Source organism: Herbidospora yilanensis (assembly GCF_001570565.1).
Classification (GTDB): domain Bacteria; phylum Actinomycetota; class Actinomycetes; order Streptosporangiales; family Streptosporangiaceae; genus Herbidospora; species Herbidospora yilanensis.
Genome location: NZ_BBXE01000017.1, coordinates 112,977 through 170,647, shown reverse-complemented (window position 1 = coordinate 170,647; position 57,671 = coordinate 112,977). Strand labels below are relative to the sequence as shown.

The 57,671-nt window shown below is 72.5% G+C and carries 49 protein-coding genes and 2 riboswitches (2 of these 51 cut by a window edge); of the genes, 33 read left to right on the top strand and 16 right to left on the bottom strand.

What is annotated here, in order from left to right; genetic code table 11:
- Positions 1–569 carry the 5' portion of an acyl-CoA dehydrogenase family protein gene (locus AW273_RS10490; RefSeq protein WP_062347677.1) on the bottom strand. The gene continues 613 nt to the left of window position 1, outside the view, so the window shows 569 of its 1,182 coding nt (coding positions 1–569); the start codon lies at positions 567–569; its stop codon lies off the left edge, out of view.
- 22 nt (positions 570–591) lie between these two features.
- Positions 592–1,188: a class I SAM-dependent methyltransferase gene (locus AW273_RS10485; protein ID WP_062347991.1), complete on the bottom strand. Its 597-nt coding sequence runs from the start codon at positions 1,186–1,188 to the stop codon at positions 592–594.
- Positions 1,189–1,306: 118 nt separating this feature from the next.
- On the opposite strand from AW273_RS10485, the gene AW273_RS10480 reads away from it, so the two are divergent.
- The 10 genes from AW273_RS10480 to AW273_RS10435 all read left to right on the top strand — a co-directional run bounded on the left by AW273_RS10480 (position 1,307) and on the right by AW273_RS10435 (position 13,116).
- Positions 1,307–2,923: a sensor histidine kinase gene (locus AW273_RS10480; protein WP_083949658.1), complete on the top strand. Its 1,617-nt coding sequence runs from the start codon at positions 1,307–1,309 to the stop codon at positions 2,921–2,923.
- Entirely contained in the window at positions 2,920–3,585 is a 666-nt protein-coding gene (locus AW273_RS10475) for a response regulator (RefSeq protein ID WP_030453589.1), read from the top strand. Before AW273_RS10480 ends, AW273_RS10475 begins: the two co-directional genes overlap by 4 nt.
- Positions 3,586–3,595: 10 nt before the next feature.
- Positions 3,596–4,165, top strand: a complete 570-nt coding sequence (clsA, locus tag AW273_RS10470) for a cardiolipin synthase ClsA (protein ID WP_062347675.1) — start codon at positions 3,596–3,598, stop codon at positions 4,163–4,165.
- A gap of 16 nt (positions 4,166–4,181) precedes the next feature.
- Positions 4,182–6,686, top strand: a complete 2,505-nt coding sequence (locus AW273_RS10465; protein WP_062347673.1) for a mannose-1-phosphate guanyltransferase — start codon at positions 4,182–4,184, stop codon at positions 6,684–6,686.
- A 186-nt stretch (positions 6,687–6,872) separates the two neighbouring features.
- Positions 6,873–7,403 (top strand): double zinc ribbon and FHA domain-containing protein, encoded by a 531-nt coding sequence (locus tag AW273_RS10460; protein ID WP_030453592.1) that lies wholly within the window; start codon positions 6,873–6,875, stop codon positions 7,401–7,403.
- A gap of 2 nt (positions 7,404–7,405) precedes the next feature.
- Positions 7,406–8,059: a transcriptional regulator FtsR gene (ftsR, locus tag AW273_RS10455; protein ID WP_062347670.1), complete on the top strand. Its 654-nt coding sequence runs from the start codon at positions 7,406–7,408 to the stop codon at positions 8,057–8,059.
- A gap of 85 nt (positions 8,060–8,144) precedes the next feature.
- Positions 8,145–8,615 (top strand): bifunctional nuclease family protein, encoded by a 471-nt coding sequence (locus AW273_RS10450; protein WP_156045686.1) that lies wholly within the window; start codon positions 8,145–8,147, stop codon positions 8,613–8,615.
- Positions 8,616–8,761: 146 nt separating this feature from the next.
- Positions 8,762–9,382 (top strand): MerR family transcriptional regulator, encoded by a 621-nt coding sequence (locus tag AW273_RS10445; RefSeq protein WP_062332237.1) that lies wholly within the window; start codon positions 8,762–8,764, stop codon positions 9,380–9,382.
- Positions 9,383–9,422: 40 nt separating this feature from the next.
- Positions 9,423–9,517: riboswitch (glycine riboswitch) on the top strand.
- Positions 9,518–9,619: riboswitch (glycine riboswitch) on the top strand.
- Between the two features lie 36 nt (positions 9,620–9,655).
- On the top strand, positions 9,656–12,496 hold the full coding sequence (gene gcvP, locus AW273_RS10440; RefSeq protein ID WP_062347668.1) for an aminomethyl-transferring glycine dehydrogenase: 2,841 nt from the start codon (positions 9,656–9,658) through the stop codon (positions 12,494–12,496).
- 131 nt (positions 12,497–12,627) lie between these two features.
- A complete protein-coding gene (locus AW273_RS10435; protein ID WP_062347666.1) occupies positions 12,628–13,116 on the top strand; it encodes a hypothetical protein in 489 nt (162 codons plus the stop codon).
- Positions 13,117–13,126: 10 nt separating this feature from the next.
- Here the strand turns inward: AW273_RS10435 and AW273_RS10430 are convergent, their stop codons facing one another.
- On the bottom strand, positions 13,127–13,462 hold the full coding sequence (locus AW273_RS10430) for a hypothetical protein (RefSeq protein ID WP_157555680.1): 336 nt from the start codon (positions 13,460–13,462) through the stop codon (positions 13,127–13,129).
- A gap of 94 nt (positions 13,463–13,556) precedes the next feature.
- Here AW273_RS10430 and AW273_RS10425 point away from each other — a divergent pair, with 94 nt between their 5' ends.
- A complete protein-coding gene (locus AW273_RS10425; RefSeq protein WP_062347663.1) occupies positions 13,557–14,147 on the top strand; it encodes an alpha/beta hydrolase family protein in 591 nt (196 codons plus the stop codon).
- 18 nt (positions 14,148–14,165) lie between these two features.
- On the opposite strand, the gene AW273_RS10420 is transcribed toward AW273_RS10425, so the two are convergent.
- Together AW273_RS10420 and AW273_RS10415 are read right to left on the bottom strand one after the other, a co-directional pair.
- Positions 14,166–14,366, bottom strand: a complete 201-nt coding sequence (locus AW273_RS10420; RefSeq protein ID WP_062347661.1) for a DUF5999 family protein — start codon at positions 14,364–14,366, stop codon at positions 14,166–14,168.
- Between the two features lie 279 nt (positions 14,367–14,645).
- Positions 14,646–15,212 (bottom strand): TetR/AcrR family transcriptional regulator C-terminal domain-containing protein, encoded by a 567-nt coding sequence (locus tag AW273_RS10415; RefSeq protein WP_062347987.1) that lies wholly within the window; start codon positions 15,210–15,212, stop codon positions 14,646–14,648.
- A 105-nt stretch (positions 15,213–15,317) separates the two neighbouring features.
- Here AW273_RS10415 and AW273_RS10410 point away from each other — a divergent pair, with 105 nt between their 5' ends.
- Complete coding sequence (locus AW273_RS10410; RefSeq protein ID WP_232327265.1) at positions 15,318–15,698, top strand: hypothetical protein; 381 nt, start codon at positions 15,318–15,320, stop codon at positions 15,696–15,698.
- A gap of 87 nt (positions 15,699–15,785) precedes the next feature.
- Positions 15,786–16,562: a VOC family protein gene (locus AW273_RS10405; protein WP_062347657.1), complete on the top strand. Its 777-nt coding sequence runs from the start codon at positions 15,786–15,788 to the stop codon at positions 16,560–16,562.
- A gap of 94 nt (positions 16,563–16,656) precedes the next feature.
- Here AW273_RS10405 and AW273_RS10400 read toward each other — a convergent pair whose 3' ends face one another.
- The 3 genes from AW273_RS10400 to AW273_RS10390 form a co-directional block, all read right to left on the bottom strand.
- Complete coding sequence (locus AW273_RS10400; RefSeq protein ID WP_062347655.1) at positions 16,657–17,895, bottom strand: RNA polymerase sigma factor; 1,239 nt, start codon at positions 17,893–17,895, stop codon at positions 16,657–16,659.
- Positions 17,896–18,051: 156 nt separating this feature from the next.
- A complete protein-coding gene (locus AW273_RS10395; RefSeq protein WP_062347653.1) occupies positions 18,052–18,351 on the bottom strand; it encodes a hypothetical protein in 300 nt (99 codons plus the stop codon).
- 47 nt (positions 18,352–18,398) lie between these two features.
- On the bottom strand, positions 18,399–19,505 hold the full coding sequence (locus AW273_RS10390; protein ID WP_062347651.1) for an AMP-binding protein: 1,107 nt from the start codon (positions 19,503–19,505) through the stop codon (positions 18,399–18,401).
- A 51-nt stretch (positions 19,506–19,556) separates the two neighbouring features.
- Here AW273_RS10390 and AW273_RS10385 point away from each other — a divergent pair, with 51 nt between their 5' ends.
- The 15 genes from AW273_RS10385 (at position 19,557) to AW273_RS10320 (ending at position 46,936) form a co-directional block, all read left to right on the top strand.
- Complete coding sequence (locus AW273_RS10385; RefSeq protein ID WP_083949676.1) at positions 19,557–20,471, top strand: o-succinylbenzoate synthase; 915 nt, start codon at positions 19,557–19,559, stop codon at positions 20,469–20,471.
- Positions 20,468–22,108, top strand: a complete 1,641-nt coding sequence (menD, locus tag AW273_RS10380) for a 2-succinyl-5-enolpyruvyl-6-hydroxy-3-cyclohexene-1-carboxylic-acid synthase (protein WP_062347647.1) — start codon at positions 20,468–20,470, stop codon at positions 22,106–22,108. The genes AW273_RS10385 and menD overlap by 4 nt, the downstream gene beginning before the upstream one ends.
- Before the next feature lie 719 nt (positions 22,109–22,827).
- Positions 22,828–23,028 (top strand): hypothetical protein, encoded by a 201-nt coding sequence (locus AW273_RS37125; protein ID WP_157555678.1) that lies wholly within the window; start codon positions 22,828–22,830, stop codon positions 23,026–23,028.
- Positions 23,029–23,172: 144 nt separating this feature from the next.
- Positions 23,173–27,237, top strand: coding sequence for a type I polyketide synthase (locus AW273_RS10375; RefSeq protein ID WP_083949656.1), 4,065 nt, complete (start codon positions 23,173–23,175; stop codon positions 27,235–27,237).
- Between the two features lie 47 nt (positions 27,238–27,284).
- On the top strand, positions 27,285–28,763 hold the full coding sequence (locus tag AW273_RS10370) for an NAD(P)/FAD-dependent oxidoreductase (RefSeq protein ID WP_062347643.1): 1,479 nt from the start codon (positions 27,285–27,287) through the stop codon (positions 28,761–28,763).
- A complete protein-coding gene (locus tag AW273_RS10365) occupies positions 28,760–29,194 on the top strand; it encodes a YybH family protein (protein ID WP_062347641.1) in 435 nt (144 codons plus the stop codon). The genes AW273_RS10370 and AW273_RS10365 overlap by 4 nt, the downstream gene beginning before the upstream one ends.
- Complete coding sequence (locus AW273_RS10360; RefSeq protein WP_062347639.1) at positions 29,194–30,417, top strand: MFS transporter; 1,224 nt, start codon at positions 29,194–29,196, stop codon at positions 30,415–30,417. The genes AW273_RS10365 and AW273_RS10360 overlap by 1 nt, the downstream gene beginning before the upstream one ends.
- Entirely contained in the window at positions 30,414–33,434 is a 3,021-nt protein-coding gene (locus tag AW273_RS10355; RefSeq protein ID WP_062347637.1) for a non-ribosomal peptide synthetase, read from the top strand. Before AW273_RS10360 ends, AW273_RS10355 begins: the two co-directional genes overlap by 4 nt.
- Position 33,435: 1 nt before the next feature.
- On the top strand, positions 33,436–42,792 hold the full coding sequence (locus tag AW273_RS10350) for a non-ribosomal peptide synthetase (RefSeq protein WP_062347635.1): 9,357 nt from the start codon (positions 33,436–33,438) through the stop codon (positions 42,790–42,792).
- 23 nt (positions 42,793–42,815) lie between these two features.
- Entirely contained in the window at positions 42,816–42,998 is a 183-nt protein-coding gene (locus AW273_RS10345) for an MbtH family protein (RefSeq protein WP_062347633.1), read from the top strand.
- On the top strand, positions 42,995–44,287 hold the full coding sequence (locus AW273_RS10340; RefSeq protein ID WP_062347631.1) for a cation:proton antiporter: 1,293 nt from the start codon (positions 42,995–42,997) through the stop codon (positions 44,285–44,287). The genes AW273_RS10345 and AW273_RS10340 overlap by 4 nt, the downstream gene beginning before the upstream one ends.
- A 325-nt stretch (positions 44,288–44,612) precedes the next feature.
- Entirely contained in the window at positions 44,613–45,209 is a 597-nt protein-coding gene (locus AW273_RS10335) for a DedA family protein (RefSeq protein WP_062347629.1), read from the top strand.
- A 170-nt stretch (positions 45,210–45,379) separates the two neighbouring features.
- Entirely contained in the window at positions 45,380–45,868 is a 489-nt protein-coding gene (locus tag AW273_RS10330; protein ID WP_062347627.1) for a flavin reductase family protein, read from the top strand.
- A gap of 10 nt (positions 45,869–45,878) precedes the next feature.
- Positions 45,879–46,292: a cupin domain-containing protein gene (locus AW273_RS10325; protein WP_232327263.1), complete on the top strand. Its 414-nt coding sequence runs from the start codon at positions 45,879–45,881 to the stop codon at positions 46,290–46,292.
- A 29-nt stretch (positions 46,293–46,321) separates the two neighbouring features.
- Positions 46,322–46,936 carry an IMPACT family protein gene (locus AW273_RS10320; RefSeq protein WP_062347623.1) on the top strand — a complete coding sequence of 205 codons (615 nt, stop codon included), beginning with the start codon at positions 46,322–46,324 and terminating at the stop codon, positions 46,934–46,936.
- On the opposite strand, the gene AW273_RS10315 is transcribed toward AW273_RS10320, so the two are convergent.
- A complete protein-coding gene (locus AW273_RS10315; RefSeq protein ID WP_269750237.1) occupies positions 46,895–48,076 on the bottom strand; it encodes an MFS transporter in 1,182 nt (393 codons plus the stop codon). The genes AW273_RS10320 and AW273_RS10315 overlap by 42 nt on opposite strands.
- A gap of 31 nt (positions 48,077–48,107) precedes the next feature.
- On the bottom strand, positions 48,108–49,316 hold the full coding sequence (locus AW273_RS10310) for an isochorismate synthase (RefSeq protein ID WP_083949655.1): 1,209 nt from the start codon (positions 49,314–49,316) through the stop codon (positions 48,108–48,110).
- Between the two features lie 165 nt (positions 49,317–49,481).
- Between AW273_RS10310 and AW273_RS10305 the strand changes: the two genes are divergently transcribed.
- The 3 genes from AW273_RS10305 (at position 49,482) to AW273_RS10295 (ending at position 51,931) form a co-directional block, all read left to right on the top strand.
- Positions 49,482–50,291 carry a GDSL-type esterase/lipase family protein gene (locus tag AW273_RS10305; protein ID WP_062347619.1) on the top strand — a complete coding sequence of 270 codons (810 nt, stop codon included), beginning with the start codon at positions 49,482–49,484 and terminating at the stop codon, positions 50,289–50,291.
- 84 nt (positions 50,292–50,375) lie between these two features.
- Positions 50,376–50,699 carry a YciI family protein gene (locus AW273_RS10300; protein ID WP_062347983.1) on the top strand — a complete coding sequence of 108 codons (324 nt, stop codon included), beginning with the start codon at positions 50,376–50,378 and terminating at the stop codon, positions 50,697–50,699.
- Positions 50,696–51,931: an RNA polymerase sigma factor gene (locus tag AW273_RS10295; RefSeq protein ID WP_062347617.1), complete on the top strand. Its 1,236-nt coding sequence runs from the start codon at positions 50,696–50,698 to the stop codon at positions 51,929–51,931. The genes AW273_RS10300 and AW273_RS10295 overlap by 4 nt, the downstream gene beginning before the upstream one ends.
- On the opposite strand, the gene AW273_RS10290 is transcribed toward AW273_RS10295, so the two are convergent.
- From AW273_RS10290 to AW273_RS10270, 5 genes are all read right to left on the bottom strand, one after another.
- A complete protein-coding gene (locus tag AW273_RS10290; RefSeq protein ID WP_062347615.1) occupies positions 51,928–52,533 on the bottom strand; it encodes a response regulator transcription factor in 606 nt (201 codons plus the stop codon). The two genes, AW273_RS10295 and AW273_RS10290, sit on opposite strands and share 4 nt — an antisense overlap.
- Positions 52,533–53,585, bottom strand: coding sequence for a sensor histidine kinase (locus AW273_RS10285; RefSeq protein ID WP_062347606.1), 1,053 nt, complete (start codon positions 53,583–53,585; stop codon positions 52,533–52,535). Before AW273_RS10285 ends, AW273_RS10290 begins: the two co-directional genes overlap by 1 nt.
- Entirely contained in the window at positions 53,582–54,316 is a 735-nt protein-coding gene (locus tag AW273_RS10280) for an ABC transporter permease (protein ID WP_062347604.1), read from the bottom strand. The genes AW273_RS10285 and AW273_RS10280 overlap by 4 nt, the downstream gene beginning before the upstream one ends.
- Entirely contained in the window at positions 54,313–55,008 is a 696-nt protein-coding gene (locus tag AW273_RS10275) for an ABC transporter ATP-binding protein (RefSeq protein WP_062347602.1), read from the bottom strand. The genes AW273_RS10280 and AW273_RS10275 overlap by 4 nt, the downstream gene beginning before the upstream one ends.
- Positions 55,009–55,079: 71 nt before the next feature.
- Positions 55,080–56,090 (bottom strand): Rv2578c family radical SAM protein, encoded by a 1,011-nt coding sequence (locus AW273_RS10270; RefSeq protein WP_062347600.1) that lies wholly within the window; start codon positions 56,088–56,090, stop codon positions 55,080–55,082.
- A 133-nt stretch (positions 56,091–56,223) separates the two neighbouring features.
- On the opposite strand from AW273_RS10270, the gene AW273_RS10265 reads away from it, so the two are divergent.
- Both AW273_RS10265 and erm read left to right on the top strand, forming a co-directional pair.
- Positions 56,224–56,490, top strand: a complete 267-nt coding sequence (locus tag AW273_RS10265; RefSeq protein ID WP_062347598.1) for a DUF3040 domain-containing protein — start codon at positions 56,224–56,226, stop codon at positions 56,488–56,490.
- A gap of 325 nt (positions 56,491–56,815) precedes the next feature.
- Positions 56,816–57,637: an ErmE/ErmH/ErmO/ErmR family 23S rRNA (adenine(2058)-N(6))-methyltransferase gene (gene erm / locus AW273_RS10260; protein ID WP_062347596.1), complete on the top strand. Its 822-nt coding sequence runs from the start codon at positions 56,816–56,818 to the stop codon at positions 57,635–57,637.
- On the opposite strand, the gene AW273_RS10255 is transcribed toward erm, so the two are convergent.
- Positions 57,625–57,671, bottom strand: partial view of an FAD-dependent monooxygenase gene (locus AW273_RS10255; RefSeq protein WP_062347595.1) — the end only. Its footprint extends 1,105 nt past the window's final position; only the last 47 of its 1,152 coding nucleotides appear in the window; its start codon lies off the right edge, out of view — the gene reads right to left on this strand; the stop codon is at positions 57,625–57,627. The two genes, erm and AW273_RS10255, sit on opposite strands and share 13 nt — an antisense overlap.

Genomic DNA, 57,671 nt, shown 5'->3' with positions numbered 1-57,671 from the left:
AGCACCGTGAGCCCGTTGGTGCGGGGCCTGGCCTCGGCGGCCGGGATCGTGCGGGTGACGAGCAGCATCCAGGTGGCCCGCTGCACCCCGGTGATCCAGATCTTCTGCCCGTTCACCACGAACTCAGACCCGTCGAGGCGGGCGGAGGTGGTGATGGCCAGCGAGTTCGACCCGGCGTCGGGCTCGGTCAGCGCGAAGCAGGTCTCGATCTCCCCGGCCGCCAGCCGGGGCAGCAGGTCGGCCTTCTGCTCGGCGGAGCCGTGGCGGGCGACGGTCATCGCCCCGAAGCCGGGCGTCAGCACGTAGGTGAAGGCCGAACCCCCGGCCGACCCCGACGCCGACAACGTCTCGGTCGCCACCGTGAGCTCCAGCAGCCCCTGGCCGCCCCCGCCGAACTCCTCGGGAACCGCGAGGCCGAGCCAGCCGCCCTTGGCGAGCTCGGCCCACACCTCTTCAGGCCACCGCTTCTCGGCCTCGCACCGCTCCCAGTAGGACATGTCGTAGTGGGAGCAGATCTCGCCGATGCCGTCCCGTACGGCCCGCGCGCTCTCCGGCAGCCTGAAATCCATGCCGCATTCTAGAACGCGTTCTCTATCGCCGGTCGCGGGGCCGCCGGGCGTGGTAGACGAACGCCGGAGGCAGGTTCGGCCACACGGTCCGCCCCATCACGACCTCCTCGAACGAGGCGAACAGCGACCGCCGGATCCGCAGCGCGGGCGGCAGCAGCATCGCGTGGACGTAGGCGAACATCGTGAACGCCCCCTCCGGCTTCAGCGAGCCGAGGATGCCGCTCAGCAGGCTGTCCTGCAGCTTGGGGGAGAACGCGGCCCACGGCAGGCCGCTGATGATCACGTCGGCCCGCTTCAGCCCCCGGTCGGCCAGCAGCGTCGGCAGCCCGCACGCGTCGTCGACGACGACCTCGACCCCTGGGTGACGGTCGGACAGGTGGGCCGCCAGCGCGGGGTTGATCTCGACCGCCAGGTGCCGGCCCCGGCCGCCGAGCCGGCGTTGGATCTCCGCGGTGAAGGAACCCGTTCCAGGCCCGAGTTCGACCACGACGGGGTCGCCCTGCTCCGGGATGGGCACGCACACGGCCTCGGCGAGACGGCGGGAACTGGGGGCGATCGCGCCGACGGAGGCGGGGGAGCGCATGAACTGCCCGAAGAAGAGGGCTGATTCGTTGGCCATGACCTGCAAGGTATGAGGCCGCGGGCAGTGCGCGGGCCGTCCGATCGGCCCGAGTGACCGGCCACTTGGCGGAGGCGCGGAGGATCCGGACCCCCATTTGGGCCGCTACCGTGCATTCATGTCATACCTCCGGTGGCACGTCACCTGGTGGCCGGACCTGGTCCTGGCCGCCGCCGGTGCCGCGCTCTCGGTGCTCGCGAGCGAGTCGTGGGCGGGGGCCCCGCCCGCGTCCGGCCCGCTGGTGCTGCTGATCGCCCTCTGCACCGGCCTGCCGCTGGTCTTCCTCCGCCACCGGCCGGTCGCGGTCGCGTTCGCGCTGGCCGCCCTGCTGATCGTGTTCGACAACGCCGGGTCGGGGCTGGTCGACGGCATCCAGATCCTGCTGCCGATCGTCGTCGGCGTCGTGGCCCGGCAGCGCACCCTCCTCTGGACCGCCCCGGCCGCCGTCGCCGCGTGCCTGGCCACGGGCGTCAACCTGGCCGATCCCGGCATCGCGTTCACCAGCAACTACTGGTACTACGTCGTCGGCGTCGTGCTGCTGCCGGTGCTGATCGGGCGTTACCTCCGGGGCGCGGCCGGGCGGCGCGACCGCGGGGAGGAACCGGCCCCGCTGCTCGACGTGCTGTTCGCCGCCGGGGGAGTCGCCTACGCCGTCCTCGGCACCTGGTCGTACTGGGACGGCCACGACCTGCGGGTCGGCGGGGTCGGCCTGCTGGCCGTGTTGTCGGGGCTGGCCCTGGGCGCGATCCGGTGGCTGCCCGGGTCGGTGCTGCTGTTCGAGAGCGGGCTGGTGCTGCTGGCCGACAACCTCGTGCCGCCGGTCGCCGACACCCTCCGGGTCGTGCTGTTCGTCGCGCTGGCGGTGTTCGCCGGCCAGGCCACCTGGCGGTGGCTCGGCGCGGGCTACCTGCTGACCTGCGGGGTCACCCTGGCCACGGTGATCGACTCCACGAGCGACGTCACCGGCCTGACCTACGGCGTCGTCGCGACCATGGTCGTGGCCCCGGCCGCGATCGGAGCCTACGTGGGCGTACGCCGTACCGCCGCCAGGAGGGAAGAGGAGCTGCGGGCCGAACGGGCCCGCAGCGACCGCCTGGCCGAACGCGAGCGCATCGCCCGCGAGGTCCACGACATCGTCGCCCACCACGTCGGCGCGATCGTGCTGCGCGCGGGCGCCGCCCAGTACGCCGGCGCGGGCGGCCCGGCCGCCGAGGCGCTGGCCGACATCCGCGACACCGGCCACCAGGTCCTCGACGACCTGCGCGGCCTGCTGGCCGTGCTGCGCGACCCCGGCACCGGCGCCGGACCGGGTGCGGGCGCGGCCCTGCCGGTCGCCGACCCGGACGAGGTCATGCGCGACGCCGCCGCCCGGGTGACCGCCGCGGGCGTCGAGGTGGTGCTGGACATCGCCCCCGAGACCGCCAGGGCCGCCCTGGTGGCCCGCGCGTCGGCGGCCAGGATCGTCCAGGAGGGACTGACCAACGTGCTGAAGCACGCGGGAGAGGGAAGCCGGGCGACGGTGAGCGTCACGGCCGATGAGAAGGAGCTCGTCGTAGAGATCCGCAACACCCCCGGCAGGGCCCCGACGGATCTGCCGTCGTCGGGGCACGGCGTGGCCGGGATGCGCGAGCGCACCCGCGCGCTCGGCGGACGGCTGACCGCCGGCCCGCTCCCCGACGGCGGCTGGCGCCTGGTCGCCACCTTCGTCCTGCCGGTCGAGGCGGCGGCCCGATGATCAGGGTGGTGGTCGCCGACGACCAGGCGCTGGTCCGGGCCGGGGTGCGCATGATGCTGGAGGCCGCGGGAGACGTGTCGGTCTGCGGCGAGGCGGCCGACGGCGGCGACGCCGTCCGGGTCGTCGAACGGGAACGCCCCGACGTCGTGCTGATGGACCTGCGCATGCCGCGCGTCGACGGCCTGGAGGCCACCCGGCGCATCCTGGCCGCCCACCCGTCGGCCCGCGTGGTGGTCCTGACGACCTTCGCCGAGGACGAGAACGTGTACGCCGCCCTCCGGGCCGGCGCGACGGGCTTCCTGGTGAAGGACGACCCCCCCGACCGCATGGTCGAGGCCGTCCGCCGGGCCGCCCACGGCGAGCAGCTCCTGGCCCCCTCGGTCCTGCGCCGCGTCGTCGCCAAGGCCCTGTCGGCCGAGGAGCAGCGCGCCCCCGAGCGGCCCCCGTTCCTGACCGACCGCGAGATACAGGTCCTCACCCTGGTCGGCACCGGCCTGTCCAACCAGGAGATCGCCGCCCGCCTCCACGTCGGCGTCACCACGGTCAAGACCCACGTGGCGGCCCTCATGGAGAAGCTGCGGCTGCGCAACCGCACCCAGGTCGCCGTGGTCGCCCACCGTCTGGGTCTGGTCGGCCCCGACTTCCGTCCCGCCGACATGTAGGGTCGGGGTCGTGACAACCAGCGAGGACCGGATCTTCACGATCCCCAACCTGCTGAGCTTCCTGCGGCTGCTCGGCGTGCCGGTCTTCCTCTGGCTCATCCTCGGCCCGAAGGCCGACGCCTGGGCCGTCGCCCTGCTGATGGTGGCCGGTTTCTCCGACTGGCTCGACGGCAAGCTCGCCCGCGCCTGGAACCAGACCAGCAGGCTGGGCCGCCTCATCGACCCCGCCGCCGACCGCCTCTACATCCTGGCCACCCTCGCGGGCTTGGTGCTGCGCGACATCATCCCGTGGTGGCTGGCCGCCCTGGTGATCGGCCGCGACGTCCTGCTGCTGTTCACCGTGCCGTTCCTGCGCCGCATGGGCTACGGCTACGCGCTGCCCGTGCACTTCCTCGGCAAGGCCGCCACGGCCAACCTCATGTACGCCTTCCCGCTGCTCTTCCTGGCCTCCCATCCCGCGTGGTACGCGGAGATCTGCGCGATTTTCGGGTGGGCGTTCGTCATCTGGGGTACGGGTCTGTACTGGTGGGCAGGGGTGCTGTACGTGGTGCAGGTGCGGCAGCTCGCACGCGTTTCCTGAAGAGGGTGATCATCCCGTGAAGGCCGTTGTGATGGCGGGCGGGGAAGGAACCAGGCTGCGGCCGATGACCGCCAACCAGCCGAAACCCCTCCTCCCCGTGATCAACCGGCCGATCATGGAACACGTGTTGCGGCTGCTCAAACGCCACGGCTTCACCGAGACCGTCGTCACCGTCCAGTTCCTCGCGGCGCTGATCCGCAACTACTTCGGCGACGGCGACGAACTCGGCATGACCCTCCACTACGCCACCGAGGAGAGCCCTCTCGGCACCGCCGGGAGCGTCAAGAACGCCGCCGACCGGCTGCGCGAAGACCGGTTCCTGGTCATCTCGGGCGACGCGCTCACCGACATCGACCTGACCGAGATGTTGCGGTTCCACCGCGAGAACCGGGCGCTGGTCACCATCGGCCTCAAGCGGGTGCCCAACCCGCTGGAGTTCGGCATCATCATCGTCGACGACCACGGCCGCATCCAGCGTTTCCTCGAGAAGCCCACCTGGGGCCAGGTGTTCTCCGACACCGTCAACACCGGCATCTACATCATGGAGCCGGCCGTCCTCGACGAGGTGCCGTCCGGGCGGTCGGTCGACTGGTCCTCCGACGTGTTCCCCAAGCTGCTGGAGCGCGGCGAGCGGCTGTTCGGCTACGTCGCCGAGGGCTACTGGGAGGACGTCGGCACCCACGAGAGCTACCTGAAGGCCCAGGCCGACGTGCTGGAGGGCCGCGTCAAGGTCGACTTCAACGCGTTCGAGCTCTCACCCGGCGTCTGGGCCGCCGAGGGCGCATCGGTCGACCCCGAGGCGGTGCTCAAGGGCCCGCTGTTCATCGGCGACTACGCCAAGGTCGAGGCCGGGGCCGAGCTGCGCGAATACACCGTGCTCGGCAGCAACGCCGTGGTCAAGGAGGGCGCGTTCCTCCATCGGGCGGTCGTCCACGACAACGTCTACGTCGGCCCGGCCGCCAATCTCCGGGGCTGCGTGATCGGCAAGAACACCGACGTCATGGCCGCCGCCCGCATCGAGGAGAACGCCGTCGTCGGCGACGAGTGCGTCATCGAGGCCGAGGCCTACGTCTCCAGCGGCGTCAAGATCTACCCGTTCAAGACCGTCGAGGCGGGCGCGGTGGTCAACACCAGCGTCATCTGGGAGTCGCGCGGCCAGCGCAGCCTGTTCGGCCCCCGGGGCGTCAGCGGCCTGGTCAACGTCGAGATCACCCCCGAGCTCTGCGTCCGCCTGGCCAGCGCCTACGCCACCACCCTCAGCAAGGGCGACACCGTCGTCACCTCGCGCGACGGCTCCCGGGCCGCCCGCGCCCTCAAGCGGGCCGTGATCAGCGCGCTCAACGCCAGCGCGATCAACGTGGTCGACCTGGAGGCCGCCGCCATGCCGGTGGCCCGCTTCCACACCTCCCGCGAGACCGTGAAGGGCGGCATCGCCCTCCGGACCACCGCGGGCGACCCCCAGAGCGTCGACATCGTCTTCATGGACGAGACGGGGGCCGACCTCTCCCAGACCGCGCAGCGCAAGCTGGAACGCGTCTTCTCCCGCCAGGAATACCGCCGCGCCTTCCCTGGGGAGATCGCCGAACTGTCCTTCCCGGCCCGCGCCCTCGACACCTACAGCCGCGACCTGGTCCGCTGCGTCGACATGACCGGCGTGAAGGACGCCGAGATGAAGGTCGTCGTCGACTGCGCCGGCGGCACCGCCTCGCTCGTGCTGCCCAGCCTGCTCGGGCGGGTCGGGGTCGGCGTCCTCACGGTCAACAACCGGCTCGACGACGCCTCGCCCACCGAGACCTTCGCCGAACGCCGCCGCGACCTCCAGCGCCTGGCCGAGCTGGTGGCCTCCTCGCGGGCCGCGTTCGGGGTGCGGTTCGACCCGGTGGGGGAGCGGGTCTCCCTCGTCGACGAGAAGGGCCAGCTCATCAGCGAGGAGCGGGCCCTGCTGGTGGTGCTCGACCTGGTCGCCGCCGAACGCCGCGGCGGGCGGGTCGCGCTGCCGGTCACCACGACCAGGGTCGCCGAGATGGTCTGCCGCTTCCACGGCGTCCACGTCGACTGGACCGCCACCAGCACCGACGCGCTGACCACGGCGGCCCGCCACCCCGAGATGGTGTTCGCCTGCGACGGCCGGGGCGGCTTCATCGTGCCCGAGTTCGGCCCCACCGTCGACGGCCTGGCCGTCTTCCTGCGGCTGCTCGGCCTGGTCGCCCGCACCCGCCTGTCGCTCAGCCAGATCGACGCCCGCATCCCCGAGACCAAGCTCCTGCGCCGGACCGTGCCCACCCCGTGGGCCCACAAGGGCGCGGTCATGCGCTCGGTCGTCGAGGCCGCCGAGGGCGGCCGCATCGACACCACCGACGGGGTGCGGGTCGTCGACGAGGACGGAAGCTGGGCGCTGGTGCTGCCCGACCCCTCCGAGGCGGTCACCCATCTGTGGGCCGAAGGACACGACATGGACACCGCGCAGTCGCTTCTCGAACGATGGGCCGACGTGGTCGAGCGTGCCGCCGGGTCGGCATGAAACGATAGCCTGGCCCGGAAACGGTGATCACATGTGGTTGGTGTGGCGCCATGGACCGTGGCCCGTGCCTGACGATAACGTTGGGTGGCCATTGTCCGGCGCGTCTGCCTTGACCTTTGTGCCTGATCAGCGTAAGTTTCGGCATTCGCAAGTTTGAGCTAGTCGTGAGAGAGGCCGAGCCGTTCGATGCCCAGCGTCTACTGCACGCAGTGCGGTCACCCCAACCCCGAGGATGCCCGTTTCTGTTCGCGATGCGGTTCGCCGCTGAGCCCCGCGGCCCACACTCCGGCACCTCCCAACCCCTACACGACGGGTCAGGGCTTCGTCCCCGACAACACCTCCACGATCTCCCTTGAGGCGATCGAGGAGGCCACCGGCCAGGGCCTGCTCCCGGACCGTTCCGCGATCGAGCAGCTCCCGCCCGGCACCGCCCTCCTCGTCGTGATGCGCGGCCCCAACGCCGGCAGCCGGTTCCTGCTCGACAGCGACCTCACGACCGCCGGCCGCCACCCCGAGAGCGACATCTTCCTCGACGACGTCACCGTCTCCCGGCGTCACGCCGAGTTCTACCGGCGCGGCGGCCAGTTCACCGCCCGCGACGTCGGCAGCCTCAACGGCACCTACGTGAACCGGGAGCGCATCGAGGAGTTCCCCCTCGCGGGCGGCGACGAGGTGCAGATCGGGAAGTTCCGGCTGGTGTTCCTGACCCGGGGCTGATCATGGGCGCCGAGGCGGCCAGGGCCTTCATGAGCATCGGGGAGGTGCTCGCCCAGCTCCAGGGCGAGTTCCCCGACGTGACGATCTCCAAGATCCGGTTCCTGGAGGGCGAAGGGCTCATCGAGCCGGAGCGCAGCCCCTCCGGTTACCGCAAGTTCACCCCCGGCGACGTGGAGCGCCTGCGGTTCATCCTGACCGCCCAGCGCGACCGCTACCTGCCGCTGCGCGTGATCAAGACCCAGCTCGACGAGTCGGCCCGCCCCCGGGCGGTCGACGCCGAGCCGGTGGCCGTGCGGCTGAGCCGCGAGGAGCTGCTGGCCGCCGCCGAGATCGACGAGGCGACGCTGGCCGAGCTCGAAGACTACGGCCTGATCATTCCGACGGCCCGGCTCTACGACGAGGCCGCCCTCGAAATCGCCCGCAGCGTCGGCGCGCTGGCCGCCTTCGGCCTCCACGCCCGCCACCTGCGCGCGGTCAAGGCCGCCGCCGAACGCGAGGCGGGCCTGGTCGAGCAGGCCGTCGCGCCGCTGCTGCGCCGCCGGGCCCCGGGGGCCATCGACCATGCCGGGGAATCGGCACGGGAGATCTCCGGGTTGTTACTACGTATCCATGCCGCGCTGCTGGAAGGGGCCGTCCGCGGCTCTCTCGGCCGTTGACGCGGGTCCGGCGCGCGGGTGTTACGTTGAATGCCTGGTGAGTTGAATACCTGGTGAAATGCCGCATCCCGGAGAGTGAGCGCCTGTGTTGCAGATGGAGTTCGTGGGGGTCCGGGTGGAGATGCCCTCGAACCAGCCGATCGTCCTTCTCAAGGAGGCGAACGGCGACCGCTACCTGCCGATCTGGATTGGCATGACCGAGGCGACCGCGATCGCGCTCGCCCAGGCCGACGAACCGCCGCCCCGGCCGCTGACCCACGATCTGTTCCGCAATGTGCTGGGCGCGTTGAAGGTGTCGCTCGAACGCGTCAACATCGTCGCCCTGCGTGACGGCATCTTCTACGCCGACCTCGTGTTCTCCAACGGCGTAGAGGTAAGCGCACGTCCTTCCGACTCCATCGCGCTGGCCCTGCGGACCGACGCGCTGATCTTCGCGAGCGAGGAGGTCATGCGGGAGAACGGCGTCAGCATGGCCGATGACCAGGAGGACGAGGTCGAGAAGTTCCGGGAGTTCCTGGACAACATCAGCCCCGAGGATTTCGGCCGTGCGGGTTGAGTTGAGGGGTTATCTCACCTTCACGACGCGCCGGGGGCGGTCGTTGACTGTGCCTTTCCCCAGTCCTACGGTGCAAGGGAATCCACGGTTGTAGTTCGCGTACCCCCAGATCAGACCGTGGGATGAGAGAAAGCCGGAGGTCCGCAGTGGCGGTCAGCAGCGGCGAGGGTAACAAGGCCGACCAGCACGACGCGGTTCAGCGTGAGTCGGCGCGGGAGCGCGCCGGCGAGCAGGGTCTGCTGTTCGACGAGCGGCCCGCGGCGGTGCGAGACGACATCGGCTACCGCGGCCCCACGGCCTGCGCCGCCGCCGGGATCACCTACCGCCAGCTCGACTACTGGGCCCGCACCGACCTGGTGCAGCCGACGATCCGGGCGGCCCAGGGCTCCGGCTCCCAGCGGCTCTACAGCTTCCGCGACATCCTGGTGCTCAAGGTCGTCAAGCGGCTCCTCGACACCGGCGTCTCCCTCCAGCAGATCCGCACCGCCGTCCAGCACCTGCGCGACCGCGGGGTCAACGACCTGGCCCAGATCACGCTCATGAGCGACGGCGTCAGCGTCTACGAGTGCACCTCCGCCGACGAGGTCATCGACCTCCTCCAAGGAGGGCAGGGGGTCTTCGGCATCGCCCTCGGCCGGGTCTGGCGCGAGGTCGAGGGATCGCTCGCGGAGCTGCCGGGGGAACTGGCGGTCGGCCCCGACACTGACGAGGCCGACCACCCCTCCGACGAACTGGCCCAGCGCCGGCGGGCCCGCCGCACCGGTTGAGGCTCCATCTCCGGGGTACGGGTAAGGTTGTCGTAGCCATCGACCCTGCGCGGGAGAGTCTTCATCCCAAGGATGAGGCGCCGAAGGAGCAAACCTCCCCGGAATCTCTCAGGCACCCGGTACCGCCAGGCGAGGCAGCTCTGAAAAGCGGGTCCGCCGTCCAGGCGGCGCCTCACCGAAGGGGAAAACCGGCCGACGGCGTCCGGTGAAGCTCTCAGGTTCCATGACAGAGGGGGAGACCGCCCTGGTCTCGTCTGCCCTGGAGTTCCTGTCATGACCGATCGCACACCGCTCCGTGACCTGGACGCCCCGCCGTTCGCCACCCGCCACATCGGGCCATCCGACGCCGCGCAGGCGCGCATGCTGGAGGCCGTCGGCTACGAGACGGTCGCCGACCTGGTGGCCGTGGCGGTGCCCGAGTCGATCCGCACCACCGGCGCCCTCGCCCTGCCGGCCGCCGTGTCCGAGCCGGAGGCGCTCGCCGAACTGCGCGCGCTGGCCGCCCGCAACACCGTGCTGACCTCCATGATCGGGCTGGGCTACCACGACACGATCACGCCCGGCGTCGTGTTGCGGAACGTGCTGGAGAACCCGGGCTGGTACACCGCGTACACGCCCTACCAGCCGGAGATCTCGCAGGGCCGCCTGGAGGCGCTGCTCAACTTCCAGACCGTGGTCAGCGACCTGACCGGGCTCGACGTCGCCGGGGCCTCGCTCCTCGACGAGGCCACCGCCGCCGCCGAGGCGATGACGCTGGCCCGCCGCGCCTCCAAGGTCAAGACCGACGTCTTCGTCGTCGACGCCGACGCGCTCCCGCAGACCAAGGCCGTGCTCGCCACCCGGGCCGAACCGCTGGGCATCACGCTCGTCGAGTCCGACTACACCGGTGAGCTGCCCGAGTGCTTCGGCATCCTGGTCCAGTACCCGGGGGCCTCCGGCCGGGTGGCCGACTTCCGCGACCTGGCCGGGCGGGCGAAGGCCGCGGGGGCGGTCGTGACCGTGGCGGCCGACCTGCTGGCGCTGACCGTGCTGGAGGCGCCCGGCACCCTCGGGGCCGACATCGCGGTCGGCTCGTCGCAGCGTTTCGGCGTGCCCCTCGGCTTCGGCGGGCCGCACGCCGCCTACATGTCGGTCCGTGAGGGCCTGCAGCGGCAGATGCCCGGCCGCCTGGTCGGGGTGTCGGTCGACGCCGACGGGCGGACGGCGTACCGGCTGGCGCTCCAGACCCGTGAGCAGCACATCCGCCGCGAGAAGGCGACCAGCAACATCTGCACCGCCCAGGTGCTCCTGGCGGTGATCGCCTCCATGTACGCCGTCTACCACGGCCCCGAGGGCCTGCGCCGGATCGCCCAGCGGGTGCACCGGCACGCCGCCGTGCTGGCCGCCGGGCTGCGCGCGGGGGGCGTCGAGGTCGTCCACGACGAGTTCTTCGACACCGTGACCGCTCACGTGCCCGGCCGCGCGGCCGAGATCGCCGAGGCGGCCCGGGGGCGCGGCGTCAACGTGCGGCAGGACGGCGCCGACCGCGTCGCGGTCGCCTGTGACGAGAAGACCGTCCCGGCGCACCTGGAGGCCGTCTGGGCGGCCTTCGGCGTCGAGGGGCCGTCGGTGGACGACCTGGACATCTCGACCGACGACGCGCTGCCCCAGAGCCTCCAGCGGACCACCGGCTACCTGGCCCACCCCGTCTTCCACGCCCACCGCTCCGAGACGGCGATGCTGCGCTACCTGCGCAGACTCCAGGACAAGGACATCGCGCTCGACCGGTCGATGATCCCGCTGGGCTCCTGCACGATGAAGCTCAACGCGACCACCGAGATGGAGCCGATCACCTGGCCGGAGTTCGCCTCCATCCACCCGTTCGCGCCCGCCGGCCAGACCGCCGGCTACACCGACCTGATCCTCGGCCTGGAGTCCTGGCTGGCCGAGGTGACCGGCTACGACGCCGTCTCCATCCAGCCCAACGCCGGGTCGCAGGGCGAGTTCGCCGGCCTGCTGGCGATCCGGGCCTACCACCGGGCGGCGGGCGACGCCGAACGCGACGTCTGCCTGATCCCGTCGTCGGCCCACGGCACCAACGCCGCCTCCGCCGTCATGGCGGGCATGCGGGTCGTCGTGGTGGCCTGCGACGCCGACGGCAACGTCGACATGGCCGACCTCGACGCCAAGATCGCCAAGCACGCCGACCGGCTCGCCGCGATCATGGTGACCTACCCGTCGACCCACGGGGTCTACGAGGAGACCATCGTCGAGCTGTGCGCCAAGGTGCACGCCGCCGGCGGCCAGGTCTACGTCGACGGCGCCAACCTCAACGCCCTGGTCGGCCTGGCCAAGCTGGGCGAGTTCGGGGCCGACGTGTCCCACCTGAACCTGCACAAGACCTTCTGCATCCCGCACGGCGGCGGCGGCCCCGGCGTCGGCCCGGTCGCCGTGAAGGCCCACCTGGCCGACTTCCTGCCCGGACGCGGCGCCGTGGGCCCGGTCTCGGCGGCGCCCTTCGGCTCGGCGGGCATCCTGCCGATCTCGTGGGCGTACGTGCGGATGATGGGCGCCGACGGGCTCAAGGCCGCGACCGAGCAGGCCATCCTGTCGGCCAACTACCTGGCCCGGCGGCTCGCGCCGCACTACCCGGTCCTCTACACCGGGCGCGAGGGCCTGGTGGCCCATGAGTGCATCGTCGACCTGCGGGCGATCACCAAGGAGACCGGCGTCACCGTCGACGACGTCGCCAAGCGGCTGATCGACTACGGCTTCCACGCGCCGACCATGTCCTTCCCCGTGGCCGGCACGCTGATGATCGAGCCCACCGAGTCGGAGGACCTGGCCGAGCTCGACCGCTTCGTCGACGCGATGGTCGCCATCCGCGGCGAGATCGACAAGGTCGCCTCGGGCGGCTACGACGCCAAGGACAACCCCCTGCGCAACGCCCCCCACACGGCCGACGTGCTGACGGCCGACGCGTGGGACCACCCGTACACCCGCACCGAGGCCGCCTACCCGGTGGCCACGCTGCGGGACCAGAAGTACTGGGTGCCCGTCCGCCGCATCGACCAGGCCTACGGCGACCGCAACCTGGTCTGCGCGTGCCCGCCGCTCTCCTCCTACGAGGACTGAACCGTCTGGCCCTTCCCCGGGGAAGAGGACAGAAACCCATCACCTTCCGCATGTCTGCCGCCCTGGGGCGGACCGGGTCGTTAGGATCTTCGCAACCCTTTCGGCCCGGTTCCCTCTGGAGGCCCCCCGAGATGACGGCCATCGACTCCGGACGGCAGATCGACGAGGCCCGGCGCCTCTATGACGCCGGGAATCTCGACGCCGCCGCGGCGATCTTCGCGACACTGGCCGCCGACGCGGCGGGCCCCGACCGGGCCAGCGCCGCGGTCGGCCTGTCGGTCACGGCCGAACGAATGGCCCAGACCCTGCTGGAGGAGAACGCCCCGGCGGAGGCGGCCGACCTGCTCCTGCAGGCCCTGTCGGTGCCGGGCGTGGCCGACGCGGCGCGGCTGCGCGTCCTGCTGGGCATCGCCCACCTGGAGATGGCCTGCGCCGAGTTCGAGGTCGCGGTGGAGGCGGGCCCCGACGCCGACACGGCCGCCCTGGCCATCGAACTGCTGGCCCGGACGCTGCCGCTGCGGGGGCGCGACGCCGACGCCGAGACGGTCTGGCGCTACGGCCTCGACCACCAGGACGCCGACCTGGCGGCCCAGGTCGAGATGCGCCGGGGCCGCGACTGACCTGCGAGGGTCAGCGCTTGCGGCGGATCGCCGCCGCCATGTTGACCAGGACGATGCCGCCCCAGGCCAGCATCAGGCCGAAGCTGCCGGCCTGGCTCACGGCGATGGCGGTCAGTGGGACGCCGATGCCCAGCGACCCCAGGGCGATCGGGATGTGGCTGTTGTCGGGCTTGGCGGGTTTGATTTCCCCGCGCCGGGCCACCTCGGCCTGAACGCGCGCGGTGATCTCGTTGTCGAGTTTCTCGATGAACGAGTCGACAAGCGCGTCTTCGTAGGCGGGGCCCAGATCGCGGCGGGCAGCCAGGGTGGCGCGCAGGTCCTCATGCGGAAGAGATGTGTCAGGCACGTCCACAAATGTGGCACAACGCCTGTGGGGCGTCATCATCCATTCGGATGACACGGCGGTCATGCGGCGGATGGACCCGCGATAACGTGCGGTTATGCAGATCGACACACCTCACGGGCCGGGGCTGGCGGAGATCGACGACCCCGGTTCGGCGGGCCTGGTCCTGCTGCTGACCCACGGGTCGGCCGGGGGAGTCGACGCGCCCGACCTGCTCGCGGTGCGCGACGCCTGCCTGGCCGAGGGCATCGCCGTCGCCAGGATCACCCAGCCGTTCCGGCTGCGGGGGGCGCGGGCGCCGGGGTCGGCCGCCCGGCAGGACGAGAGCTGGGTGGCCATCGCCGCGGCGGTCAAGGAGCGCTTCCCGGGTCTGCCGGTCGCCCAAGGGGGGCGGAGCAACGGGGCGCGGGTCGCCTGCCGTACCGCCGGGGAGGTGGGGGCCGTCGGGGTGGTGGCGCTGGCGTTTCCGCTGCACCCGCCCGGTCACCCGGAGAGGTCACGGGCCGCCGAGCTGCGCGGCGCGAAGGCGGGGGTGCTGGTCATCAACGGTGACCGTGATCCGTTCGGGGTGCCTGACGAGGCGGACGCGGAACGGCTGGTCGTGCTGCCCGGAGAGAATCACGATCTCCGGAAGAACCCCGCCCTGGTCGGGGCGGAGGTGGCGCGCTGGCTGGCCGCGCGCCGGTGATCCCCCGTGGACGCCGCGTCAGGCGGCGGTGATGGCCATGTCGGTCGGCCGGTGCGGAGCGATGATCGCCCCGTTGGGGAGCAGCTCGCCGGTGTCCTCGAAGAGGACGACACCGTTGCAGAGGAGGCTCCACCCTTGTTCGGGGTGGGCCGCGACCGTTCGGGCGGCTTCGCGGTCCTGCGCTTCCGCGCTGGGACAGCCGGGCTCATGAGGGCACATCGCCGGGGCTCCGTGTCTTTCTCGTGTCGCTCGTGACGTGGATCCGCCCAGCCATGTGGGGGACGAGCGTATGGGGTTGAGTTGACGCAAATTGGCCTACACCACTGTCGGCCTACACCAGTGTGCGCCAGGTCACTCGACAAGGACATAGCCCGTTCGGACGATTTCGCCCACACCCTGGTAGGGGGGTGTGGTCATGCGTGTGACCTACGACACAAGGGTGCCCCATGCACGATAACACCCCAAGCGCGACACGCCGTCACTTCGGTAAATGACCCGTTACGAGCTTTCGAGCCCGGTCAGCACCGCGGTCAGCCCGCGCTCGAAGTCGGCGTCGCCGGTGGCCACCCGCGCCTTCTCGGTCTCGGCGTCGGGATCGGCCCAGCCCGAGGCCTGCATCTCGACCGCGACCGCGCCGTAGACGTAGGCGCGCAGGGTCTGCACCGCCTCCTGGGCCCGGTCGAGGCCGGCGTCGCGGAGCTGCTCGACCTGGCTCGCCATGGCCGTCAGGGCTGTGCCCTTGGGCGGTTTGGTCAGCGCCAGGGACAACACGCCGGGATGCTCCAGCAGGGCGGCGCGGGCGGCCCGCGCCCAGTCGCGGGCGATCTCCTGCCAGGGCGCCTCCCTCGGTTCCACCTGGACGGCCGTCACGTGCTCCGCCAGGGCGTCCATGAGCGCCTCCTTGCCCCGGGGGAGGTGGTGGTAGATGGCCATCGCCTCGACCTGGAGCGCGTCGCCCAGCCGCCGCATGGTCAACCGGCGCAGGCCCTGCCCGTCGGCGATGTGGAGGGCGGCGTCGATGATGCGGTCGCGCGAGAGCGGGGTCGGAGGTCGCTTGGCAGGCATGCGGATCATCCTGCCATCCCGGCCGGACAGGGGAGGGTCTACGCTGTCGACCAGTGCGTTTCAATCAGGACTGAGAGGTTGACGATGGCGTTTTTCCGTCCGCGGGTGAGCCGGGAGGCGGAGGTCAGGTTCCACGCCGACCAGGAGATCTCCAAGAGCTACGGTGAGCTGCTCGACAAGGCCCGGCAGGCCGAGGCCCGCCTGCGCGCCCGCCAGGCCGCCCACGCGTCCGGCCCCGAGCTGCGCGAGGCCGGCATCGCCTACGACCAGGCGCTCACCGCCGCCCTCCGGGCCGCCGAGGCGGCGCAGCGGGCCACCTTCGGCGTGAAGGCCTACGACGACCGCATCCGCCGCCGCAAGGGCCGGGCGACCCCCGAGGGCGCCAAGTGGACCACCGAGGTGAGCAAACTGCGCACCCTCCGCGAGGAGAACCGGCTGACCGGTATCGTGCGGCTGCCGCGTCCGGTGACCGCTTCGGCCCGCTGACAAATACCCACCCGGAATGTCCGGGGCGTCAACGGACCGGCACGCCGCGCCGTCTAAGGATTACCTTGGGTCAGGGAGGCCGGAGAGATGCCCGGACGGGTGAGATACGCGGCGGGCCGGCCGTGCTGGGTCGAGGTCGGCACCGCCGATCTCGCGCTCAGCGAGGAGTTCTACCACGGCGTGTTCGGCTGGGACTTCGAGCCGCGCGGGCGCAGCCACTCCACGGCGCTGCTGCGCGGCGAGCCGGTCGCCGGGCTGGGCCCCGCCCGTCCCGGCGGGCCGGCCTGGCTGGTCCACGTCGCGGCCGACGACATCGACGACTCGACCCGCCGCGCCGACGACGCCGGGGCCCGCGTGCTCGCCGGGCCCGAGCAGGTCTTCGACGAGGGCCGCGAACAGGGGTGGCGGACCGTCCTGGCCGACCCCTCCGGGGCCGAGTTCGCCCTGTGGGAGCCGGTCGCCCTCGAAGGCGCGGGGGTGCGCGGGGCGCCGGGGGCCTTCTGCTGGACGGAACTGGCCGCCCGCGACGTCGACGAGGCCGCCGCCTTCTACGGCCGGCTGTTCGGCTGGCACGCGCGGCGGGCGCCGTTCCTGAGCGGCAGCGGCAGCTACACCGAGTTCGACCTCAGGCGGTCGAAGACGACGGTGGCCGGGATGGTGGAGATGACCGACGCGTGGCCGCCGGAGATCCCGCCCCACTGGATGGTCTACTTCGCGGTCGCCGGCTGCCGGGAGGCCTGCCGGATCGTGGCCGACCTGGGCGGGACCGTCCAGGTCCCGCCGTTCGACCTGCCCTCGGGCTGGGCGGCCGTGGTGACCGACCCGGCGGGCGCGGTCCTGTCGCTGATCGAGCTGACCTCGTAGACGGGCTTTGGCCGGCCCGGCCGAGCGAGGTGGTGGCCGGGCCGGCCGAGGGACGGTGCGGGTCGGGAGCCAGACCCCGTACCGGGAGGTTCTGCTAGCTCGCCCAGTCGAGGAGCGGGCGGGCGTTGCTGGGGTGGCGGAGCTTGGAGAGGGACTCCTTCTCCAGTTGGCGGATGCGCTCGCGGGTCAGGCCCAGGTGCTTGCCGATCTCGTCGAGCGTGTGGGGCTTGCCGTCGGCCAGGCCGAAACGCAGGGCCATGATCTTGGCCTCCCGCGGCGACAGGTTGTTCAGCACGCCCTTGAGCTGCTCGGCCAGCAGTTGCCGGTCGACCACCTCGGAGGCCTCCAGGGAGTCGACGTCCTCGATGAGGTCGCCGATCCGGGTCTCGCCGTCCTCGCCGATGGTGCTGTCGAGGCTGATCGGCTGGCGGCTGGTGCGCAGCAGTTCCTCGATCTGGTCGGGCGTCCTGTCGAGCTCCACCGCCAGTTCCTCCGGCGTGGGTTCCCGGCCGAGGCGCTGGTGCATGTCACGCTCCACGCGGGAGAGCTTGGAGAGCATCTCCAGCACGTGGACCGGGAGCCGGATCGTCCGGGCGGAGTCGGCGAAGCCGCGCTGTATGGCCTGCCGGATCCACCACATGGCGTAGGTGGAGAACTTGAAGCCCTTGGTGTAGTCGAACTTCTCCACGGCCCTGATCAGGCCGAGGTTGCCCTCCTGCACCACGTCGAGCAGGGCCATGCCGCGGTCGGTGTACTTCTTGGCCACCGAGACCACCAGGCGGAGGTTGGCCTCCAGCATGTGGTCCTTGGCGCGGCGGCCGTCCTCGATGACCCATTCGAGGTCCTCGCGCTCGACGGCCGACAGCCGCTCGCCGCTCTCCTCGGCCAGGTCGAGCTTGTACTCGGCGTACAGGCCGGCCTCGATGCGGCGGGCCAGCTCGACCTCCTGGGCGGCGGTGAGCAGGGTGCGGCGGCCGATCGACTTCAGGTAGGTGTGGACGGAGTCGCCCATCGCCGACGAGGTGTCGTCGAGGTCGACCACGCCGGCGGCCTCGGCCTCGATCTCGGCGTCGGCGATCTCCTCGTCGTCCTTGACAGGGGTCGTAACCTTCGTAGTGTCTTCGGTGGTTTCGGCGAGGCTCACCCCGGCCTCGGTGAGGCCGCGCAGGATCCCGCGGGCCTTCGTCGCGCTCACCCCGGCGTCCACGAACGCCTCGCGCAGTTCTGACAGGGAAAGGCGGCCCTGCTTGCGGCCCCGCTCCAGGAGCTGGTCGAGAGTCGTCGGAACAGCCTCACGCGCGGGCGAGGCAGTCGCCACGGCGGTTCGGGGCATGAGGACACCTCCTCCTTCGCGGAGATCAAAGATTCGTCGTCGATGGCTTCAGGCACGCCCGGGCGACCACGCGCCAACTCGGCTGCCTTAGTAAGAACGCCAACGCCGGATATTTGTTCCCGTGTTACCTAGACCGCAGGGAAATGGGCGGTCTGGTCAGTTGAGGGTGACCTCGACGCGGGGGATCGGCATGGGCTCGGCCTGCTCCAGGTTCTCGGGGGTCCAGTAGCCGCCGACCTCTTCGGGGTCGGTCTCCAGCTCCCTGACCACGACGTTGGACGGGACGGGCTCCGGGGTGGGCACGGTCTCCTCCGCAGTGCCCCCGACGGTCTTGAGCAAACGCTGCTGCTCGAATTCGATGCGCCCGGCCGACGCGGTGGCCGCCACGGCCACGCCACCGACGACGATGACACCGACGATCCCTGCGGAGATCAGCATCCTCGGGGTCGGGATCATGGTCTGCTTCCTTTCGTCGGGCTACCTGATCGTATGACGGATGATTGTCATACTTGGTTCCGTATGGCGACCATATCGGGTTTGCCGTTGGGGAGCAGAGGAAGCGCCGTGACCTGGACCAACGCCTTAGGCGCGGCATAGGCGGGCAGTTCCGATTTGGCATGGCCGCGCAGCTCCTCCAGCGTCGCCTCGCCCGCCACGACGGCCACCACGATCTGCCCCCACTCCGGGTCGGGGCGGCCGACCACCACGACCTCCCGGACCTTGGGATGGGTGGCCAGCACGTTCTGGACGACCCCCGCGACGACCTTCTGGCCCCCGGTGTTGATCACGTCGTCGGCCCGGCCCAGGATCCGCAGCTCGCCGTCGTCGATCTCGCCGAGGTCGCTCGTGGTGAACCACGGGCCGCTCAGGCGGGGGCCGAGGCGGTGGCCGTTCATGAGCATCGGGCCGGCGATCATGACCCGGCCCTCCGCGTCGAGTTTGAGATCTACATTGTCAAGGGGGCGGCCGTCGTACACGCAGCCGCCGCAGGTCTCGGTCATGCCGTAGGTGTGGAAGATCCGCGCATGGCGGGCCTTCAGGTCGGCGGTCGCCGGGGCGCCGCCCAGCAGGATCGTGGTGAACGCCGACACGTCGGGCAGCCTGCGGAGCTGGGTCGGCACCAGCGAGACGTGGTCGGCCCCGGCGGCCATGACCTTCTCCGGGTCGAAGGACTCGTGGACGATCGGGTCGGTGCCGCACAACAAGGCCCGCGTGATGACCTGGAGCCCCGACACGTGGGAGGGCGGCAGGCAGCACAACCACCGGTCGCCGGGCCCGGCGCCGATCCGGTCGAGCGAGGCCCGCGCCGAGGCCAGCAGCGCCCGCGCCGAGAGCTCGATCCCCTTCGGGACGCCGGTGGACCCCGATGTGGCGATGATCACGGCGGTGTCGTCTTCGGCCGGCACGCCCCCCGGGAGCACGCTCGTGCCGCCGGGTGTGGTGACATGGGTCGGCCGCAGCGTGTCGAACAGCGCCCTGACCGCCCGGTCGGGCAACGATGGCGCGACCGGCAGGATCGCCGGGCCGCCGCCGTCGAGCGCGGCGGCCACCGCCTCGGCGAGGGCGGGACCTGGCGGCAGGATGAGGGCGTGCACCGGACGATCGACCACCTGGTCAGGGTAGCCGGGCCGGTGCCGGAGAGCGGGGAGGGCGGCGTGGAGCTGCGGGTATTCCGGATTCCCATGGTGGTCCGGTTCCGGGGGCAGACCGCACGGGAGGGCATCCTGATCAGGGGCCCCCACGGGTGGGGGGAGTTCTCCCCCTTCCCCGAATACGGCCCGGCCGAGTGCGCCCGGTGGCTGGCGTGCGCGCGGGAGGCCGCGTTCGAGGGCTGGCCGGCGGCGGTGCGCGAGGTGGTGCCGGTGAACACGACCGTGCCGGCGGTCGGGCCGGAGCGGGCCGCCGCGATGGTGCGCGCCTCGGGCTGCGCGACGGCCAAGGTCAAGGTCGCCGAGGCGGGCCAGACCCTCGCCGACGACCTGGCCCGGGTCGAGGCGGTGCGCGACGCGCTCGGGCCGGGCGGGCGGGTCCGGGTCGACGCCAACGGCGGCTGGGACGCCGACGACGCCGTCCGCGCGATCAAGGAACTCGACCGGTTCACCCTGGAGTACGTCGAGCAGCCGTGCGCGACCCTCGGCGAGCTGGCCCGGGTCCGGCGGCGGGTCGACGTGCCGATCGCCGCCGACGAGTCGATCCGCAAGGCCGAGGACCCGCTGAAGGTCAGGGCGGCCGAGGCGGCCGACATCGCGGTCGTGAAGGTGCAGCCGCTCGGCGGGGTCGCCAACGCCCTGCGGGTGGTGGAGGCGTGCGGCCTGCCGGCCGTCGTGTCGTCGGCCGTGGAGACCTCGGTGGGCCTGGCGGCGGGGCTCGCGCTGGCCGCCGCGCTGCCGGAATTGCCGTACGCTTGCGGACTCGGGACCATGTCGCTTCTGGCCGGGGATGTCGTGGCCGATCCGCTGGCCGAGGAGCAGGGGGTCCTGCGCGTGCGGCGTCCCGAGGTGGACGAAGACGCCCTGGCGCGTTTCGAGATCGAGTCGCCGGAGTGGATTCGGCGGATGGAGGGGGCCGCCGCGTGAATCCGGCTACCGCGCTGGCGACCGTACTCGCCGACGAACTGGCGCGGTGCGGGGTCACCGAGGCGGTGGTCGCACCCGGGTCCCGGTCGGCGCCCCTGGCGCTGGCGCTCCACGACGACCCCCGGATCCGGCTCCACGTGCGCACCGACGAACGCTCGGCCGGGTTCCTCGCGCTCGGGCTGGCCCGGCGCCTGGAGAAGCCGGTCGCCGTCGTCACCACGTCCGGCACGGCCGCCGCGAACCTGCATCCCGCCGTGATCGAGGCGAGCGAGGCCGGGGTGCCGCTGCTGCTGCTCACCGCCGACCGGCCGCCGGAGTTGCGCGGGACCGGCGCCAACCAGACGATCGACCAGGTGAAGCTGTTCGGCTCGGCCGTGCGGTGGTTCGCCGAGATCGGGGTGCCCGAGGAGCGGCCGGGGCAGGTGGCCTACTGGCGGTCGCTGGCCTGCCGCGCCCACCAGCGGGCCGAGGGTCCGGGCGATCCCGGCCCGGTGCACCTCAACGTGGCGTTCCGGGAGCCGCTTGTACCCGACGGGAACGACGACTGGCCCGAGACGCTCGACGCGAACGGGCCGTGGGTGCGGGCCAGGGTGGCCCCGCCGTCGTCGGCGCTGCACATCCCGGCGACCCGGCGCGGGGTCCTGGTGGTCGGCGACGGCGCGACCAACGTGCGGCGCTACGTCGCGGCGGCCGGGATGGCGGGCTGGCCGGTGTTGTCGGAGCCCAACGGCGGCGGCCGCTACGGCGACACGGCGATCTCGACCTACCACTTCCTGCTCGGCGCCCCCGGCTTCGCCGAGGCCCACCAGCCCGACGTGGTGGTCACCCTCGGCCGCCCCGGCCTGTCGCGGCCCCTGCTGGCCTGGCTGAAGCGGGCTCAGGAACACGTCGTGGTCGCCCGCGACCTGACCCGCTGGCCCGACCCGACCCGATCGGCCACCCAGGTGGCGCAGGCGGTGGAGATCCCCGTGGCGCCCGGCGGCGACCAGTGGCTGAACGCCTGGCGGCGGGCCGAGATGGCGGCCCGCCACGCCGTCGACGACGTGCTCGACGCGGGCGGCCTGAGCGAGCCCCGGCTGGCCCGCGACCTGGCCGCGATCATCCCGAACGGGTCGCTGCTGTTCTGCGGCTCCTCGATGCCGATCCGCGACCTCGACCAGGCCATGCGGCCCCGGCGCGGGGTGCGGCTGATGGCCAACCGGGGGGCGTCCGGGATCGACGGGCTGGTGTCGACGGCGGCCGGGGCGGCGCTGGCCCACCACGGCCGCGCCTACGCCCTGATGGGCGACCTGTCCTTCCTCCACGACCACAACGGGCTGGTCATCGGGCCCCGGGAGCCCCGGCCCGACCTGTGCGTCGTGGTGGTCAACAACGACGGCGGCGGGATCTTCTCGCTGCTGCCGCAGTCGTCGCTCGGCGGTTCGTTCGAGCGGATCTTCGGCACGCCCCACGGCGTCGACCTCGGATACCTCGCGGCGGCGACGGGCACGCCCTACAGCGTCGTCAGCGACCCCGACGACCTGGCCAAGGCGATCCGCGGCGAGGGGCCCCGCCTGGTCGAGGCCCGCACCGACCGCGACGCCAACGCGGCGGTCCACGTGGCGATGCGCGACGCCGTCAGGGCGGCGATCGGCTAGATCGTCGATGTGAGATCCGGTGATCGGCTGCGGGCATGACGAAGGGTGTCCATGGTCGGTTCGTGAAGCCAGTGTGCCAGCCGAAAACTCCGTTCGTGCAGTCCAAGCGACACGCGAGTATTCGTGAAGGATTCCACCGAGCCGGTCCCGTCGGCGTACGTTTCGGTGATGGGATCCGGGACGGCGCGTAGCGGAGCTGCCTGATCCAGGGCTTGATGGGCCCGATGCCGGTTGCAGAACTCCTCCTACTCATGCGGGGCGTGCCGCAGATGGCGTTCACCCACCGCTCCATGACCGCGTTCATGCGCGGCATGCGGATGCCGGCATCGGCCAGGACCTCGTCCATGAGCGCCGGGAACTTCCCGTCCCGGTCCCGGATCAGATAGCGCGCTCGGCAGCGCGTCCTCCAGATCCATCACCAGGTTCCGACCCGACTACACCCAGAAATCGGTTTATCCGCGCGGGCCCGCCCCGAGAAGACCGTGAGAAGACCCGTGTGACGGACCGGGAATTCTTGATCGGCATTCTCCGGACCGCAAGTGACACTGGGTAAAAATACACAAAACACCCCTCGAAATGGTCCGGGGGTGTCGTGGCGCCTCTGAGCTGCATCTTTTCGCTTCTCGCGCTCAATGGACCACTTTGTCGTGAGCCGCTTGATAACCCCTCTCGAATGGGACATGGTTGCCGGGAATTCACAACAAACGGGGTGTCGGAGAATGAGACGATTAATCGCGCCGGCCGCGGCTTTCGCCATGATGACCGCGCTGACCACGGGGGCGGCGCAGACGCGCCTGACCTCATGGGGCGAGAAGGTCTGGATCGACGCCCCGGCCGGGAAGTACGTCATGGGTGTCGACGACGCCTTCGACTACGCCGTCAAACCGAACGTCATCGGGCTGATCGATCTGGGCGGCTGACAGAGCACCGCCGGCATTCCGGGTCGCCGGGGGGCGAGCGCGAGGCCGGGCCGTCGGGAATGCATACGGGCAGCTCACACCATGTACGACTGAGGCACTAGTCAGCCACAAGTAGGCCACAAGTCGTCTCGTTCATGATCACACATGTCGGTCGCGAGAACGACCGGCACCTGGGCCCTACGGGGGTACGGCCAATGGGGGGATGCCAGCATGGCGGAATTATCTGACATCGCGGACACCGACATCGCTGTCGTGGGAATGGCAGGACGATTTCCCGGTGCCCGCGACGTCGACGAGTTCTGGCGCAACATCGACGGCGGACGCGAATCGCTGTCCACCTTCTCCGACGAGGCCCTGGCCGAGTCGGGCGTACCGAAAGAGGTACGCGCGGATCCGAGGTACGTCCGGCGACGCGGGGTGCTCGCCGACGCCGACCTGTTCGACGCGGAGTTCTTCGGCGTCTATCCCCGCGAGGCGCAGATCATCGATCCGCAGCAGCGGGTCTTCCTGGAGTGCGCGTGGGAGGCGCTCGAACACGCGGGGCACGTCCCCGGCGCCGGGAAGGCACGGGTCGGCGTGTTCGCCGGGGCCGGGCTCAACGCCTACGCCGATCTGCTGAAGGCCGATCCGGAGCTGGCCACGGTCGGCGACTTCCAGCTCAACCTGGGCGTCAACAGGGACTTCCTGGCGACTCGGGTGTCGTACAAGCTGGGGTTGGAAGGGCCGAGTTTCACGGTGCAGACCGGGTGCTCGACCTCGCTCGTCGCGGTGCACCTGGCCGCGCAGAGCCTTCTCGGCGGTGACTGTGACGTCGCGCTGGCCGGAGGCGTGGCGGTGAGCGTGCCGCAGCGGGCGGGTTATCTGCCGGTGGAGGGCGGGGTGTTGTCGCCCGACGGGCACACCCGCGCCTTCGACGCCCGGGGCGCCGGGACGGTCGGCGGCGACGGGGTCGGCATCGTCGTGCTGAAGCGGCTGGAGGACGCGTTCGACGCGGGCGACACCGTGTACGCCGTCGTCAAGGGCAGCGCCGTCAACAACGACGGCCGGGACAAGGCCGGCTTCACCGCGCCGAGCGTGAAGGGGCAGGCCGCCGCCATCAGGGCGGCCCACCTGGTGGCCGGGGTGAAGCCCGAGACGATCGGCTACGTCGAGGCTCACGGGACCGGCACCCGGCTGGGCGACCCGATCGAGGTCGCCGCCCTGGCCGAGGCGTTCGGGGCGACCGGGACCCGCTGCGGCCTCGGCTCGGTGAAGACCAACATCGGCCATCTCGACGCCGCGGCCGGGATCGCGGGCCTGATCAAGACGGTCCTGGCGCTGTGGCACCGGCGGCTGCCCGCCTCCCTCCACTTCGAGACGCTCAACCCGGAGATCTCCCTCGACGGCACGCCGTTCTACGTCAACGCGGAGTCGCGCGACTGGGAGCACGACGGGCTGCGGCGGGCCGGGGTCAGCTCGTTCGGCATCGGCGGCACCAACGCCCACGTGGTGCTGGAGGAGGCCCCGCGGCCCGTGCGGGCCGATCCGCCCTCGGAAGGGCCCCAGCTGCTGGTGTTGTCGGCCCGCACGGAGACAGGGCTGCGCCGCGCCGGTGACGCTCTCGCCCGCCACCTCGCCGATTCGGACCAGGCGCTGGCCGACGTCGCCCACACCCTGCGCGCCGGACGGCGGGCCTTCGCGCACCGGCGCGCCCTGGTCAGCGCCGACCCGGCCGACGCCGCGACCACGCTGCGGGCGGGCGGCCCGGCGGGCCGGGAGGCGATCGAGAACCGCCCGGTGGTGTTCATGTTCCCCGGCGGCGGCGCGCAGCGACGGGAGATGGGGGCCGGTCTCTACGCCCGGGAGCCCGTCTTCCGCGAGGCCGTCGACCGGTGCTCCGTCCTGCTCACCCCGCACCTGGGCGCCGACCTGCGCGAGGCCGACGTGAGCGGGATCACGACCATGCCGGCCGCCCTGTTCACCCTCCAGTACGCCCTGGCCCAGCTGTGGAACCACTGGGGCGTGCGGCCACAGGCGCTGATCGGGCACAGCCTCGGCCAGTACACCGCCGCCTGCCTGGCCGGGGTGTTCTCCCTGGAGGACGCCCTGGCGCTGATCGCCCTGCGCGGCCGGCTGTTCGGCCGCCTCGGGCCGGGCGCGATGCTCAGCGTGACACTGCCGGAGGCCGACCTGCCCCGGCTGCTCGGGCCCGGCCTGTCGGTCGCGGCGGTCAACGGCCCCCGCTCCTGCGTCGTCTCGGGCGAGGTCGCGGCGATCGACGCGCTGGAACGGCGGCTGACGCAGGAGGGCACCGGCTGCCGCCGGGTCCACATCGGGATCGCCGCCCACTCCGCAGCGGTCGACCCGATCCTGGAGGAGTTCCGCGCCTTCGTCGGCTCGCGCCAGTTGCACGCCCCGCAGCTCCCGGTCGTCTCCAACCTGTCCGGCACGTGGCTCACCCCCGAGGAGGCCACCGACCCCGACTACTGGACCGCCCACCTGCGCGGCACGGTCCGCTTCTCCGACGGCGTCCGCACCCTGCTGACCGACCCCGCCCGCCTGTTCGTGGAACTGGGGCCGGGCTGGACGCTGTCGTCCCTGGTCCAGGGCCACGACACGGCGGGCGGACCGCCGCTCACCGCGCCGTCGCTGCGGTCGGGGGAGGACGACACCGTCGCCGTCCTGGAGGCGCTCGGCACCGTGTGGTCCGGCGGCGTGGACGTCGACTGGGCCGCCTTCGACGCGGGCCGCGACCACGCCAAGGTGCCACTCCCGGCCTATCCGTTCGAGCGCCGCCGCTACTGGCCCGACTCCCTCCCGGAGGAGAGCCCGGCACCGCCCGCCGAGGAGGTCCCCGCCGCGAAGGGCGACGTCCCGGACCGGCTGCTGGCGATGTGGCGGAGCCTGTTCGGCATCCCCGATCTGACGGCCGAGGACGACTTCTTCCGGCTCGGCGGCGACTCGTTGTCCGCCACCCGGATGCTCTCCCTGGTCAACCGCGAATTCGGGGTCACCCTGCTCGTCAAGGACCTCCTGCGCGCCTCCACCCTCACCGAGTTCGCCACCGTCGTCCAGGGCGGCAGGACCGAACCGCGCCCCGACGACCTGATCGACGCCGACGTCGTGCTCGACCCGGCCATCGTGCCGCCCGCCGCCCCGGCGGGGGAGCCGCGCGGCGCCGTGCTGCTGACCGGGGTCACCGGGTATCTGGGCGGGCGGCTCCTCGGCGCCCTGCTGGCCCGGACCGATCTGCGGGTGCACTGCCTGGTCCGGGCCGCCACCCGGCAGGAGGCCGATCGGCGGCTCGCCGACGTCCTCGGCGAGCACCCGGGGCGGGTCGTGGCCGTGCCCGGTGACCTGGGACGACCCCTGCTGGGGATGGCGGAGGAGGACTTCGACCGGCTCGCCGACGAGGTCGACGCCGTCTACCACTGCGGCGCGACGGTCCACTTCACCACCCCCTACGCGCTGCTGCGCGAGGTCAACGTCCTGGGCACCCAGGAGGTGCTGCGGCTGGCCGTGCGGGGCCGGCTCAAGCCGGTGCACCACGTCTCGACCACCGCCGTCTTCGCCACCGACCGCGGGGGCGACATCGGCGAGGACACCGTCCAGGTGTCGGCCGCCACGCTGCCCACCGGATACGCGCAGAGCAAGTGGGCCGCCGAACAGCTCGTCGTGGCCGCGCGTGAGCGGGGCGTCCCGGTCACGATCCACCGGCCCGGCGCGGTGACCGGTGACACGTCGTCGGCCGCGTCCCGCCCCGACGACGCGGTCTGGCGGATGCTCAAGGGCTGCGTGCAACTGGGCGTGGCTCCCGACATCGAGACCGGCATCGTCGGCGCCCCCGCCGACTACGTCAGCGCCGCCATCGTCGACCTCGCCCGCGACCCCGCCAGCACCGGCCGGGCCTTCCACCTGATCGCCGCGCACGCCACCCCCTGGCGAGAGGTGTTCGCCACCGCCCGCGAGCTCGGCTACCGCCTCGACACCGTCAGCTACGACGACTGGCTGACCAGGCTCGACGCCCTGCGCGAGGAGGACGGCAACGCCCTCTTCCCGCTGGCGCACCAGTTCTCCCGTACGCCGGAGACCGACCCCGCGGTGTTCAGCTGCCACGCGACCGTGTCAGCTCTGGCGGGCGGCGGCGTGCAGTGCCCGCCGATCGGCGGCGACCTGCTCCGCAGGTACCTGCGCCACTTCATCGAAACCGGGTTCCTGCCCCGGCCGTGACCTCGGCGTCCGGCCAGTTCCTCCTTCCTCCATTTCAGGAGACACACATGAATGAGCACACGCATGTCCTCGTCGTGGGCGGCGGACCGGCGGGATCGACCGCCGCGACGCTGCTGGCCAGGGAAGGCTTCCAGGTCATCCTGCTCGAACGCGACCAGCACCCCCGCGAGCACATCGGCGAGTCGCTGCTGCCCTCGATCCTCAACGTCCTGGACCTCATCGGCGCCCGCGAGAAGGCCGAAGCGCACGGCTTCGTGAAGAAGTGGGGCGGCTACCTCGAATGGGGCGAGGACACCTTCGAGATCAACTTCGGCGACCCCGCCGAGCCGGACCAGGGCTACGGCTTCCAGGTCATCCGCTCCGAGTTCGACCACCTGCTGATCCAGCACGCCGAGACCCAGGGCGTCGACGTGCGCCAGAACGTCCGGGCCGCCGAGGTGCTCTTCACCGACGGCCGGGCGACCTCGGTACGGTGGACCGACACCCGCGACGCCACCCGGACCGGCGAGATCTCCTTCGACTACCTCATCGACGCCTCCGGACGCGCCGGGCTGATGGCCACCAAGTACCTCGGAGGCCGCCGCTACAACGAGGGCTTCCGCAACATCGCCGCCTACAGCTACTGGACCGGCACCAAGCAGCCGAAGTCCGGCCCGCCCGGCGCGATCCAGGTCGCCGCCGTCACCGACGGCTGGTTGTGGGCCATCCCGCTGCACGACGGCACCCTCAGCGTCGGCGTGGTCGCCCACAAGCAGAGCTTCCAGGCCCGCCGCGACGGGGGCCGCACCATCGAGCAGGTGTACGCCGACGCGCTCGCCGAATCGCCCCTGGTCTCCGACCTGATCGAACACGGCACCCGCGTGCGGCCCATCCAGGTCGAACAGGACTTCTCCTACATCTGCGAGGAGTCGGCCGGCCCGGGCTACTTCATCGCGGGCGACGCGGCCAGCTTCCTCGACCCGCTGCTGTCCACCGGCGTCCACCTGGCCACCTTCAGCGCCACCCTGGCCTCGGCCGGGGTCTCCAGCATCCTGCGCGGCGAACTCGCCGAGCAGGAGGTCGCGGAGTACTACCGGGGCGCCTACCAGACCGCGTACATCCGCTTCCTGGTCCTCGTCTCCTCGCTCTACCTGAACTACCGGGGCAAGAAGTCGTTGTTCTGGGAGGCCCACGAGATGTCCCGCGAGGACGTCGGGGACGGCGAGGTCATCAAGGCGTTCTGGAACGTGGTGTCCGGGCTGGAGGACCTCGGCGACGCCGACAGCGGCGCCAGCGCGCTGGTCTTCTCCGAGATGCGCCGCCTCATCGACGTCTACTTCGCCAAGGACTCCGGCCGCGACGACGCCTGGCTGGCCACGCTGCCCGAGGACGAGCGGCGGCAGGTCCTCGACGAGGTCAAGCCCCTGGTCGCGCCCAACGAGTACGCCCTGTCGGAGGAGACCGCCCTGAACGGCTTCTACGTGCGGACCACCCCCCACCTCGCCCTCGTCCGCGTGGGCGAGCAGGCCGCGGCGGTGGAGCGATGAGCTACCCGGTCGCCGGCTCCGACGAGGTCCGCGGCGAGATCAGGGCCCTGCTCGGCGAGGTGGCCCGCGCCTACAACGACGGCGACTACGACGCCTACATGGCCGCCTACCACCCCTCGGAGGAGACCACCATGGTCATCTACGAGCCGGGGGAGGGCAGCGTCCTGGACCGGAGCACCGTGGTGCTGCGCGGCACCTCGCGCATCGCCGCGTTCTACGCGGACGCCCCGATGTTCAAGCCCGGCTTCGACCGCCCGGTGCTCACCTACGAAGAGGTCCACACCGACCTGGTCGCGCCCGACGTGGTGCACACCGTGGCCGTCGCCACCATCACCGGCGGCGACGCGCGGGTCCCGGCCACCGCCGTCTCCTCCCTCATCCTCGTGCGGGCGGACGGCCGCTGGCGCGTCGTGCACGACCACAGCCACTGATGTCCGCCGCCCCGGCCACCCGCCCGCGCAGAATCCTGTCCGGGCTGGTGGCGGCCGAGACGCTGTCCGGGTTCGGCACCCAGCTGAGCTTCGTCGCGCTGCCGTGGTTCGCGCTGAGCACCACCGGCTCGCCGCTCCGGATGGCGGCCGTCTTCGCCGCCGAGCTGCTGCCGGTCGCGTTCCTCGGGCTGCCGAGCGCGATGGTGGCCGCCCGCCTCGGGATCAGGACCACCATGCGGCTGGCCGACGCCGGCCGGGCCGTGCTGATCGGCCTGATCCCGCTCCTGCACACCCTCGGCGCGCTGAACTTCCCGCTGCTGCTCGCGCTGGTGGCCGGGGTGGGCGCCGTCAACGCGCCCTATCTCGCCTGCCAGCGGTCGGTCCTGCCGGAGGTCTTCCCCGAGGAGGCCGACGTCCTGCGGGCCAACAGCCTCGTCGAGGGCGGCACCCGGCTGGCCGCCTTCGCCGGGCCCGCCCTGGCGGGCACCCTGATCGCCGCCCTCGGCCCGGTCGCCGTGCTCTGGATCGACGCCGGCTCCTACGTCGTCTCCTTCCTCCTGCTCGGCGTCCTGCCCCGCCGTCGCGGCGGCGGCGCCGGGGATGGCGGGCCGGGGGTGTTCGCCGGGCTCAGGGGCCTGACCGGCGATCCGCTCCTGGCCCGGCTGGGCGGCGCCACCCTCCTGTACGGCTTCCTGTTCCCCGTCCTGATCGCCACGCTGCCGGTGATCAACCGCGGCAGGTTCGGCGACGACCCGGCGATCCTGGGCGCGCTCTACGCCGCGTGGGGCGGCGGGTCGGTGGCGGGGACGGTGCTGGCCTACCGGCTGGCGACCCGGATGCCGCCGCTCCGGCTCGGCGGGTACGCCGCGTGGCTGGCCGCCGTGCCGCTGTGGGCGCTGACCGCGCCGCTGCCCGCCGTCGCGGTCGGGGCGCTGCTGGTCGTCAGCGGCGTGTGCGTGCCGGTGCTCAACACCGCGTACATCAGCGTCATCACCCTGCGCCCGCCCGAGGCGCTGCGCACGCCGGTCATGACGGCGCTCGTGACCGGCAACCTTCTGACGGGCGCGGCCGGGTACCTGTGCGCGGGCGTGCTGCTGGAGACCGGCGGCCCCGCGCCCGTCTTCCTGACGGCCGCCGTGGCGGCCACCGCGTGCGCGCTCCTGCTGACCCGGGTGACCGCCGCGTTCCCCGAACCCATCTCGCGTCCGGAGGCCGGATCATGACCGATCCCTTCGTCCTGCACGAACTGGTCGCCGCCCAGGCCCGCGCCACGCCCTCGGCGACCGCCGTCTCCACCGAGGCGGGGTCGCTGACCTACGCCGAGCTGGACCACCGGGCCGACCGGCTCGCCGGATCGCTCGCGGCGCGGGGGGTCGGGCGCGGCGACGTGGTGGCGGTGTGCCTGCCGCGCGGGCTCGACCTCCCCGCGACGCTGCTCGGCGTGCTGAAAGCCGGGGCCGCCTACCTGCCCCTGGACCCCGATCTGCCGCCGGGACGGATCGACTCCCTGATCGCGGACGCGGAACCCGCGACGGTCATCACGGCACCGCTCGCCTTGGCTGACACGCCCGTTCGGGAGATCGCGCCGGTCGGTCCCGACGACCTCGCGTACGTGATCTACACCTCCGGGTCGACGGGCAAGCCGAAGGGGGTCGCGGTTCCCCATCGGGGGATCGTGAACCTGGCGCGGTGGCATCGCGCGGCCTTCGAGGTGTCGGCGGCCGACCGGGGCGCGATGGTGGCCGGGCTCGGGTTCGACGCGGCGGCGTGGGAGCTGTGGGCGAACCTGGTGGCGGGCGCGTGTGTCTGCCTGCCGCCGGAGGAGGCGCGGCCCTCGGCCGAGCTGATGCGCGACTGGCTGGTGGACCAGCGGGTGACCGTGGCGTTCCTGCCGACCCCGCTGGCCGAACGGGCGATCCGGCTCGACTGGCCGGTATGGACTCCTTTGAGGGTGCTGCTGACCGGCGGCGCGGCGCTGCACCACCACCCTTCCCCGGGGCTGCCGTTCACGCTGGTCAACAACTACGGGCCGACCGAATACTCGGTCGTGACCACGTCCGGGACGGTGCCCGCCGTGGAGTCGGCGGTCCCGCCGTCGCTGGGTCTTCCGATCACCGGTACGCGGGTGGAGGTGCTCGACGAAGACTTCCAGCCCGCCTCGACCGGGGAGCTGTTCGTCGGCGGTGAAGGACTGGCGCGTGGCTACTGGCGCCGCCCCGGACTGACGGCCGACCGGTTCGTGCCCGACCCGTCCGGTTCCGGCGGGCGGCTGTACCGCACCGGCGACCGGGTCCGCCGGCGGGCCGACGGGACGCTGGAGTACCTCGGCCGTCTGGACGACCAGATCAAGCTGCGCGGCTACCGCATCGAACCCGGCGAGATCGAGGCGGCCCTTCGTGAGGAGCCCGGGGTCGAGGACGCCGTCGTCGTGCTCCGCAACGGCGACCGGCTCGTCGGCTACGTGACCGGCACGCAGGTGTCGGCTCCCGCGCTTCGGACGGCCCTGGCCGGGCGGCTGCCCGGCTACATGGTGCCCTCGGCCGTGGTCGTGCTGGCCACCTGGCCGCTGACCCCCAACGGCAAGATCGACAAGGACGCCCTGCCCGGCACCGGACCGGACGAGAGCGGCTACCGGGCCCCGTCCGGCCCGGCGGAGCGGATTCTCGCCGACATCTACGCGGCGCTGCTCGGGCTGCCGCGCGTCGGCGTCGACGACGACTTCTTCGCGCTCGGCGGCGACTCCATCGTGAGCCTGCAGATCGTGGCGCGGGCCCGCCGGGCGGGCCTCGCCGTCGACCCCCGCGACCCCTTCGACCACCCGACGATCGCCCGGCTGGCCCGGGCCCTGGAGCCCCGGCTCCCGGACGCCGGCCCGGACGCCGCCGACCAACCCCGGCCCGAAGGGGAGGTGCCGCTGACGCCGGTCCAGCGATGGTGGTTCGGCCAGGAACCGGCCGATCCCCACCACTTCAACCAGACCTTCCTGCTGGAGCTGCGCGAACCCGTCGCGCCCGAGGTCCTCGAAGAGGCGATCAACCAGGTCGTCGGCCACCACGACGCGCTGCGCCTGCGGTTCGTCCGCGACGGGTCGCGGTGGCGGCAGGAACACGCGGCCGAACCGGCGCGGGTCGTCCTGCGACTGCCCGGCACCCCGTGTGACGAGGGGGTCGTCGCCGCGGCCCAGGCCGGTCTCGACCTGGCCGAGGCGCCGCTCGTGCGGGCCGTGCTGTTCGCCGACGGCGTCCTGCTGCTGGTGGTGCACCACCTCGTCGTCGACGGGGTGTCGTGGCGGGTGCTGATCGAGGACCTGGAGACGGCCTGCGCGCAACTGCGGAGCGGCGAACCGGTGCGGCTGCCCGCCAAGACGATGTCGTTCCAGACGTGGTCGCGGCACCTGGCCGAGCACGCCCCCGCGCTGACCGGCGAGCTCGGCCACTGGCACGACCAGGTGCCGCAGACGCCGCCCGCGCTGCCCTTCGACCTGCCCGGCCGGGACGCCACCGTCGCGAAGCTGCGCCGCCACTGGGACGGGCTCGACGAACGGCAGACCCGCGACCTGCTCACCAAGGCCTCCCCGACGTTCCGGACCGAGGTGAACGACGTCCTGCTGACCGCCTTCGCCCAGGCGTTCCGCGACTGGACGGGATCGGGGTCGCTCTTCCTCAACCTCGAAGGCCACGGCCGCGAGCCGCTCGCCCCGGGGGTCGACGTCTCCCGTACCGTCGGCTGGTTCACCTCGGTGTTCCCGGTGCTGCTCGGCCTCGGGCCCTCCCGCGACGACCTCGACGAACTGAGCCACGTCCGGGAGCAGCTGCGCCGCCTGCCCCGCCGAGGTGTCGGCTTCGGGGTGCTGCGCCACCTGGGCGGGCACCTCGCCGACGCGCCCCATCCCGAGGTCGCCTTCAACTACCTCGGCCAGTTCGACGCCTCCTTCTCCACGCTCTTCACCCTCCTGCGGGAGTCGGGCGAGAACGACCGGAGCCCCCGGCAGCGCCGCCCCCACCTGCTGGAGGTGGACGGCTACGTCAGCCGGGGACGGCTCCGCTTCTGCTGGGCCTACAGCGAGGACAGCCTGCGCGAATCCACGGTGCGGCGGCTCTCGGACACCTTCGTGGCCCGGCTGCGCGCCTACACCGAACTGGCCGGCGAACCGGCGGAGGCCGCCGAATTCCCGCTGGCCCGGCTCAGCCGGCGCGACGCCGGCGTGCTGGCCTCCCTTCTGAACCACGGACGGTCGTGACATGAACAGGGACCACATCGACGACCTGTACGGGCTCTCCCCCCTGCAGGCCGGAATGCTGCTGCACGAACTCCGCTCACCCGACCAGGACGTCTACGGCGTCCAGGTGACCTGTGAGATCACCGGGCCGCTCGACCCCGTGAGGTTCCGCCGGGCCTGGGCGGAGGTGCTCGCCCGCCATCCGATCCTGCGGACCGCCTTCCTGTCCGACGGGCTCGAACAGCCCGTACAGGTGGTGTTCAAGGACGCCGACCCGCCCTGGCGGGAGGTCGACCTGCGCGGGGAGGCCGACCCGGAGCGGCGGCTGGCCGAACTCCTCGACGCCGACAGAGCCGAACGCTTCCGGCTCGACCGCGCCCCGCTGACGCGGATCACCGTGGTCCGGCTCGGCGCGGCCGACCACCGGCTCGTGTGGAGCTTCCACCACCTGCTGCTCGACGGCTGGTCGATGCCGCTGGTCCTGCGCGAGGTCCTGGACGTCTACGAGGCGGAGCGCCCCCAGGCCACCCCTCCGCCGTTCCGCGACTACATCGCCTGGCTGGGCGAGCGCGACACCGCCGCCGCCGAACGCTTCTGGCGGCACGAACTGGCCGGGCTCGACCGCCCCACGCCCCTGGGCGTGGACCGCCCCGCCACCGGGGAAGCACCCGAATTCGCCGAACACCACCTCGCCCTGACCAGCGAGCAGACCGCCGCCCTCCGGCGGTACGCCCGCGACCACCGCCTCACCGTGAACACCCTCACCCAGGGCGCCTGGGCGCTGCTGCTCAGCCGCTACAGCGGCGAACGCGACGTGGTGTTCGGCGCCACGCTGGCCCTCCGGCCGGCCGAGATCCCCGGCGTCGAGACCATGGTCGGCCCGATGATCAACACGGTCCCGGTACGCGCCCGCGTGCGGGACGCCCGGTGTGCCGACTGGCTGGCCGAGCTCCAGACGGCCCAGAACCGGGCCCGTCCGTTCGCGCACGCCTCGCTCGTCGACGTCGCCGCCTGGAGCGGGGCCGCCGCCGGTTCGCCGCTGTTCGAGAGCCTGCTCGTCTTCGAGAACCAGCCGCGCGAGACGACCCGGGCCGGGCGCGGGCTCGCCGTGTCCGGCGTGCGCGTCCGGGAGTGGACCAACTATCCGCTGACGATCGTCGCCCACGACGACGGCGACCGCCTGGCGTTCAAACTGCTGCACGACGAGACCCGCATCGACGGGCCGACCGCCGAACGGCTCGGCCGCCACCTGTCCGGGATGCTGGCCGCCATCGTGGCCGACCCCGCCGCCCACGTCACCGGCCTGGACTACTGGCCCGGCGGCGAACGCGAGCTCGTGCTCACCGGATGGAACGTGACACCGTCGGCCCACGCGGGGTTCCAGACGGTGCACGAACTGGTCGCCGAACAGGCCCGGACCACACCTTCGGCCGTCGCGATCTCCTGCGCGGGCCGGACGTTGACGTACGCGGAACTGGAACGGCGGGCCGACCAGGTGGCCGGCCTGCTGGCGGCCCGGGGGGTCGGCGCCGAGCAGGTCGTCGGCGTCTGCCTGCCGAGAGACCTGGAGCTGCCGGCGGTCCTGCTGGGCATCCTCAAGGCCGGGGCCGCCTACCTGCCCCTGGACCCCGCCTATCCCCGGCCCCGCCTGGCCTTCATGGTCGAGGACGCGGCGCCCGCCGTGATCGTGACCACCGCCGAGCTCGCCGACCGCCTGCCGGACCATCCCGGCGTGGTGTTGTCCGACGCGTTCGCCACGGCCGACGACGCCCCGCCCGCCGTGGCCGTCCGGCCGGACGACCTCGCCTACCTGATCTACACCTCGGGTTCGACGGGCCGCCCCAAGGGCGTGGCGACCACCCACCGGGGCGTCGTCCGCCTGGTCAAGGAGGCGACCTTCGCCCGGCTCACCGCCGACGAGGTGTTCCTGCACCTCGCGCCACTCGCCTTCGACGCCTCCACGCTGGAGATCTGGGGCGCCCTGGCCAACGGCGCCCGGCTCGCGCTCTTCCCCGGCACACACCCGTCGCTCACCGAGATCGGCGCGGTGGTCGCGGACGAGGGCGTCACCACGTTGTGGCTGTCGGCGGGGCTGTTCCACCGCATGGTCGAGGAACGCCTCGGCGACCTGCGCCCGCTCCGCCAGCTCCTGGCCGGTGGCGAGGCGCTGTCGCCGCCCCACGTGCGGCGCGCGATCGAGGCGCTGCCCGGCTGCGCCGTCGTCAACGGCTACGGCCCGACCGAGACCACCACGTTCACCTCGTGTCACCACGTCACCGAGGTGACCGGCGCCTCGGTGCCGATCGGCGTCCCCATCGGCGGGACCCACGTCTACGTGCTGGACGAGGGGTTCGCGCCGGTCCCGGTCGGCGTGCCCGGCGAACTGTTCGTCGGCGGCCCCGGCCTGGCCCGGGGCTACTGGGCCCGCCCCGGGCTGACGGCCGAACGCTTCCTCCCCGACCCGTTCGGCTCCGGCACCCGCGTTTACCGGACCGGCGACCGGGTCCGCTGGTTGCCGGACGGGACGCTGGAGTTCCTCGGCCGCCACGACGACCAGGTCAAACTGCGCGGGTTCCGGATCGAGCTCGGCGAGGTCGAGACGCGCCTGCGCGAGCTGCCCGGGGTCGACGGCGCGGTGGCGATGGTCCGCCGGGCCGCCTCGGGTGAAGACCAGCTGGTCGGCTACGTGACCGGCACGGAGATCGCCGGGCCCGCACTGCGCGAGGCCCTGGCCGAACGGCTGCCCGGCTACCTGGTGCCCTCGGCGGTGGTCGTCGTGGCCGCCTGGCCGCTCACCCCCAACGGCAAGATCGACAAGCGGGCGCTGCCCGACCCCGTCCACGACGGGACCGGCTACCGGGCGCCGGACGGCCCGGTCGAGGAGGCCCTCGCCGGCGTCTTCGCCGGGGTCCTGGGGCTGCCCGGGGTCGGCGCCGACGACGACTTCTTCCTGTCCGGCGGCAACTCCCTCACGGTGACGCGGCTGGTCGCCCGGGTCCAGGACGCCCTCGGCGTGGAGCTGCCGGTCCGCGCGGTGTTCCGGTCGCCGACCGTCGCGGGCCTGGCCGCCCTGATCAGGGACTCCGCCGAGACCGGCGCCGACCCCGTCATCCCGGCGCCCCGGACCGAACTGATGCCGCTGTCGTTCGCCCAGCAGCGCCTGTGGTTCCTCGACCGGCTCCAGGACGACCTGGCCGTCTACAACGTCCCCCTGGCGCTGCGCCTGTCGGGCCCACTCGACGTCGCCGCCCTCCAGGAGGCATTGCGGTCGGTGGCCACCCGCCACGAGGTGCTGCGCACGCGTTTCACCACCGTCGACGGCGAGCCCTGGCAGACCGTCCTCCCCGACGCCGAAATTCCTCTTCCGGTACGGGCCGCGGCGTCCCCCGAGGCGGCGGAGGCCCTCCTCGACGAGGAGGTCCAGCGGCCGTTCGACCTGGCCGGCGGGCCGCTGGTCCGGGCTCTGCTCATCCGGCTCGGCGCCACGGACCACGTGCTCGCGGTCACGGCCCACCACAGCGTCGCCGACGGCTGGTCGCTGGCCGTCCTGCACCGGGAGCTGGCCGCCTTCTACAACGCGGGGCACGCCGCCGACCTCCCGGCGCTGCCGGTGCAGTATGCCGACTTCGCGGTCTGGCAGCGGGCGCGGCTCACCGACGAGGTCCTGGCCCCGCAGCTCGACCACTGGCGACAGGCCCTCACCGGCGCCGTCCCCCTGGAGCTGCCCACCGACCGGCCCCGCCCGCCGGTGGCCACCAACCGGGGCGCCACCCTCGACGTGACGCTGCCCGCCGACCTCGCCGACCGGCTGCGGCGGCTGGGACAGGGACAGTCCGCGACCCTGTTCATGACCCTGCTGGCCGCCTTCCACGTGCTGCTGGCCCGCCACGCCGGGCAGCGCGACGTCAGCGTCGGCACGGTCGTGGCCGGGCGCGGCCGCCCGGAGCTGGACGACCTCGTCGGCTTCTTCGTCAACACCCTGGTCATGCGGGCCGACCTGTCGGGCGACCCGACGTTCCGCGAGGTGCTCGACCGCACCCGGCGGACCGCCCTGGACGCGTACACGAATCAGGACCTGCCGTTCGAGCGGCTGGTCGAGACCCTGGCCGGTCCCCGTGATCCGGCCCGGAGCCCTCTCTTCCAGGTGATGTTCGCGCTGCAGAACACCCCCGCGCACGACCCGGCCTTCGACGGGCTGACCACCCGGCGGCTCCAGCCGAGGACCACGGCGAGCAAGTTCGACCTGTCGCTCTCCCTGGAGGAGACCGGCGAGGGCCTGCGCGGCCTGGTCGAGTACAGCAGCGACCTGTTCGACCCGGCCACCGTCCGGCGGCTGATGGCGGGCTACGAGCATCTCCTCGCGGCGGTGGCCGCCGACCCGGACGCACCGGTCTTCCGGCTGCCGCTGCGCACCGAGGCCGACCGCGAACGGGTGGCGGGCTGGAACGCCACCGCCACGATCGACGACGGACCCCGTCTGCTGCACGAGCTGGTCGCGGCTCAAGCGCGCGCCACCCCTTCGGCGACGGCGGTCTCGGCGGAGACGGGATCGCTGACCTACGGCGAGCTCGACCGGCGGGCCGACCGCCTGGCCGGAGTGCTGGCCGCCCGGGGCGTGACCACCGGCCGGCTCGTCGCCGTCTGCCTGCCGCGTGACCTGCACCTGCCCGTGGCCCAGCTCGCCGTCCTCAAGGCGGGCGGCGGCTACGTGCCCCTCGATCCGGACCTGCCGCAGGCCCGGCTGGCCTACCTGGTCGAGGACGCGGAACCGGTCGTGGTCGTCACGGTGCGGGAACTGGCCGGTCGGCTGCCGGCGGGGGCGCCCCTGCTGGTGCTGGACGATCCGCTGGTCGAAGCCGAACGGCGGGACGCGCCGCTGGTGCGGGTGAGCCGCGACGACCTGGCCTACGTGATCTACACCTCGGGGTCGACCGGACAGCCGAAGGGGGTGGCGGTGCCGCATCGGGGGATCGTGAACCTGGTGCGGTGGCATCGCGCGGCCTTCGAGGTGTCGGCGGCCGACCGGGGCGCGATGGTGGCCGGGCTCGGGTTCGACGCGGCGGCCTGGGAACTGTGGCCGAACCTGGCGGCGGGCGCGTGTGTGCACCTGCCGCCCGAGGACGTTCGCACCTCGCCCGAGCGGATGCGCGACTGGCTGGTGGACCGGCGGGTGAGCGTGGTCTTCCTGCCGACGGTGCTGGCGGAAGAGGTGATCCGCCCCGACTGGCCGGCCACGACTCCCTTGAGGGCGCTGCTGACCGGCGGGTCGGCGCTGCACCACCACCCCTCACCGGATCTGCCGTTCACGCTGGTCAACAACTACGGGCCGACGGAGTTCTCGGTGGTGACCACCTCAGGGGCGGTGCCGCCGGTGGAGTCGGCGGTCCCGCCGTCGATGGGCGCTCCGATCTCCGGTACGCGGGTGGAGGTGCTCGACGAGGGCCTCCAGCCGGTCCCGATCGGGGTCGCGGGCGAGCTGTTCGTCGGCGGCGAAGGGCTGGCGCGCGGCTACTGGCGCCGTCCCGGACTGACCGCCGACCGGTTCGTGCCCGACCCGTCCGGCTCCGGCGGGCGGCTGTACCGCACGGGCGACCGGGTCAAGTGGCGGGCCGACGGGACGCTGGAGTTCCTCGGCCGTCTGGACGACCAGATCAAACTCCGTGGCCACCGCATCGAACCCGGCGAGATCGAGGCGGCCCTGCTCGCCCGTCCGGGGGTGCGCCAGGCCGTGGTCACGCTCGTCGAGGACCGGTTCCTGGCCGCCTACGTGGCCGGAGAGGCCCCGGCCGACGAACTGCGGGCCGAGCTGGCGGCCCGGCTGCCGGGCTACATGGTCCCGGCTGCGATCATCACGCTCCCCGTCCTGCCGCTCACCCCCAACGGGAAGGTCGACCTGCGGGCCCTGCCCGACCCCGGCCGGGACGAGCACGGCCACCGTCCGCCCGCCGACCAGGTGGAGGAGCTGCTCGCCGGGGTCTACGCCACCGTTCTCGGGCGGCCGGGGGACGACTTCTTCCTGTCGGGCGGCAACTCCCTGGCCGTGACGCGGCTGGTCGCCCGGATCCACGCCGCCTTCGGCGTCCAGATCCCCGTACGGGCGGTGTTCCAGTCGCCGACCGTGGCGGCGCTGGCCCGGCACGTCCGGCGCGCGCTGGGCGGGCCGGACGCCGAAGACCCGACGCCGATCACGCCCGTCGCCGACCGGGAGCGGCTGCCGCTGTCGTTCGCGCAGCACCGGCTGTGGTTCCTCGACCAGCTCCAGGGCGACCTGGCCGTCTACAACGTGCCGCTGATCCTGCGCCTGGACGGGCCGCTGGAGGTCACCGCCCTCCGGCAGGCCGTCACGGCGGTGGCCGGACGGCACGAGGTGCTCCGGTCCCGGTTCGAGCACGACGGCGGACGGCCATGGCAGGTCGCCGTCCCCGGCCTGGAGATCGAGTTGCCCGTACACGACCTGACCGGGTCGGCCGACCGGCTGCACGAGGTGGTCGACACCGAGACCGGGCGCCCCTTCGACCTGACGCGGGGACCGCTCGTGCGGGCGCTCCTCATCCGCCTGGACGACCGCGAACACGTCCTGGTCGTCACCGCGCACCACAGTGTCGCCGACGGCTGGTCGCTCGGCGTCCTCCACCGCGAGCTGAGCGCCTGCTACAACGCCGCCTCACGCGGCCAGGCGCCGGACCTCCCCGCCCTGCGGATCCAGTACGGCGACTACGCCGCCTGGCAGCACGACCGGTTCACCGACGAGACGCTCGCCCCGCATCTCGGCTACTGGCGCGACCGGCTCGCGGGCGCGGCCCAGCTGGAACTTCCCACGGACCGGCCCAGACCGGCGGTGACCAGCCACCGGGGTGCCGGCCTCACCGTCACCATGCCCGGCGACCTGCTCGAAGGGCTGCGACGGCTCGGCCGCGCGGAGGGCACCACCCTCTTCATGACGCTCCTGGCCGCCTTCCAGGCGGTGCTCGCCCGCCACAGCGGCCAGGACGACATCAGCGTCGGCACACCCGTGGCCGGTCGGGGCCGCCCCGAACTGGACGACCTCGTCGGCTTCTTCGTCAACACGATCGTGCTGCGCGGCGACCTGTCGGGCGACCCGGCGTTCCGCGAGCTGCTGGCCCGCACCCGGCAGGCGGCCCTGGACGCCTACACCCACCAGGACCTGCCGTTCGAGCGGCTGGTCGAGGCGGTCGGCGGGGCCCGCGACCCCGGCCGCAGCCCACTGTTCCAGGTCCTGTTCGCCCTCCAGAACACCCCGGCGGAACGGCCGGAATTCGACGGCCTGGCGACCCGGCCGCTTCCGGCGCGGACGACGGCGAGCAAGTTCGACCTGACCGTGTCGATGGAGGAGACCCCCGACGGGCTCGCCGCCGTCGTGGAGTACAGCACCGACCTGTTCGACCCGGCCACGATCGAGCGGCTCATGGGCCACTACCGGCAGGTCCTGGAGGCCGTGACCGCCGACCCGGACCTGCCCGTGTCCCGGCTGCCGCTGCTCACCGCGGCCGAACGCGACCAGCTCGCGCGCTGGAACGCCACCGATCGCGTCTACCCGGGCCCCGAGCTCCTGCACGAGCTGGTCACCGCCCAGGCGCGCAGCACTCCGGCGGCCGTGGCGCTGTCGGCCGACGACGGAACGCTGACCTACGCCGAGATGGAGGAGCGGGCCAACCGGCTGGCGAACCTCCTGAGAACACGCGGCGTCGGAGTCGGCGGCCTGGTCGGGGTCTGTCTCGACCGGGGGCTCGACCTGCCGGTGACCCTCCTCGCGGCGCTCAAGGCCGGGGGCGCGTACGTGCCGCTCGACCCCGGCTACCCGCTCCAGCGCCTGGCGTACATGATCGAGGACGCGGCGCCCGCCGTGACCGTCACCACACGCGAGCTGGCCGCCCGCCTGCCCGCGCACTCCTCGCTGCTCGTGCTCGACGACCCGGAGACCGCCACCGGGCTGACGGAGGCCGCCCCGGACGCACCCGTCACCGGCGTCCGCCCGGACGACCTGGCCTACCTGATCTACACCTCCGGGTCGACGGGCCGGCCCAAGGGCGCGATGAACTCCCACGCCGCCATCCGCAACCGGCTGCTGTGGATGCAGGAGGAGTACGGCCTCGACGCCACCGACCGCGTGCTCCAGAAGACCCCGATGAGCTTCGACGTGTCGGTGTGGGAGTTCTTCTGGCCGCTCATGACCGGCGCCAGGATGGTCCTGGCCCGGCCCGGGGGCCACAAGGACCCGGCGTACCTGCGAGAGCTCATCATCGAGGCGGAGGTGACCACTCTCCACTTCGTGCCCCCGATGCTGCACGTCTTCCTCGACCAGGAAGGCGTCGAGGACTGCCGTTCGCTCAGGCGGGTCGTCTGCAGCGGCCAGGCGCTTCCGCCCGACCTCGCCGACCGCTTCTTCGCCCGGCTCGACGCGGGCCTGCACAACCTGTACGGCCCCACCGAGGCCGCCGTCGACGTCAGTTACTGGGCCTGCCGGCCGGGCGACGAGACCGTCCCGATCGGCGCCCCCATCGCCAACATCAGGCTGCACGTCCTGGACGCGAACCTCCAGGAGGTGCCGGTCGGCGTACCGGGAGAGCTCCTCATCGGGGGCGTGGGGGTCGCCCGGGGCTACCGGGACCGGCCCGGCCTCACGGGTGAGCGGTTCGTGCCCGACCCGTCCGGCTCCGGGGAACGCCTCTACCGGACCGGCGACCGGGTGCGCAGACGGCCCGACGGGACGCTGGAGTTCCTCGGCCGCTACGACGACCAGGTCAAACTGCGCGGGTTCCGGATCGAGCTCGGCGAGATCGAGTCGACCCTGCTGGCCTTCCCCGGCGTGCGCCAGGCCACGGTGACCGTCGCCGAACGGGACTACCTGGCCGCCTACGTCGTCGGAGACGTCCCCGCCGAGCGCGACCTGCGGACCTTCCTGGCCGAGCGGCTGCCCGACCACATGGTCCCCGCCGCGATCATCACCCTGCCCGCCCTGCCGCTCACCCCGAACGGCAAGGTCGACCGCCGCGCGCTGCCCGCGCCCGACGTCATCCGGGCCGCCGACGTTCCCTACGCCGCCCCCGGCGACGGCGTGGAGGCGCGGCTGGCCGCGATCTGGCGGGAGACCCTCCAGGTGGCCCGGGTCGGCGCCGACGACAACTTCTTCGACCTGGGCGGCCACTCGCTGCTGCTGCCCGTGGTCCGGCAGCGCATCCACGCGGGCCTCGGTCACGACGTGCCGATGCTCGAATTCTTCCGCCGTCCCACGCTCCGCGCGCTGGCCGAGCTGCTCGGCGGCGAGCCCCGTGAGACGCCCGTCCCGGCCCCGGCCGGTGAGCCCCGGCGGCGGCCCTCGCTCGGCGAGCGCCGTCTCCGCCTGCGTGACCAGTCATGACACCCGTCCAGAAAGGACCTCCCATGTTCGACGAGTTCATCGTGGTGATCAACGCCGAAGAGCAGTACTCCATCTGGCCCGTCAAGCTGGACCTCCCGGCGGGCTGGACCGACGCGGGGCGGCGCGGCGACAAGGAGTCGTGCCTGGCCTACATCGACGAGGTGTGGACCGACATGCGGCCCCGGAGCCTGCGAGTGCAGGCATGACCGAACCCGTGCCACCCCTGGGCGCCCACACCCTGCTGGTGTTCCTGCTGCAGGTCGGTGTGCTGCTCCTCGCCGCCGTGGTGCTCGGGCGGCTGGCCGTACGGATGCGGATGCCCGCCGTGGTGGGTGAGCTGTGCGCCGGGATCCTCCTGGGACCGTCGCTGCTCGCCCACCTCGCCCCCGGCGCCGCGGGCTGGCTGCTGCCGCAGCAGACCGAGCAGTTCCACCTGCTCGACGCGGCCGGCCAGCTCGGCGTCCTGCTCCTGGTCGGCCTCACCGGCAGCCACCTCGACTTCGGGCTGGCCCGCAGGCGCGGCGCGACCGCCGCCAAGGTCAGCCTGTTCGGCCTGGCCGTCCCGCTCGCACTCGGCATCGGGACGGGCCTGCTGCTCGCCCCGGTGGGCGACGCGGGATCCGACCCGACCGTGTTCGCGCTGTTCCTGGGCGTCGCCATGTGCGTCAGCGCGATCCCGGTGATCGCCAAGACCCTGTTCGACATGAACCTGCTCCACCGCGACATCGGCCAGCTGACGCTCGTCGCCGCGACGGTCGACGACATCTTCGGCTGGGTGATGCTCTCGATCGTCTCGGTCATGGCCACGATCGGCCTCCAGGCGCAGAACGTGGCCCAGTCGCTGGGCTCGCTGCTCGTCGTCGTGGTGTTCGCCGTGGTCGTGGCCCGCCCGCTGATCCGCGAGATCTTCCGTCGTGTACGGGGCAGCGCGAGCGTCATCGGGGCAACAGTGATCATCATCGTGCTGTCGGCGGCGGGCACCCACGCCCTGAAGCTGGAGGCCGTCTTCGGCGCGTTCGTCGCCGGAATCCTGATCGGCGAGTGGGGCCGCCCCGACCCCGCGCTGGTCGCCCCTTTGCGCACGGTGGTGCTGACCGTCCTGGCCCCGCTCTTCTTCGCCACGGCCGGGCTCCGCATGGACCTCACCCTCCTGGCCCGGATCGAGGTCCTGGGCGCGGCGCTGCTGGTCGTGGGCGTCGCCGTCGCCGGCAAGTTCGCCGGCGCCTACCTCGGCGCCCGGACCAGCGGACTCTCGTCCTGGGAAGGGGTGGCGCTGGGCGCGTGCCTGAACGCCCGGGGCGTCATCGAGGTGGTCATCGCCATGGTCGGGCTGCGCCTCGGCGTGCTCAACGCCGAGATGTACACGATCCTCATCCTGATGGCCGTGCTCACCTCGCTGATGGCCCCGCCCATCCTGCGGCTCGCCATGGCGCGGCTCACCCCGACCGAGGAGGAGCTGGACCGCCGCGCCCGCATGCCCGCAGTGGGCGGCTAGGTGGGAATGCTCCGGGCCGGACGTCCGGGCTTCGTGAGGTGCGGCCTCCCGTCATGGCCAGACTGTGGACGGTCCACCCCCGGCCGTTCGCCTGGCCGCGACGGTGTTCGGGCTGTTCACCGGTCTGATCAATATCCTGCAGTGGTATCCGTGGCCGTTCTCCTTCACCCAGACTCACTACGCGGCGGATGCCACGTCCGGTGAGCTGCTGTGGCTGGACTTCGCCCTCGACGTCGCCATCCGGCACAACCGGAACACCGCCGCGCCCGTGAAACGATCACGACCACCAACCCGAAACTCACATCAGCGATCTAGAGGGAGTCGGATGGGTCTCGAACATTGGCTGGAGTCGATCCCGGACGTCTGGATCTACGTGGTCGTGGGTCTGGTCATCGGGATCGAGAGTCTCGGCATCCCGTTGCCGGGGGAGATCGTGCTGGTCAGCGCGTCACTCATGGCGGCCAAGGGCATCGTCGACCCGCTGCTGGTCGGCGCGTGCGCGACCGCCGGGGCCATCGTCGGCGACTCGATCGGCTTCTCCATCGGCCACAGGGGCGGTCAGGGGCTGTTCGACCGGCTGGGGCGGCGGTTCCCCCGGCACTTCGGGCCTGAGCACGTCGGCCGGGCCAAGGCGCTGTTCCGGCGCTGGGGCGTGTGGGCGGTGTTCTTCGGCCGGTTCGTGGCGCTGCTGCGGATCCTGGCGGGGCCGCTGGCGGGGGCGCTGCACCTGCCGTACCGGCGGTTCCTGGTCGCCAACGTGCTGGGCGCGATCGTGTGGGCCGGGGGGACGACGGCGGTCGTCTACTACCTGGGCGTGGCGGCCGAGCGGTGGCTCAAGGATCTCTCCTGGGTGGCGCTTGCCGTGGTGGCGGTGTTCGGCCTGGCGACCATGGTGTGGGTGCGGCGGCGGGCTCGCCCGTAATCGGGCGGCCTCGTCCGGAGTTGGTGTCGTCCAATTCCCCACAATATTGACAGGTATTAGGGGTATTTCTACCATGAAGGGACCTGAACGAGAGGAACACCGTGACGGCCGTGTCGGACTTCCCGCGCCCCAGGATCGGCGATGCGCCGGAACCATTCAGAGGTGGAACCATGAGAATCCCCCCCGACGTCGAGACCGACACCCGCGACCTCTTCCGCAGCGCCTTCCGGCGCCACGCCGCCGGAGTGGCCGTCGTCACCACGGCGGGGCCGGTCGGGTTCACCGCCACCTCCCTCGCGTCCGTCTCCATGGAGCCGCCGCTGGTCACCTTCGGCATCGGGCTGGGGTCGTCGAGCTGGCCCGCGATCCGCGACCGCGACAGCTTCGTCGTGCACATCCTGGGCGAGTCCCAGCGTGACCTGGCCGTGCTGTTCGCACGCAGCGGCGCGAACCGCTTCGGCCCGGAGACCGAGTACGCCACCCTCGGCACGGGCGAACCCGTGCTCGGCGGCGTGGCGGCGTGGTTGCGGTGCGAGATCAGGGAACGGTTCGTGGCGGGGGACCACCGCCTGGTGGTCGGCCTGGTCACCGAGGGGGAGACGATCCCCGGACGGCGGCCGCTGCTCTACCATGACGGAACTTTCGGATCCTTCGCCTAGGAGACCCGGTTTGTCCTTCCATGAACCGCTGCACCACGTCGTGCCCGCCGGGTTGTCGGACGAGACGGCCCAGACGTCCGGCATGTACCGGCGGGCGGCGATCAGCGGGCCGAGCGTCGGCTCGGCCCGGCTCTGGATGGGGCAGACCCACGTCGCCCCCTCCACCCGGTCGGCCGACCACCACCACGGCGACTCCGAGACCGCGATCTACGTCGTCAGCGGGCATCCGTCGTTCGTCTTCCTCGGCGACGACGGCGCGGAGCGGCGCATCGACGCCTCGCCGGGCGACTACGTGTACGTGCCGCCGTTCACGCCGCACCGGGAGGAGAACCCGTCGCCCGACGAGGAGGCGGTGGTGGTGATCGCGCGTTCGTCGCAGGAGGCGATCGTGGTCAACCTGCCCTCATTGGGATCTACTTTGTAAAGGCGCCGGGTCGGGGCTAGTCTGTCGCGGTGCCGTACAAGACCCTCGACGACGTGGTCGAACACGAGACGGAGGTGCGGCGGTCGCGGTTCGTCTGCGCCGTCGCGCCGGCCCCCTCGGAGCAGGCCGCCCGCGAGTTCATCACGGCCCGCCGCGCGCTCCACGCCGACGCCACCCACAACTGCACCGCCTACGTGATCGGCGCCGGCGCGCGCCGCTCCGACGACGACGGCGAACCCGGCGGCACGGCCGGCACCCCCATGCTCGACGTGCTGCTCAAACGCGGCTACGCCGACGTGGTCACGGTGGTGACCCGCTACTTCGGAGGCGTCCTGCTGGGCGCCGGAGGGCTGGTGCGGGCCTACGGCGGCGCGGTGGGGGAGACCCTCGACCGGGTGAGGCCGGTGACGATGGTCGAGGCCCGCCTGGTGACGGTGTCGATCGACCACGCCCACGCCGGGCGGCTGGAGAACGACCTGCGCGGCCGTTACGACGTGCGCGGCGTCACCTACGGCTCGGGAGTGGCCTTCGACGTCGCGGTGGCCGACCCCGCCGGGTTCGGAGAATGGCTGGCCACCGCGACGGCCGGACGGGCCAGGGCCTCAGCGGGCGAGCCGCTGTTCGTCCGCGCGGAAGACGCCTGAGCACAGCAGGACGATGAGCCCGGCGACCGGGACGACCAGCAGGCCGACCCGCAGCGAGCTCGCGTCGGCGATCAGCCCGACCAGCGGCGGCGTGCAGAGGAAGCCGGCCCGCAGCAGCCACGACAGCAGGGTCAGCCCGGTGCCGGGCCGGAAGCCGGGGAGCTGGTCGGCGGCGTGCATGGCGCCCGGGATGAGGGTGGCGCTGCCGAACCCGGCCAGGCCGAACCCCGCGATGGTGCCGGGCACGCTCGGGAAGGCCAGCGCGAGCCCGAAGCCGACCGCGATGAGCAGCCCGCCGACGCGGGCGACGGCGGCCTGTCCCCACCGGTCGACGAACCGGTCGCCCAGCGCGCGCCCGACGAACTGCGCGCCCACCACGGCGACCAGGCCGAACGCCGCGATGCCGGGGGCCGCGCCGAGCGAACCCGACAGGTAGACGGCGGCCCAGGTGCCGCCGGCGTCCTCGACGGTGGCGCCGCAGATCGCGATGACGGCGAGCAGCGCGAGCGCGCCGTAGGCGACCGACCTGACGGGCGGCGCGGGCTTGCCGGGGTCGGCGGCCTCGATGGGCTCCTGCGGCTCGGGGCCGGGGAGCAGGAAGCGGTAGGCGACCAGGTTGACGATGACGAACGTGACCGCCGAGATGCTCAGGTGCAGCCCGAGCGACATGCCGAGCGCGGCGGCGCCGCCGCCCATGAGGCCGCCCAGGACGGCGCCCAGGCTCCAGATGGCGTGGAAGGAGTTGATGATCGAGCGGCCGTAGAGCCGCTGCACGCGCAGGCCGTGGGTGTTCTGGGCGACGTCCACGACCGAGTCGAGCGCCCCGACGAGGAACAGCGCCCCGGCGAACAGCGCCCAGCTCGGCGCGAGCCCGGCGAGCAGCACGAGCCCGCCGGTGAGGATCATGCCGCCGACCGCGACGCGGGAGGACCGCAGCCGCCGGATGAGGATGCCCGCCAGCAGCCCGGAGGCGAGCGACCCGGCGGGCACGGCGGCGACGGCCAGGCCGAACTGGGCGTTGGAGAGTCCGAGCGCGTCGATGATGGCGGGGTAGCGCGGCATCAGGTTGGTGAAGATCGCGCCGTTGGTCAGGAACAGCAGGGCGACCGCGACCCGGGCGCGGCGGTCGGCGGGGGATATCAGGGGTCGGCCCTCCAGGGGGTGGGGCGGGTCAGCCTTCCAGGGCGTACTGCATGGCGCGGAACTTCGACTGCGCCTCGGCGAGCTCGGCGGCCGGGTCGGACCCACCCATGATGCCGCAACCTGCGAAAAGACGGGCGCGTGGCCCGTCGAGCTGGGCGCAGCGCAGCGCGATGCCCCACTCGCCGTCGCCCCGGGCGTCGATCCAGCCGATCGGCCCGGCGTAGCCGCCCCGGTCCATGTGCTCCAGCCGGGGGATCAGCGCGACCGCGTCGTCGGTCGGGGTGCCGCCGACGGCGGCCGTGGGGTGGAGCGCGGCCACCACGTCGAGCACCGACGCGCCGTCGTCGAGCTTCCCGGTGACCCGGCTGGCGAGGTGCTGCACGTTGGGCAGCGAGAGGAGCTCGGGTTCGGCCGGCACGTCGAGCTCGGCGCACAGCGGCTTGAGCGCGGCCTCGACCGAGGCGACCGCGCAGGTGTGCTCGTAGCGGTCTTTCGGCGAGTCGAACAGCGTGGCCGGGTCGGCGCCGCTGGGGATGGTGCCGGCCAGCACGAGCGACTCGATGGCCCGCCCGTTGTGCCGCACGAGCAGCTCGGGTGTGGCCCCGATGAGGCCGCCGACGGAGAAGGTGTAGCACTCGGGGTAGCGCGCGGCGAGCCGCGCCAGCGGGACGCGCGGGTCGATGTCGGCGTCGGCGGTCGCGACCAGGTCGCGGGCCAGCACGACCTTCTCCAGCTCCCCGGACGTGATGTGCCGCACGGCCGTGGCGACGGCGTTCTCCCAGCCGGGCGCGGTCAGCGCGCCGTCGGAGTAGCGGATCCGTCCCGGCGGGACGGCGGGCGTGACCAGGCCCAGGTTCTCCTCGCCCACGGTGGTCAGCCAGGCCTGCCCGTCGCGCCGGGCCACCACGACCCTCGGCACGACGAGGACCGACCCGGGCGAGGCGGGGTCGAAGGTGAAGCTGCCGAACGCGACCGGCCCGGAGCCGGGACGCCGGACACGATCGTCGATGTCGGCGTGCCCGAACGCGCCGGCCAGCCAGTCGCGGGCCCACGCGAACCGGCCGGGCCCCGGCGGTATGGTCGCCCGCAGCGCCTCGCCCCACGCCACCAGCCCGTCGCCGTGGTGCACCCACGTGTAGGCGGCCGGACCGGGCAGCAGGGAGATGAGGTCACCGGGGTCGCGTACCGGGACCGTGCGGACCACGAGCGGGGGATGAAGTCCGAGGGCGACGCTCACCTGACCCACTTTACGCAGAAACTGAACGTGTTCGACATCGGGTCCCTTTCGTCGGTACGCCGGTGTCAAGCCCCGATAGCAGCTTGGTCATGGAAGAGACGCCTGCCGCCTCGGTAATAGAGCCTTGGCGTTCGTGATCTCTACCTTTGGCTCCCGGAGGTGTCCATGATCAAGAAGATCACGCCGGTGGCCGCTGCCGTCGCGCTGCTCCTGTGGCCTGGAACGGTCCAGGCGTCAACCCCGCCGATGACGATCGCGGCGCTCGGCGACTCGATCACCGCGGGCTTCAACGCCTGCGGCTGGTACGTCGCCTGCACGTCCCGCTCGTGGGCGGCCGGCGACCACAAAGACGTCAACAGCCACTACCTGCGCCTGCTGGCCGACGGGGTGGACGTCAAGGGCCGCAACCGCAACTTCGCGTACAACGGCGCGACCAGCGACGACCTGATGGAGCAGATGGAGGAGGCGATCGAGGCCAAGGCGACCTACGTGACGATCCTCATCGGCGCCCAGGACGCGTGCGTGCGGACCGAGAGCCAGATGACCCCGGTGGCGACCTACCGGGCGCGGGTCGACGCGGCGCTGGCCAGGCTGGCCCCGACGGGCGCGCAGGTGCGCATCACCAGCATCCCCGACCTGAAGCGCCTGTGGCGGGTCGCCAAGGACAACCCGGTCGCGCGGGCGTTCTGGGGCATCGCGCGCATCTGCCAGACGATGCTGGCCAACCCGACCTCGACCGCCCGGAAGGACGAGGACCGCCGCGACCGGGTCCGGGCGCGGGTGATGGCGTACAACAACGAGATGGCCAAGGCCTGCGCCGCCTACGGGCCGCTGTGCCGCTACGACAACGGCGAGGTGTTCCGCTACGCCTTCCCGGTGTCGATGGTGAGCAAGTGGGACTTCTTCCACCCGAACGCCGAGGGGCAGAAGGCGATCGCGCGGTTGTCGTTCCAGCGGGTGGAATCGCCTGTCTAGAGTTGTCGGATCCGGGCGGGGGTCTTCGTCGAAGAGGTGAAGGGCCGCCCGCGAGGGGCGCCCCCAGCGCAGGAGATGATCCGCATGCAGTACCTCGTTTCCGTGATCTTCGACGAAGAGGGCCGGGCCACCGCCGAGGAGGAGGCCGCGATCGACGTCTTCAACGATCGCCTGGTCGCCGAGGGCCACTGGGTCTTCGCCGGGGGCCTCGGCGCCCCCGCGACGGCCACCGTGATCGACAACCGGGGCGGCGAGAGGCTGGTCACCGACGGGCCCTTCGTGGAGTCCAAGGAGTTCCTCGCGGGCTTCTGGATCATCGAGGCCGCCGACCTCGACGTGGCGCTCGGGCTCGCCGCCGAGGGGTCGCGGGCCTGCAACCGCAAGGTCGAGGTCCGGCCGTTCCTGTGACCGGCGCCGACGTCCGCGAGGCGATCACCCGGGCCCACCGTGACGAGTGGGCACGCGTGATCGCCGCCCTGACCAGGCGGTTCGGCGATCTCGACATCGCCGAGGAGGCGGCGGCCGAGGCGTTCGCGGCCGCCGTCGAGCGGTGGCCCCGCGACGGTGTGCCGCCCAACCCCGCCGCCTGGCTGACCCTGACCGCCAACCGCCGGGCGATCGACCGCGTCCGCCGCGAGAGCAAGCGGGACGACCGGCACCGGGAGGCTCGGATGCTCCACGACGACGATCCGCCCGAGCCCCTCGGCGCCGTCGACGACGCGCGGCTGCGGCTGATCTTCACCTGCTGCCATCCGGCGCTCGCGACGGAGACCCGGGTGGCGCTGACGCTGCGCATGGTCGCCGGGCTCACCGTGCCCGAGATCGCCCGTGCCTTCCTGGTCCGGGAGACCGCGATGGAGCGGCGCATCACCCGCGCCAAGGCCAAGATCAGGGACGCCCGCGTGCCCTATCGGGTGCCGTCGGCGGAGGATCTCCCGGAGCGCGTCTCCGGGGTGCTCGCCGTCCTGTTCCTCGTCTTCAACGAGGGCTATCTGGCGACCGGTCCCGGGACCGATCCGGTGCGGCCCGGCCTGACCGCCGAGGCGATCCGGCTCACCCGGCTGGTACGGGCCCTCCTGCCGGGCGACGGGGAGGTGGCGGGGCTGCTGGCGCTGATGCTCCTCATCGAGGCCCGCCGCGCCGCCCGGCTCTCCCGGACCGGCGAGCTGGTCACCCTCGACGAGCAGGACCGCGGGGCCTGGGACGCCGGCCTCGTCGCCGAGGGCCACCGGCTGGTGCGCGAACGCCTGGCCACCGGGGAGCCGCCGGGCCGCTACCAGATCCTCGCGGCGATCAACGCGGTGCACACCTCCGCCCGCGACGTCCGCGACACCGACTGGTCGCAGATCGTCGCCCTGTACGACCAGCTCGTCCGCCTCGACCGTTCGCCGGTCGTCGCGCTCAACCGGGCGGTTGCGGTCGCCGAGCTCGACGGGCCCGACGTGGCGCTGGCGGCCGTCGACCGTCTCGGCGGGGACCTCGCGGGCTACTGCCCCTTCCACGCGACCCGCGCCGACCTGCTCCGCCGGCTCGGCCGTAGCGGGGAGTCGCGGGCGGCGTACGACAGGGCGATCGAGCTGGCGGGCAACAGCGCGGAGATCGCCGCCCTGACGCGCCGCCGCGACCGGCTGGCGGGCTAGAGCCAGCCCTTCCGGCGGGCGACCCCGGCGGCCTCGACGCGGTTGCGGGTGCCGGTCTTGCCGATGGCCGACGACAGGTAGTTGCGGACCGTGCTCTCCGACAGGTGGAGGCGGGCGGCGAGGTCGGCGATCGTGGTGCCGTCGCCGGCGATGGCGAGGATCTCGCGTTCCCGCTCGGTCAGCGGGCTCGGGCCGGCCGACAACGCGGCGGCGGCCAGCGCGGGGTCGACGACACGTTCGCCGCGCAGCACCCGGCGGATGGCGTCGGCGAGGTCCTCGACGGGGCCGTCCTTGACGAGGAAGCCGCGGGCCCCGGCGTCCATGGCCCGGCGCAGGTAGCCGGGGCGGCCGAACGTGGTGAGGATCAGCACCCGGCAGGCGGGCAGCCGGTCGCGCAGGTCGGCGGCGGCCTCCAGACCGCCGCGGCCGGGCATCTCGATGTCGAGCAGGGCGACGTCGGGCCGCGCCGCCAGGGCGGCGGGCACGACCTCGGTGCCGTCGCCGACCTGGGCGACGACCTCCATGTCGGGTTCGAGGCCGAGCAGCAGGGCCAGGGCGCCGCGCATCATGCCCTGGTCTTCGGCCAGCAGCACACGGATCATCAGGGGGTGGCTCCTTCCGGGACGCCGACGGTCAGCGCGAACCCCCCGGCGGGGGCGTTCCCGGCGGTGAACCGGCCGCCCGCCGCCTCGACGCGTTCGCGCAGGCCGCCGAGCCCGTTCCCGGACGCGGGCCCGGTGACCCCGGTGCCGTCGTCGGCGATGGTCAGCTCGGCGCCGTCACCGTCACCGGCGCCCACGACGAGGGTGATGGCGCAGGTCCGGGCGGTGCTGTGGCGGATCACGTTGGTGACGCCCTCGCGCACCGCCCAGCCGAGCAGGGCGTCGGTCTCGGGCGTGAGCGGGCTCCGCGGGCTCCGTACGGTCAGCTCGATGCCGGCGGCGGTCAGCGCGTCGCGGGCGGAGGCGAGCTCGGCGTCGAGCCCGCGGCCCCGGTAGCCGGTGACGGCGGCCCTGACCTGGGTGAGGGCCTGGCGGCCGATCTCCTCGATGTCGGCGGCCTGCCGGGCGGCGGCCTCGCCGTCGCGGGGGGCCAGCCGCCGGACCACCTCGGCCTTGACGACCATGACGGACAGGGTGTGGCCGAGCAGGTCGTGCAGGTCGCGGGAGAAGCGCAGGCGCTCCTCCGAGACGGCCACCCGGGCGAGCTCCTTCCGGGTGGCCTGGAGTTCGGCGATGGTGTCCCAGAGCTGCACGATGATCCACGGCACCAGCCCGGCGACGAACACCCCCCACCCGGAGAAGGCGACGTTCAGCGCCCCGACGTCGCTCCTGACGGCGGCCACGACCGCGACGGCGGTGAGCGGCACCAGCAGCGCCACTCCGGGCCATCGGCGGACGACGGCTCCGGTGAGGATGGCGCTCATCGTGAGCGTGAACGACCAGGAGCCGCCGAAGGCCAGGGCGGCCGCCGAACTCGTGACGCCGAGCAGGGCCAGGGCGAGGTGCGACTGGCTGCGGGCGGTCCACAGGTAGAGGGCGATGATCGCGGCCACGGCCGCCCAGCGGGGGATCGAGGGCCGGACGGCCGTTTCCAGGACGGGCAGGGCCATGAGGAGGACCCAGAAGGTGAACCCTCCCTGACGGCTCGTCATGCATTCCTCCCGGCCCGGCGGAAACCGTACAAAGCGTAGAGGGTGAAGACGGCGGTCCACCCCAGCAGGAGGAGCACCGATCGCGGCGAGGGGGCCTCGCCGAAGAGCACCGCCCAGGGCAGGTTCGCGTACGCCGCCACCGGGCTCCACTCGCTCACGGCCTGGAGCCACCCGGGGAAGTTCGCGGCCGGGAACCACAGGCCGCCGACGATCGACAGGGCGATGTATCCGGCGAGGTTGGCGGCGGCCGAGTTCTGCGGGCTCAGCAGGTAGGCGTTGCCGAGGGCGAACAGGCTGAAGGGGATCGTGCCGATCCACAACAGCAGGGTGACCGCGACCCACTCGAACGGCGTCAGCGGCACCCCGTTGACCAGCGCCCCGGCGGTCAGGACGAGCAGGATCGAGGGCACCACGATGATCGCGCCGGTGGCGGCCTTCCCGGCGATGACCCGCCACGGCGGGATGGGCAGCACGGAGAGCTGGGCCAGCCAGCCGAGGGCCTTGTCCTCGCTCGTGCCGGTGCCGTTGCTGAACGCGCCGCCGAGCGCGCCGTAGGCGGCCATGCCCACCATGCTCCACGCCGCGGCGGCGGCCTGCGCCTCGGCTCCCTGCGCGCCCATGGCGAGGTTGCTGAAGATCAGGTACATGACGACCGGCAGGGTGAGGCTCATCACGATGAAGCCGTGGTCGCGCAGCATCTTGCGGACTTCGAGGCGGATGTAGGCGGTCATGCGATCCTCCCGGAGATGAGGGCGAGGAAGGCGTCCTCGAGGTCGCCGCCCTTCTTGATCTCGGCGCTGGTGCCGTCGGCGATGAGACGGCCGCGGTTCAGCACGACGATGCGGTCGGCGAACCGGTCGGCCTCGTCGAGGTGGTGGCTGGAGAAGACGACGGTGCGGCCGCTGGTCGACAGGCCGTCCCAGAAGTCGCGGCGGGCCTCGACGTCGAGCCCGGCGGTGGGTTCGTCGAGCACGAGCAGCTTCGGGTCGCCGGCCAGGGCCAGGGCGAACCGCACCCGCTGGCGCTGCCCGCCCGACAGCCGGTCGACCCGCGTGCGGTCGAGGCCGGCGAGCCCCGCCTGGGCGAGGATCTCGTCGTAGGGGAGGGGCGCGGGGAAGACGGCGCGGGCGAACCGCACGATCTCGCGGACGGTGACGCGGGGCGGCAGCCCGATCTCCTGCTGCATGACCCCGACGAGCCCGTCGTTCACCGCCGAGCGCGAGTCGCGGCCGAAGACGGAGGTGGTGCCGGCGTCGGGCGCGAGCAGCCCGAGCAGCACGCTGATGGTGGTGGTCTTGCCCGCGCCGTTGGGCCCGAGCAGGGCCAGGCGCTGCCCCTGGGGGACCGTCAGGCTGAGGCCGTCGACGGCGAGGACGTGCCGGTAGGCCTTGCGCAGGCCCCGGATGACGATGGCGTCGGTCATGACGACGACGCTATTTCCGGCGGCGGCGCGGTCGTAGGGAGCCGGATCCCGAGATCGGCGGGACAAATGTCCTAGTGGAACAGCCCGAGTTGCTCCGCCTCCGGCGCCCGCGACGGCCGGGCGGCCGGGCGGACCGCGCGCTCCCCGATCCCGTGTTCCCGGGCCAGCTCGGCCACCTGGGCGGTGATCCGCCGCTGGTAGGCCTTGGGCGCGTAGGCGCCGCGCCCGTAGAGCTCCCGGTAGCGCGGCACCAGGCGGGGGTGCTCGCGGGCCAGCCAGTCGAGCCACCATTCGCGCGCGCCGGTGCGCAGGTGGAGCAGCAGCGGGGTCACTCCGGTGGCCCCCGCCTCGGCGATCTCCTTCACGGTCGCCCTGAGCTGGGCGGGGGAGTCGGTGAGGTAGGGCAGGATCGGCGCCATCAGCACCGAACAGGGGATGCCGGCCTCGTTGAGCGTGGCGACGGCGCCGAGCCGGGCGCGGGGGCTCGGGGTGCCGGGTTCGGTGGCCCGCCAGGCGGCGGGGTGGGTGGTGCCGATCGACATGGCGGTGGACACCCGCGTCCGCCCGGCCGCCTCGGTGAGCAGGTCGAGGTCGCGGAGGATGAGCGTGCCCTTGGTCAGGACGGAGAAGGGGTTGGCGAACTCGGTGAGGGCCCGGATGATGCCCGGCATCAGCCGGTAGCGCCCCTCGCACCGCTGGTAGGGGTCGACGTTGGTGCCCATCGCGATGGGGTCGCCCTGCCAGCGCTGCGCGGCGAGCTCGCGGCGCAGCAGTTCGGCGGCGTTGGTCTTCACGATGATCTTCGTGTCGAAGTCGTGGCCCGCGTCGAGGTCGAGGTAGGTGTGGGTGTTGCGGGCGAAGCAGTAGAGGCAGGCGTGGGTGCAGCCCCGGTAGGGGTTGAGGGTCCACTCGAAGGGGACGCGGCCGGCGCCGGGGACGCGGTTGACGATCGAGCGGGCGTGGATCTCGTAGAAGGTGACGCCGCGGAACTCGGGCGTGTCGATCGTGCGGACGACCGCACCCTTGGTGATCAGGGCGTTGTCGGGTCGTTCGGGGAGGAGTTGCAGGTTGTCCCAGCGCATCCCATGATTGGAACACCTGTTCGATCATGATCGCAACGGAAAGCGGGGGCAAATCGCACCCCACCAAACGGCTAACGATCTTCTTTAGGGGGAACGACGTCCGCACACACCTTGCATCCCTGGGAGGTGCGCCATGTCCTGGTCGCAAGACGAGGAGCGGATGCTGGCGATGATCGAGCGGCACCTCACAGACGAGGATCCGCGGCTGGCCGCCCGTTTAGAGTCGTTCAACGAGCGGGTGGAGCGCGGCGAGCGCAATCGCCGCCGCACCGACAAGAAGAGACGCCGGTGGCGGCGGTCGACGGTGGTGATCGCGGTGAGCTGGTTGCTGATCGCGACGTTGATCGCGATGCTGCTGGTGATGGCCTTCCACAACGACGCGGCGGCGGTTCCCTTCTAGTTCCGGTTACGGCTCCCGCCCGCCCGGCACCGCCCGCCGACCCCCGTCCGGGCCCTCCACCGGCGCCGGCCGCCCGCTCCAGGCGGCCCGCCGTCACGGGTCACGGGGCCCGGTAAATGCTTTGTCCGCGCCATTCCCCCATGTCTACAGTGACCCGCATGGCTTCTGCATTCTGCTGCCCCTTCTTCATTCGCATCCGCCACGGCCGGGCTCTGGCCCGCTAGCGGACGCGATTCATTCTCTGAACTGAGGGCATTTCGCGTCCCAGGCGCGCCCAGGGCCCTTCGAGACCCCATGAATCTCGAAGACCCAGAAGGGCAGTGCTGTGGCGCAGAATTTCGCGCACGGAAACTATTCGCATACCCAGAAGAAGGCCAGGAACAGCGGTGGCGGCCGCACGCCCGCCGACGGCGCGCGCCGGACGCTCTCGCAGAACTTCCTGGTCGACCGGCACGCCGTCGAACTGATGGTGAAGGCCGCCGCGCCGGAGGGGCTCGTGCTGGAGCCCGGCGCGGGGGAGGGCGCGCTCACGTTCGCGCTGGCCGAGGTGGCCGCGCGGGTGGTCGCCTACGAGATCGACCCCCGGCTCGCGGGGCGGCTCGCCTCCCGTACGCAAGACGATCCGGCCATCGAAGTGGTGAGAGGTGATTTCACGCGTGCGCGGGTACCACGGGAGCCGTTCGCGGTGGTGGGGAACATTCCCTATTCGGTCACTTCGAAGATCGTCGACTGGTGTCTTCGGGCGCCGGATCTATCGTCGGCGACGCTACTGACCCAGCGGGAGTACGCCCGCAAGCGCACCGGCGACTACGGCCGCTGGAGCCTGGTCACGGTCGAGTCGTGGCCGTGGTTCCACTGGCGGCTCGGGCACACCGTCTTCCGGGAGTCGTTCCGCCCGGTGCCGTCGGTCGACTCGGCGATCCTGCGGATCGAGCGCAGGCCCGAGCCGCTGGTGTGCGACCGGGGCTCCTACCGGCGGCTGGTCGAGCTCGGCTTCGGCGGGACCGGCGGTTCGGTGCGGGCCTCGCTGAAGACCCGGTACGAGGGGGTGGACGCCGCCCTGTCGGCGGCGGGGGTGCCCCGCGACGCCGTCGTGGGACACGTCCACCCCGACCAGTGGGTCGCGTTGTGGCGTCACCTGTGCTGACCTCGCGTGAGCCAGATCGCGGCGAGCTGCCGGG

Coding starts and splice junctions, on each gene's coding strand:
- AW273_RS10485 (WP_062347991.1), bottom strand. CDS start 1,188: ATGGCCAACGAATCAGCCCTCTTCTTCGGGCAGTTCATGCGCTCCCCC.
- AW273_RS10480 (WP_083949658.1), top strand. CDS start 1,307: ATGTCATACCTCCGGTGGCACGTCACCTGGTGGCCGGACCTGGTCCTG.
- AW273_RS10475 (WP_030453589.1), top strand. CDS start 2,920: ATGATCAGGGTGGTGGTCGCCGACGACCAGGCGCTGGTCCGGGCCGGG.
- AW273_RS10460 (WP_030453592.1), top strand. CDS start 6,873: ATGCCCAGCGTCTACTGCACGCAGTGCGGTCACCCCAACCCCGAGGAT.
- ftsR (WP_062347670.1), top strand. CDS start 7,406: ATGGGCGCCGAGGCGGCCAGGGCCTTCATGAGCATCGGGGAGGTGCTC.
- gcvP (WP_062347668.1), top strand. CDS start 9,656: ATGACCGATCGCACACCGCTCCGTGACCTGGACGCCCCGCCGTTCGCC.
- AW273_RS10435 (WP_062347666.1), top strand. CDS start 12,628: ATGACGGCCATCGACTCCGGACGGCAGATCGACGAGGCCCGGCGCCTC.
- AW273_RS10425 (WP_062347663.1), top strand. CDS start 13,557: ATGCAGATCGACACACCTCACGGGCCGGGGCTGGCGGAGATCGACGAC.
- AW273_RS10420 (WP_062347661.1), bottom strand. CDS start 14,366: ATGTGCCCTCATGAGCCCGGCTGTCCCAGCGCGGAAGCGCAGGACCGC.
- AW273_RS10415 (WP_062347987.1), bottom strand. CDS start 15,212: ATGCCTGCCAAGCGACCTCCGACCCCGCTCTCGCGCGACCGCATCATC.
- AW273_RS10405 (WP_062347657.1), top strand. CDS start 15,786: ATGCCCGGACGGGTGAGATACGCGGCGGGCCGGCCGTGCTGGGTCGAG.
- AW273_RS10400 (WP_062347655.1), bottom strand. CDS start 17,895: ATGCCCCGAACCGCCGTGGCGACTGCCTCGCCCGCGCGTGAGGCTGTT.
- AW273_RS10395 (WP_062347653.1), bottom strand. CDS start 18,351: ATGATCCCGACCCCGAGGATGCTGATCTCCGCAGGGATCGTCGGTGTC.
- AW273_RS37125 (WP_157555678.1), top strand. CDS start 22,828: ATGAGACGATTAATCGCGCCGGCCGCGGCTTTCGCCATGATGACCGCG.
- AW273_RS10375 (WP_083949656.1), top strand. CDS start 23,173: ATGTCGGTCGCGAGAACGACCGGCACCTGGGCCCTACGGGGGTACGGC.
- AW273_RS10370 (WP_062347643.1), top strand. CDS start 27,285: ATGAATGAGCACACGCATGTCCTCGTCGTGGGCGGCGGACCGGCGGGA.
- AW273_RS10365 (WP_062347641.1), top strand. CDS start 28,760: ATGAGCTACCCGGTCGCCGGCTCCGACGAGGTCCGCGGCGAGATCAGG.
- AW273_RS10360 (WP_062347639.1), top strand. CDS start 29,194: ATGTCCGCCGCCCCGGCCACCCGCCCGCGCAGAATCCTGTCCGGGCTG.
- AW273_RS10355 (WP_062347637.1), top strand. CDS start 30,414: ATGACCGATCCCTTCGTCCTGCACGAACTGGTCGCCGCCCAGGCCCGC.
- AW273_RS10350 (WP_062347635.1), top strand. CDS start 33,436: ATGAACAGGGACCACATCGACGACCTGTACGGGCTCTCCCCCCTGCAG.
- AW273_RS10345 (WP_062347633.1), top strand. CDS start 42,816: ATGTTCGACGAGTTCATCGTGGTGATCAACGCCGAAGAGCAGTACTCC.
- AW273_RS10340 (WP_062347631.1), top strand. CDS start 42,995: ATGACCGAACCCGTGCCACCCCTGGGCGCCCACACCCTGCTGGTGTTC.
- AW273_RS10335 (WP_062347629.1), top strand. CDS start 44,613: ATGGGTCTCGAACATTGGCTGGAGTCGATCCCGGACGTCTGGATCTAC.
- AW273_RS10330 (WP_062347627.1), top strand. CDS start 45,380: ATGAGAATCCCCCCCGACGTCGAGACCGACACCCGCGACCTCTTCCGC.
- AW273_RS10305 (WP_062347619.1), top strand. CDS start 49,482: ATGATCAAGAAGATCACGCCGGTGGCCGCTGCCGTCGCGCTGCTCCTG.
- AW273_RS10300 (WP_062347983.1), top strand. CDS start 50,376: ATGCAGTACCTCGTTTCCGTGATCTTCGACGAAGAGGGCCGGGCCACC.
- AW273_RS10290 (WP_062347615.1), bottom strand. CDS start 52,533: ATGATCCGTGTGCTGCTGGCCGAAGACCAGGGCATGATGCGCGGCGCC.
- AW273_RS10285 (WP_062347606.1), bottom strand. CDS start 53,585: ATGACGAGCCGTCAGGGAGGGTTCACCTTCTGGGTCCTCCTCATGGCC.
- AW273_RS10280 (WP_062347604.1), bottom strand. CDS start 54,316: ATGACCGCCTACATCCGCCTCGAAGTCCGCAAGATGCTGCGCGACCAC.
- AW273_RS10275 (WP_062347602.1), bottom strand. CDS start 55,008: ATGACCGACGCCATCGTCATCCGGGGCCTGCGCAAGGCCTACCGGCAC.
- AW273_RS10270 (WP_062347600.1), bottom strand. CDS start 56,090: ATGCGCTGGGACAACCTGCAACTCCTCCCCGAACGACCCGACAACGCC.
- AW273_RS10265 (WP_062347598.1), top strand. CDS start 56,224: ATGTCCTGGTCGCAAGACGAGGAGCGGATGCTGGCGATGATCGAGCGG.